The organism is Streptomyces sp. NPDC104831 (genome assembly GCF_055583025.1).
Genome location: NZ_JBVJOT010000006.1, coordinates 171,698 through 220,367, shown reverse-complemented (window position 1 = coordinate 220,367; position 48,670 = coordinate 171,698). Strand labels below are relative to the sequence as shown.

General features: G+C 74.5%; 41 protein-coding genes (1 of these 41 only partly in view). 28 read left to right on the top strand and 13 right to left on the bottom strand.

All coding sequences use genetic code 11. The features are described 5' to 3' along the window. From ACZ63H_RS06830 to ACZ63H_RS06820, 3 genes are all read right to left on the bottom strand, one after another. A partial coding sequence (locus tag ACZ63H_RS06830) for an aldo/keto reductase (protein ID WP_469862777.1) occupies nucleotides 1-319 on the bottom strand: 319 nt, incomplete at its 3' end. Between the two features lie 110 nt (nucleotides 320-429). Beyond that, entirely contained in the window at nucleotides 430-1,440 is a 1,011-nt protein-coding gene (locus tag ACZ63H_RS06825) for a TIGR03571 family LLM class oxidoreductase (protein ID WP_469862776.1), read from the bottom strand. A 117-nt stretch (nucleotides 1,441-1,557) separates the two neighbouring features. After that, a complete protein-coding gene (locus ACZ63H_RS06820; protein WP_469862775.1) occupies nucleotides 1,558-2,382 on the bottom strand; it encodes an aldo/keto reductase in 825 nt (274 codons plus the stop codon). Between the two features lie 392 nt (nucleotides 2,383-2,774). Here ACZ63H_RS06820 and ACZ63H_RS06815 point away from each other — a divergent pair, with 392 nt between their 5' ends. From ACZ63H_RS06815 to ACZ63H_RS06805, 3 genes are all read left to right on the top strand, one after another. After that, nucleotides 2,775-3,260, top strand: coding sequence for a MarR family winged helix-turn-helix transcriptional regulator (locus ACZ63H_RS06815; protein ID WP_469862774.1), 486 nt, complete (start codon nucleotides 2,775-2,777; stop codon nucleotides 3,258-3,260). A 556-nt stretch (nucleotides 3,261-3,816) separates the two neighbouring features. Then, nucleotides 3,817-4,689 carry a GntR family transcriptional regulator gene (locus ACZ63H_RS06810; protein ID WP_469862773.1) on the top strand — a complete coding sequence of 291 codons (873 nt, stop codon included), beginning with the start codon at nucleotides 3,817-3,819 and terminating at the stop codon, nucleotides 4,687-4,689. A gap of 131 nt (nucleotides 4,690-4,820) precedes the next feature. Then, nucleotides 4,821-6,278 carry an MFS transporter gene (locus tag ACZ63H_RS06805; RefSeq protein WP_469862772.1) on the top strand — a complete coding sequence of 486 codons (1,458 nt, stop codon included), beginning with the start codon at nucleotides 4,821-4,823 and terminating at the stop codon, nucleotides 6,276-6,278. Between the two features lie 196 nt (nucleotides 6,279-6,474). Here the strand turns inward: ACZ63H_RS06805 and ACZ63H_RS06800 are convergent, their stop codons facing one another. Beyond that, entirely contained in the window at nucleotides 6,475-7,215 is a 741-nt protein-coding gene (locus tag ACZ63H_RS06800) for a DUF4232 domain-containing protein (protein ID WP_469862771.1), read from the bottom strand. A 323-nt stretch (nucleotides 7,216-7,538) separates the two neighbouring features. Between ACZ63H_RS06800 and ACZ63H_RS06795 the strand changes: the two genes are divergently transcribed. Further along, nucleotides 7,539-9,845, top strand: coding sequence for an ATP-binding protein (locus ACZ63H_RS06795; protein WP_469862770.1), 2,307 nt, complete (start codon nucleotides 7,539-7,541; stop codon nucleotides 9,843-9,845). A 201-nt stretch (nucleotides 9,846-10,046) separates the two neighbouring features. Here the strand turns inward: ACZ63H_RS06795 and ACZ63H_RS06790 are convergent, their stop codons facing one another. Next, nucleotides 10,047-10,616: a PadR family transcriptional regulator gene (locus ACZ63H_RS06790; RefSeq protein ID WP_469862769.1), complete on the bottom strand. Its 570-nt coding sequence runs from the start codon at nucleotides 10,614-10,616 to the stop codon at nucleotides 10,047-10,049. Between the two features lie 95 nt (nucleotides 10,617-10,711). Here ACZ63H_RS06790 and ACZ63H_RS06785 point away from each other — a divergent pair, with 95 nt between their 5' ends. Beyond that, nucleotides 10,712-11,143, top strand: coding sequence for a nuclear transport factor 2 family protein (locus ACZ63H_RS06785; RefSeq protein ID WP_469862768.1), 432 nt, complete (start codon nucleotides 10,712-10,714; stop codon nucleotides 11,141-11,143). 25 nt (nucleotides 11,144-11,168) lie between these two features. Here ACZ63H_RS06785 and ACZ63H_RS06780 read toward each other — a convergent pair whose 3' ends face one another. Next, nucleotides 11,169-11,681 carry a DUF1203 domain-containing protein gene (locus tag ACZ63H_RS06780; protein ID WP_469862767.1) on the bottom strand — a complete coding sequence of 171 codons (513 nt, stop codon included), beginning with the start codon at nucleotides 11,679-11,681 and terminating at the stop codon, nucleotides 11,169-11,171. A 120-nt stretch (nucleotides 11,682-11,801) separates the two neighbouring features. Beyond that, entirely contained in the window at nucleotides 11,802-13,352 is a 1,551-nt protein-coding gene (locus tag ACZ63H_RS06775) for a pectate lyase family protein (RefSeq protein WP_469862766.1), read from the bottom strand. A gap of 448 nt (nucleotides 13,353-13,800) precedes the next feature. On the opposite strand from ACZ63H_RS06775, the gene ACZ63H_RS06770 reads away from it, so the two are divergent. The 18 genes from ACZ63H_RS06770 (at nucleotide 13,801) to ACZ63H_RS06685 (ending at nucleotide 35,391) form a co-directional block, all read left to right on the top strand. Continuing rightward, nucleotides 13,801-14,925, top strand: a complete 1,125-nt coding sequence (locus tag ACZ63H_RS06770; RefSeq protein WP_469862765.1) for an aminotransferase class V-fold PLP-dependent enzyme — start codon at nucleotides 13,801-13,803, stop codon at nucleotides 14,923-14,925. A gap of 477 nt (nucleotides 14,926-15,402) precedes the next feature. After that, nucleotides 15,403-16,716, top strand: coding sequence for a glycosyltransferase (locus tag ACZ63H_RS06765; protein ID WP_469862764.1), 1,314 nt, complete (start codon nucleotides 15,403-15,405; stop codon nucleotides 16,714-16,716). A gap of 77 nt (nucleotides 16,717-16,793) precedes the next feature. Further along, complete coding sequence (locus ACZ63H_RS06760) at nucleotides 16,794-18,020, top strand: sedoheptulose 7-phosphate cyclase (protein ID WP_469862763.1); 1,227 nt, start codon at nucleotides 16,794-16,796, stop codon at nucleotides 18,018-18,020. Then, a complete protein-coding gene (locus tag ACZ63H_RS06755; protein WP_469862762.1) occupies nucleotides 18,010-18,756 on the top strand; it encodes a cupin domain-containing protein in 747 nt (248 codons plus the stop codon). Before ACZ63H_RS06760 ends, ACZ63H_RS06755 begins: the two co-directional genes overlap by 11 nt. Next, nucleotides 18,753-19,685 carry a VOC family protein gene (locus tag ACZ63H_RS06750; RefSeq protein ID WP_469862761.1) on the top strand — a complete coding sequence of 311 codons (933 nt, stop codon included), beginning with the start codon at nucleotides 18,753-18,755 and terminating at the stop codon, nucleotides 19,683-19,685. The genes ACZ63H_RS06755 and ACZ63H_RS06750 overlap by 4 nt, the downstream gene beginning before the upstream one ends. A 40-nt stretch (nucleotides 19,686-19,725) precedes the next feature. Then, nucleotides 19,726-20,457: an HAD-IA family hydrolase gene (locus ACZ63H_RS06745; protein ID WP_469862760.1), complete on the top strand. Its 732-nt coding sequence runs from the start codon at nucleotides 19,726-19,728 to the stop codon at nucleotides 20,455-20,457. After that, nucleotides 20,454-21,221, top strand: a complete 768-nt coding sequence (locus ACZ63H_RS06740; RefSeq protein ID WP_469862759.1) for an SDR family NAD(P)-dependent oxidoreductase — start codon at nucleotides 20,454-20,456, stop codon at nucleotides 21,219-21,221. Before ACZ63H_RS06745 ends, ACZ63H_RS06740 begins: the two co-directional genes overlap by 4 nt. A gap of 65 nt (nucleotides 21,222-21,286) precedes the next feature. After that, the gene (locus ACZ63H_RS06735; protein WP_469862758.1) at nucleotides 21,287-22,555 is read left to right on the top strand and encodes a glycosyltransferase; all 1,269 of its coding nucleotides are present in this window, start codon (nucleotides 21,287-21,289) and stop codon (nucleotides 22,553-22,555) included. Nucleotides 22,556-22,699: 144 nt separating this feature from the next. Then, complete coding sequence (locus ACZ63H_RS06730; RefSeq protein WP_469862757.1) at nucleotides 22,700-23,896, top strand: MFS transporter; 1,197 nt, start codon at nucleotides 22,700-22,702, stop codon at nucleotides 23,894-23,896. An 81-nt stretch (nucleotides 23,897-23,977) separates the two neighbouring features. Beyond that, on the top strand, nucleotides 23,978-25,216 hold the full coding sequence (locus tag ACZ63H_RS06725) for an MFS transporter (protein ID WP_469862756.1): 1,239 nt from the start codon (nucleotides 23,978-23,980) through the stop codon (nucleotides 25,214-25,216). 53 nt (nucleotides 25,217-25,269) lie between these two features. Continuing rightward, a complete protein-coding gene (locus ACZ63H_RS06720; RefSeq protein ID WP_469862755.1) occupies nucleotides 25,270-27,756 on the top strand; it encodes a glycosyltransferase in 2,487 nt (828 codons plus the stop codon). An 18-nt stretch (nucleotides 27,757-27,774) separates the two neighbouring features. Beyond that, nucleotides 27,775-28,197 carry a hypothetical protein gene (locus ACZ63H_RS06715; protein ID WP_469862754.1) on the top strand — a complete coding sequence of 141 codons (423 nt, stop codon included), beginning with the start codon at nucleotides 27,775-27,777 and terminating at the stop codon, nucleotides 28,195-28,197. Beyond that, nucleotides 28,194-29,363: a glucose-1-phosphate adenylyltransferase family protein gene (locus tag ACZ63H_RS06710; protein ID WP_469862753.1), complete on the top strand. Its 1,170-nt coding sequence runs from the start codon at nucleotides 28,194-28,196 to the stop codon at nucleotides 29,361-29,363. Before ACZ63H_RS06715 ends, ACZ63H_RS06710 begins: the two co-directional genes overlap by 4 nt. Beyond that, a complete protein-coding gene (locus ACZ63H_RS06705) occupies nucleotides 29,360-30,421 on the top strand; it encodes an ROK family protein (protein ID WP_469862752.1) in 1,062 nt (353 codons plus the stop codon). The genes ACZ63H_RS06710 and ACZ63H_RS06705 overlap by 4 nt, the downstream gene beginning before the upstream one ends. After that, a complete protein-coding gene (locus ACZ63H_RS06700) occupies nucleotides 30,418-31,326 on the top strand; it encodes an SDR family oxidoreductase (protein ID WP_469862751.1) in 909 nt (302 codons plus the stop codon). The genes ACZ63H_RS06705 and ACZ63H_RS06700 overlap by 4 nt, the downstream gene beginning before the upstream one ends. Nucleotides 31,327-31,474: 148 nt before the next feature. Next, nucleotides 31,475-32,713: a glycosyltransferase family 2 protein gene (locus tag ACZ63H_RS06695; protein WP_469862750.1), complete on the top strand. Its 1,239-nt coding sequence runs from the start codon at nucleotides 31,475-31,477 to the stop codon at nucleotides 32,711-32,713. A 56-nt stretch (nucleotides 32,714-32,769) separates the two neighbouring features. Continuing rightward, nucleotides 32,770-33,783, top strand: a complete 1,014-nt coding sequence (locus ACZ63H_RS06690) for an isopenicillin N synthase family dioxygenase (RefSeq protein WP_469862749.1) — start codon at nucleotides 32,770-32,772, stop codon at nucleotides 33,781-33,783. A gap of 663 nt (nucleotides 33,784-34,446) precedes the next feature. Further along, nucleotides 34,447-35,391, top strand: a complete 945-nt coding sequence (locus tag ACZ63H_RS06685) for an SDR family oxidoreductase (protein ID WP_469862748.1) — start codon at nucleotides 34,447-34,449, stop codon at nucleotides 35,389-35,391. A 135-nt stretch (nucleotides 35,392-35,526) separates the two neighbouring features. Here the strand turns inward: ACZ63H_RS06685 and ACZ63H_RS06680 are convergent, their stop codons facing one another. Genes ACZ63H_RS06680 through ACZ63H_RS06670 form a run of 3 tightly spaced genes read right to left on the bottom strand, consistent with a single transcriptional unit; the run spans nucleotide 35,527 to nucleotide 39,079 of the window. Further along, nucleotides 35,527-37,104, bottom strand: a complete 1,578-nt coding sequence (locus ACZ63H_RS06680; protein WP_469862747.1) for an FAD-dependent oxidoreductase — start codon at nucleotides 37,102-37,104, stop codon at nucleotides 35,527-35,529. After that, complete coding sequence (locus tag ACZ63H_RS06675; RefSeq protein ID WP_469862746.1) at nucleotides 37,101-37,829, bottom strand: class I SAM-dependent methyltransferase; 729 nt, start codon at nucleotides 37,827-37,829, stop codon at nucleotides 37,101-37,103. Before ACZ63H_RS06675 ends, ACZ63H_RS06680 begins: the two co-directional genes overlap by 4 nt. Next, complete coding sequence (locus ACZ63H_RS06670; RefSeq protein ID WP_469862745.1) at nucleotides 37,826-39,079, bottom strand: lycopene cyclase family protein; 1,254 nt, start codon at nucleotides 39,077-39,079, stop codon at nucleotides 37,826-37,828. The genes ACZ63H_RS06675 and ACZ63H_RS06670 overlap by 4 nt, the downstream gene beginning before the upstream one ends. Before the next feature lie 297 nt (nucleotides 39,080-39,376). On the opposite strand from ACZ63H_RS06670, the gene ACZ63H_RS06665 reads away from it, so the two are divergent. The 5 genes from ACZ63H_RS06665 (at nucleotide 39,377) to ACZ63H_RS06645 (ending at nucleotide 44,985) form a co-directional block, all read left to right on the top strand. Further along, nucleotides 39,377-40,708 carry a polyprenyl synthetase family protein gene (locus ACZ63H_RS06665; protein ID WP_469862744.1) on the top strand — a complete coding sequence of 444 codons (1,332 nt, stop codon included), beginning with the start codon at nucleotides 39,377-39,379 and terminating at the stop codon, nucleotides 40,706-40,708. After that, the gene (locus tag ACZ63H_RS06660) at nucleotides 40,705-42,372 is read left to right on the top strand and encodes a phytoene desaturase (protein ID WP_469862743.1); all 1,668 of its coding nucleotides are present in this window, start codon (nucleotides 40,705-40,707) and stop codon (nucleotides 42,370-42,372) included. Before ACZ63H_RS06665 ends, ACZ63H_RS06660 begins: the two co-directional genes overlap by 4 nt. Further along, nucleotides 42,369-43,394, top strand: coding sequence for a phytoene/squalene synthase family protein (locus ACZ63H_RS06655; protein WP_469862742.1), 1,026 nt, complete (start codon nucleotides 42,369-42,371; stop codon nucleotides 43,392-43,394). The genes ACZ63H_RS06660 and ACZ63H_RS06655 overlap by 4 nt, the downstream gene beginning before the upstream one ends. After that, nucleotides 43,391-44,398, top strand: coding sequence for a DUF5914 domain-containing protein (locus ACZ63H_RS06650; protein WP_469862741.1), 1,008 nt, complete (start codon nucleotides 43,391-43,393; stop codon nucleotides 44,396-44,398). The genes ACZ63H_RS06655 and ACZ63H_RS06650 overlap by 4 nt, the downstream gene beginning before the upstream one ends. 257 nt (nucleotides 44,399-44,655) lie before the next feature. Then, entirely contained in the window at nucleotides 44,656-44,985 is a 330-nt protein-coding gene (locus ACZ63H_RS06645; protein ID WP_469862740.1) for a hypothetical protein, read from the top strand. 111 nt (nucleotides 44,986-45,096) lie between these two features. Here the strand turns inward: ACZ63H_RS06645 and ACZ63H_RS06640 are convergent, their stop codons facing one another. The 3 genes from ACZ63H_RS06640 to ACZ63H_RS06630 all read right to left on the bottom strand — a co-directional run. Beyond that, complete coding sequence (locus ACZ63H_RS06640) at nucleotides 45,097-46,134, bottom strand: LacI family DNA-binding transcriptional regulator (RefSeq protein WP_469862739.1); 1,038 nt, start codon at nucleotides 46,132-46,134, stop codon at nucleotides 45,097-45,099. A 25-nt stretch (nucleotides 46,135-46,159) separates the two neighbouring features. Next, the gene (locus ACZ63H_RS06635) at nucleotides 46,160-47,824 is read right to left on the bottom strand and encodes a glycoside hydrolase family 13 protein (protein ID WP_469862738.1); all 1,665 of its coding nucleotides are present in this window, start codon (nucleotides 47,822-47,824) and stop codon (nucleotides 46,160-46,162) included. Between the two features lie 83 nt (nucleotides 47,825-47,907). After that, nucleotides 47,908-48,670: the 3' portion of a sugar ABC transporter permease gene (locus ACZ63H_RS06630; RefSeq protein WP_469862737.1), read on the bottom strand. It continues 152 nt past the right edge of the window; 763 of the gene's 915 nt are visible here — the last part of the coding sequence; its start codon lies off the right edge, out of view — the gene reads right to left on this strand; the stop codon is at nucleotides 47,908-47,910.

The following is a 48,670-nucleotide window of genomic DNA, read 5'->3' as shown; positions in this document are numbered from 1 at the left end:
TGTTGGGGTTGCCGTGCTCGAAGAGGCCGCCCTTCTCGCCGAAGTCGGGGACGTCGGTCTCGATCTCGTCGAGGATGACGCGGCCGACCTTGGTGGACAGCACGTACTCGTCGCGGGGCTTGGTGGCGAGGACCTGGCCCAGGCGCTCCTCGGCGAGGCCGGCGCCGTAGAAGGGGGCGGTGTCGAAGTAGCGGATGCCCTGGTCCCAGGCGGCCTCCACGGTCGCGCGGGCCTCCTCGTCGGGGATCGCGCGGAACATGTTGCCCAGCGGGGCGGTGCCGAAGCCGAGACGGCCGGGAAGGAGGTTCTTCAGCGACATGGTGGTGCCTTTCGATGGGTGCCTTGGCGCCGGGAGTGCCGGAGCCGAATGCCCTGCGCCTATCAATGCAGGAGCACCTTACAAGCGTCAACAATAATTGCAGACGCGGGCTAATGCAAGTGGTGGGCGCGCTCGGGACCCCGGCGGGGGAAGTGCGGCAGGACGTCCTCCGCGAGCTCGTGCAGCACCTCGTCCACCGGCCGCTCGTTGGGCCGAAGGTTGAAGGAGACATGGGCGACACCGAGGTCGGCCATCTCCCCGAGGCGGTCGATCAGGCCCTTGCTTCCGACGCTGAGTCCGAGCCGAATGGGGCGCGGCGGGGCGTCCGGGTCCTCCCGCAGGTGCAGCACCATGGGCGTGAGGTACGGCTTGCCGCCCCCGGTGAGCCGCTGCCACTCGCGCGTCCTCAGGCCGAGGGCGCCGAGGTCGCGCGGATAGTTGAGGGAGGCGTCGGCGTGCTCGGCGATCCACTCGGGGGTCTGCTGCGCACCGCCGGCGACGGCGATCGGGATGCCGGCCGGGTGGACGGGCTTGGGCAGGACGGTGAGCCGCCGGTCGGCGCCGAGGCCGGCCCGGGGCAGTTCCAGCGGGCCTCCGCGCCAGGCGGCGCGCAGGGTCTCCACGCCTTCGCGGAACGCCGTGCCGCGCTGCCGGAAGTCCCGTCCGAAGAGCGGGTACTCCACGGGGCGGTCGCCGCTCGCGAGCCCGAGCAGCATGCGTCCGCCCGCGAGCACGTCCACGGTGGCGGCGGCCTTGGCGACCAGCAGGGGCTCGCGCAGGGGCAGCACGACCGCGCCGGTGGCGAGGACGGTGTCGTCCGTGACGGCGGCCAGGTGGCCGAGGTGGGTGAAGGTCTCGAAGACGGATCCGGCGTCGCCGAACTGCACGGGGTCGTAGAGCGGGACGTCGCGCAGCCACAGTGCGGCGAAACCGAGCCGGTCGGCGAGCCGGGCGAGCCGGGCGTGCCCGGTCAGGTCCGGGACGCCGAAGGGGCGGCCGGACTCGCGGTCGGCGTGCTGCCGCGACGGGTCCCAGTCGTTGTCGAGGGGGAGTTCGAGGCCGAGGGTGAGCCGCCCGGGGGCGGGGGCCAGACGGGCGAGTGCGGGGTGCGGGGGTGCCACGGCGGGTCCTTCCGGGGCGAGGACGGCGCCCCGCCCCGGGCGACTGCCCGGGACGGGGCGGCGGGGTGTACGGGGCCGAGCCGTACCGGTGCCGGTGTACCGGCTCGGGCTCGCGGGTCAGTTGAACTGGTCCGGGTGGGGGCCGGTGCGCAGGTCGCGGTCGGTGGCCGCGATCGCGGTCATGTCCTCGTCGGTGAGACGGAAGTCGAACACGTCGAGGTTCTGGCGGATGCGGGCCGGGGTGACCGACTTGGGGATGACGATGTTGCCGAGCTGAAGGTGCCAGCGCAGCACCACCTGGGCGGGGGTCTTGCCGGTGCGGTCGGCGACGGCGGTGATGGCGGCGTCGTCCAGGACAGCGCCCTGGGCGAGCGGGCTCCACGCCTCGGTGGCGATGCCGTGCCGGGCGTGGAAGGCGCGCAGCTCGGCCTGCTGGAGGCCGGGGTGCAACTCGATCTGGTTGACCGCCGGGACGAGGGAGCCGTTGTCCAGCAGCCGCTGCAGGTGGGCGGGCTGGAAGTTGGAGACGCCGGCGGCCCGGATCCGTCCCTCGCCGGCCAGGCGCTCGATGGCGCGCCAGGAGTCCAGGTACAGGTCCCGCTCGGGCGTGGGCCAGTGGATCAGGTAGAGGTCGAGGTGGTCCAGGCCCAGCTTGGCGAGGCTGGCGTCGAAGGCGCGCAGGGTGGCGTCGTAGCCCTGGTCGGCGTTCCACAGCTTGGAGGTGATGAACAGCTCCTCGCGGGGCAGCCCGGAGGCGGCCAGCGCCCGGCCGACGCCGCTCTCGTTGCCGTAGATCGCCGCGGTGTCGATGCTGCGGTATCCGGCCTCCAGGGCGTTGGCGACGGCGGCGGTGGTCTGGTCGTCGGGAACCTGGAAGACGCCGAAGCCGAGCTGGGGGATCTCGACGCCGTTGTTCAGCTTCACGGCGGGGACGGTGGTCATGGGGTGGCTCTCTTTCAGTCGGTGATCGGTGCGATGTGTGGTCGGTGTGGGCCCGGGGACGGCCCGGGCGCGGGCCGGGCCCTCGCGGCGGAGCGTCAGCGGGCGAGTTCCTCCGGCGCGGCGGCGAAGGCGCGGTCCCGCTCGCAGGCTCCGCCGCCGACGCCCACCGCGCCGATGATTGCCAGTGCGCCTTGCGAGCGTCGACAATACTTGCAGACGCTCGCTAAGTGCAAACGCGGGCAGCCCTCGCGTGACGTGGCTCCTGGAAGAGTCGCAGCTCACCGTCGCACCGACGCGTGGATACTTGCAAAAGCCCTATGTAGGCCCTAGCCGATATTTCCACGCAGGGCTTACCCTGGGTCCGAGTCTCATCCGGAAGGAGACCCGGACCCATGACCGCCACGGATCCCTCACTGACCGCTCTGGCCAGCGGATGGGCAGCCCTCTATCTCCTGCACGCCCGGATCGAGGCGCACATCGAGCGTGCCCTGCAGTCCGCGCACGACCTGAGCGTGCGCGAGTACTCACTGCTCGACGTGCTCAGCCGGCAGCACGGCGACGAGGGCGGGCACCTGCAGATGAAGCAGGTCGCCGACGCGGTGGTGCTCAGCCAGAGCGCCACCACCCGCCTGGTCACCCGCCTGGAGGACCGTGGCCTGCTCTCCCGCTACCTGTGTCCGACCGACCGCCGCGGCATCTACGCCGATGTCAGCGACGCGGGCCTGGAGCTGCTGCGAGCGGCCCGGCCGACCAACGACACCGCCCTCAGGGAAGCGCTCGACGAAGCCGCGAAGAACCCCGGGCTGGCCCCCCTGGTCACGGCGGTCGAGGCGATGAACCCGACGCACCGGCCCGCCGATCTCCTTCCGGCACGGTAGAAGCCTTCGCCCTGAGACGGGCGAGCGGGCTCACCGGCGGCAGGAGGGGGCGCTCCTCCCCCGGCGACCCGGCACACGCGGACACTCGGCCCACGCCCGGACCGTCACCGCCCCACGCGGTCACCGCTCCGTGGCCGGCGGGCGCCCCGTCTCCGAAACGCACGGCGGGCGTCACGGTACGCAGTCGCGCTGCCATGGGCAGGCCGGACCGACCCCTCCTGCCGCACCGTCGCTTCGACTGGGTGGCGCAACGCCCGCGCGCCTGTCGCAGCGCCGCACGTCAGCGGTGTTTCCGCAGGTCAGAAAGGGTGGCTTAACGTGCCGGAAACATCAGCGTCCTAGGTTGAGCGGCGCCGCGTGGTCACGGACCCCCGCCGGACACGGCGGTCTGGCCCGACCGGTCGACGGCGTACGGGCACGGCCCCGTCGCCGCCCGGTCGGCAGGGTCGACGGGCGCCGCGGGCTCCCGTGGCGCGTGGCATCCGGACACCGCCGGTACCGCCGGCCCCGGCGTGTGCTCCCCTGCCGTCCGGCCCCGACCCGTACCGGAGGTCCCATGAACGCCTCGCCCGCCCAGCCCACTCCCCCGGCCGCCGGCACGGGTCCGGGTGGACGGTGTGCGCGCGGTCCGGCACCGCAAGCCCGGCGGCGGACACGGGCGGACCGGGCCCGGCAGGTCGCCGAGGTGCTGCGCCGCCAGATCGCCTCGGGGGCGTTCGCCTCGGGTGTGCTGCCGGACGAACGGGTGCTGATCGCCGACTTCGCGGTGTCGCGCAACACCGTCCGCGAGGCACTGGGCGTGCTGCGCGACGAGGGCGTGGTCGAGCGGCGCCAGGGCGTGGGCACGGTGATCGTGCGCCGGCCCTACGAGCACACCCTGGAGCGGCTGACCGGACTCGCCGAGACGTTGCGCGCGCACGGCGAGGTGACCAACCGGGTGCGGGTCGCGGACGTGGTGCGCCCGCCCGGCGAGGTGGCGCGCAAGCTGCGCGTACCCGACGGCGGACGGGTGGTCCACATCGAACGGCTGCGGCTGCTGGACGGTGTCCCGCTGTCCCTGGACCTGACCTACCTGGCCGCGGACATCGGGGAGCCGCTGCTGGCCGCCGACCTGGCCGGGCGGGACCTGTTCGGGCTCATCGAGCAGTCCACCGGCGGCCGGCTCGGCTCCGCGAGCGTCACCGTGCACGCGGTGGGCGGTGACCCGCACACGTGCGCACTGCTGGACATCCCGGCGGGCTCGGCGCTGTTCACCGTCGAACGGCTGACCAGACTGCCCGACGGACGCCCGGTGGACCTGGAGTTCCTGCGCATCCGCGGCGACCGGCTGGCGTTCCGCACCGAACTCGTCCGCGCCGTCCCGGACCCGCACGCCGGTCCGGACCCGCGGGACGACGGCCACCTGCGACGCGCCGGAGGCATACGGTGATGCCCGGCCCCGGGAGCACCGGCGGGGCGGCGTCCGGCCCGGCCGCGTCCGCGGGCCGGGGCACGGAGGGGTCTCCAGCCGGTACCCGGGAGCCCGGAAGCCGGGAGCCCGGGCCGCCGACCGTCGCCGTGATGTGCCTGTGCGTCACCTTGGTCGTGGGCATGGTGTCCGCGGTGAACCTCGCCGTCCCCGCGCTGTCGCGCAGCGCGCTGCGCCCGTCGGCCGAGTCGGTGATGTGGGTGGTCGACGGCTATGTGGTGTTCTTCGCCTGCCTGTTGATCCCGGGCGGCGCGCTCGCCGACCGGCTCGGCCGCGAGCGGGTGCTGGCCGCGGGCCTGGGCCTGTTCACCGCCGGGTGCGTCCTGTGCGCCGTGGCGCCGGTCGTGGGCGTGGTGATCGCGGGCCGCGTGGTCAGCGGCGTGGGCGCCGCCGCGGTGCTGCCGACGACCCTGGCGCTGCTGGTGGGCGGCGCGCCGGCGCACCGCCGGCCGCGGCTGGTGGCGGTGTGGGCGTCGATGACGGGCCTGGCGGCCGTACTGGGCAACGTCGGCGGCGGCGCGGCGCTGGAGACCGGCTCGTGGCGGGCGCTGTTCTGGTGCGTGGTGCCGTTGTCGCTGACGGCTCTCGCCCTGGTCGTGGTGTTCGCCCCGGCGCCGCCACGGCACGGCCGGCCGGTGTCGGTGGTGTCCGCGGGCCTGCTGACGGCCGGTTTCCTCGCGCTGCTGTCGGGGATCGTCTCCGGTCCGCAGGCCGGCTGGGGCAGCGCGCGGGTGCTGGGCGGGTTCGGTGCGGCGGCGGTGCTGCTGACGGCCTGGACCGGCTGGGAGCTGCGGCGGGAACATCCGATGCTGGACCCGCGGCTGTTCACCGTGCCGGTGGTGCGGGCGGGGGCGGTCGGGATGGCGCTGGCGTTCGCCGGGATGTTCGGCCTGTTCTACGTCAACGGGCAGTATCTGCAGTACGCCAAGGGCTACTCGCCGCTGGGGGCGGGAGTGCGGCTGCTGCCGATGGCGGGTGCGCTGCTGCTCGCGCCGCGCTGCGCGGTGGCCGTGGAGCGGCGGGCCGGCCCGCGGGTGACGCTCGGCGCCGGGCTGGCGGTGCTGGCGGCCGGTCTGGGCACGGTCTCGCTGGTCGGCCCGGGCACCCCGTATCCCCTGTACGCGCTCGGGGCGACGCTCACCGCGGCCGGGTGCGGTCTGGCCACCCCGCTGCTGTCGCACGGCATGATGTCCGCGCTGCCGGCCCACCGGGCCGGGGTGGGCTCCGGGCTGCAGAGCCTGGCGCGGGAGCTGGGCAGCGCGTTGGGCGTGGCAGTCGGCGGCAGCGTGGTGACCGGGGTGTTCACCGCGGGCCTCCCGGCGCCGCTGCGCGGGCCCGGGGCGCCGACGACCGTTCCCGCCGCCGAACAGCGGCTGGCCGCCCGGGGCCCGACCTCGCCCGGCCTCCGGCACGCCGTCGTCACGGACTTCACCACGTCCCTCGACACCGCGATGCGGGTGCTGGCCGTACTGGTGCTGGCGGTCGGTGTGCTGGTGGTCGCCTGGTACCCGCGCCGTGGACCCCGGGGCGCGGGCGGGCGGGGCGGGTGACGGCCGGCGGACGCACGCGCGTGCGCGTACTCCAGCCGTCCGGGCACACCGGGTGGCGGACGCGGTCTCCGCGGCGTGCTCGACCGTTCGCCCGACGTGCCGCCGGTCCCCCACGGCCGCACCGAACGCCCTCAGCCGCCGGTCACCCGGCGGGCGAGGTGTCACCGTGCCCGGGCGTCAGCCCGGCGGGGGGGACTCAGAAGTCGTCCGCGCCGTTGCGCAGTTCCGGGGTCCAGTAGCCGGTGAGGGCCTTGGCCGGGTCGACGGCGATGCCGCCGCTGCCCGGCGCGGTGACGGCGATGACCGTGGAGTCGCCCTCCAGCTGCACGGAGAACGCCGACACAGGCTCGTTGTCCTCGTCGACCCCGCCGTCCGACAGCTTCACCAGGGCGTAGGCCGGGGCTCCCGCCGAGAGCACGACCGGCGTGGCCGGCTTGCTCTTGGCGACGGCCGGGACGTCCTGCTTGTGGCTCTCCAGGAACTGGATGTGCGGGAAGCCCGTCAGCCGGCACAGGTGGCGGGAGGTGTTCTTCGCCGTGAGGACGATGTGCGTGTAGGGCGGACCGTCCTGCGTGGCGGCGGTGACGGAGACGTCTCCCGCGGTGCAGACCGGGGCGGAGGCGGAGGCCTGCTCGCCGGTGGAACCGGTGGAACCGGTGGAACCATTGGTGCCGGTGGTGCCGGTGGTGCCGGTGGAGTGCGCGGAGCCCTTCGCTCCCGTCGCGCGGGCCGAGCCGGTCGATCCCGTCCCCTCGGACGTGCTGGTGCCCTTGTCGCCGGCCTGCTGGGCGGACGCCGTGGACGACGCCACGGTGGCCTTGGGGGCCACCGCGGCCTTCGACGTGGTGTCCCCGTCGCTCTGGCAGGCGGTGAGGGACAGGGTCAGAGCCGTGCCCGCGACGGCGAGCAGCACGGAGCGGTTGCGCGGAGTGTTCATGGAGAGTTCCCCCCGGAGTGTGTGGGCCGCGGCGCGGTGCCGTGGGCCGTGGTCGTCGTACTGGTGGTGCGCGGTTTCGCGTCGACGTCGGGTGGTCCGGGCCGTTCCCGGGCCCGGCCGGGCCCCGTGTCCCGGCGGTCGGTCCGCCCGGGATGCGGTGCCACGTCCGCGTTCGCCCCGGCAGGCCGACCGTTCCGCGTCGGCCTTCAGTCGATCACTTCCGGTCCGCGCCGCCCAGGCGGTTCTCCCGGCAGAAGTGCCGTCGGCCATACTTCTGCCGGAGGCTCTCATCCGGACGAGCCGGACGATCGGGGGCTTCGACGGTGCGCGACGGCACGCCATCCACAGGGGACTTCGGGCAGCGGCTGCGCCGTCTGCGCACCCGTGCCGGACTGAGTCAGGAGGCCCTCGCGCACGACGCCCAGGTCAGTGTCAGGGCGCTGGCGGACATGGAGCGCGGGCGTACCCGGGGGCCGCAGCGCCGTACGGTGCGGGCGCTTGCCGAGGCGCTGGGACTGGACGACGGCGAGGCGGCGGGCCTGGAGGAGTCCGCGGCCCTCGGCCGGCCGCGCCCCCGGCCGGACACCGGCCCGGCCGGGTCCGGCACGCTGGCCCTGCCGCGCGACATCGAGGACTTCACCGCGCGGGGCCCGGCCCTCGCCCGTCTGCTGGACCTCGCGCGGGACGCCGGAGCGGGCCGGCCGGTGGTCAGCGTGGTCTCCGGGCAGCCCGGTCTGGGCAAGACCGCGTTCGCGGTGCACGCCGCCCACCTCCTCGCCCCGCACTTCCCCGACGGGCAGTTCGTCCTGGACCTGCACGGCATGGATCCCGAGCCGACCACCCCCCGGGACGCGCTGGCCCGGCTGCTGGGCGCGGTGGGGGTGGCCGACGCCGCGCTGCCGGCGGGCACCGACGAGCGCGCCGGCCTGTGGCGGTCCCTGGCCGGCGACCGGCGCATGCTCCTGCTGCTGGACAACGCCGCCGACGAGTCCCAGGTCGGTCCCCTGCTGCCCGGCACCGGCCCGTCCCTGACCCTCGTCACCAGCCGCCACGTCCTGGCGGGTCTGGAGTCCGTCCACCGCACCGATCTGTCCCTGCTGCGGCGCGAGGAAGCGGTGGAACTCCTCACCCGCATCATCGGCCCCGACCGGGTACGGGCGGAGGCACAGGCCGCACGCGACCTCGCCGACCTGTGCGGACACCTCCCGCTGGCCGTCCGGATCGCCGGCCAGCGGCTGCTCGGCCGTCCGCACGAGCGCCTCGGCAAGCTCGTCGCCCGCCTCGCCGCCGAGGGCCGGCGGCTGGACGGTCTCCAGGCCGGGAGCCTGCGGGTGCGCGCGGCCTTCGCGCTCTCCTACCGTCAGCTCCCCCCGGACGCGAAGACCCTGCTGCGCCGCGCCGCGCTCGCCGCCGGCCCTGACTTCAGCCCGGAGACCGGCGCGCTCCTGGCCGGCCTGTCCCACGACGAGGCGGTCGCCCGCGCCGAGGAGCTGACCGACGCCGGTCTGCTGCAGAGCGACGCCGCCGCCGAGCGGTACCGCTTCCACGACCTGCTCAAGCTCTACGCGGCCGAACAGGCCGAGGCCGAGGACGGCCCCGAGGTCCGCGACGCCGCCCTCGACCGGACCGCGCACTGGATGCTGCGCCGGGCCACCGCCGCCGCGCTGCACTTCGACGTCGACCACGAACAGGCCGCGTCGCCGGGCGACCCGGACCCGGACACGGCGCCCACCGGCCGGGAAGAGGCCCGGGCCTGGCTGGAGGCCGAGCGGGCCCAGTGGCTCGCCGCACTGCGCCGGGCCCATGACGCCGGCCGGTACCGGCAGGTGCTGGACACGGCGGAGGCGATGCACTGGTTCTCCGACCTCAACCAGCACTGGGAGCAGTGGGTGGAGGTGTTCCAGCGGTCCGCCGACGCCGCCCGCTCCCTGGGCAGCCGGCGTGAGGAGGCGGTTCACCTCAACTACCTCGCCTGGGCCTACAACCTCTGCGTCCACGACCCCCGCGCCGCCCTGACGAGCGCCGACGGCGCGCTCGCGGCGGCCCGCGACTGCGGGGACGGGCTGCAAGAGGGCTGGGCGCTCGGCTACGGCGCGGGCGCGCTCAGCCGGCTGGGCCGTGCGGAGGAGGCCCAGGAGCGCCTGCGCGACGCGGCCCGCTGCCTCGCCTCCCAGGAGTCGCCACAGGGCCGGCTCGCCGAGCTGACGGTCCTCAACAGCCTGGGCACCCTGCTGCGCCAGACCGGCCGGGCAGCCGAGGCCCTGGACATCCACCGCCGCAGCGAGCGGATCTGCCGCGCGGGGATTCCGGGTCGGACCGAGGAGGTCATCGCGTTGTACCACGCGGTCGCCCGGCAGCAGATCGGCAACGACCTGGCGGCCCTGGAACGCTGGCAGGAGGCCGAGGCGCCGTTGCGGCAGGCCCTCGCCGCCTTCGAAGCCGCGCAGATGCCGGCGTGGGCCGGACAGGCCCGGCTGGACCTGGGTCAGGCGCTCGGCGCCGCGGGACATCCGGAGGCCAGGGAGACGCTGTTCGCCGCCCGCGACGCCCTGGCGGCGCTGCGCAGCCCCCGTCAGGTGGAGGCCGACGCCGCGCTCACCGCCCTCGACGAGGCCGCCGCCGGCACGTGAGGGCACACCGCCGGCTCACCGCCGTCGACGAGGATGCCGGGCGGCCCGGTGCGAGGCGCACGCACGGCGCCCCGCGCCCTGTGGCACGACCGGGCGTTCGGCGAGCCGGTCGGCGAAGCCGCGCGGGCCGCGGTGTCGTCGCCGGCGCCGGGGCCCTCGGTCCGGCCGTCGCCCGGGGCGACGTGGCGGCGGTGCGTCGCGTCAGTGCCGGGCGCGGGCCTGCCGCCTTTCCCGCAGGACCGTGACGGTGCGCTCGCACCAGTCACGGTTGCCCTCTTCGAAGGCCAGACCGCGCAGGCACGTCAGGTAGGGGCCGACCCGGTCGCCGTGGCGCAGGAACTCCTCCTCCGTACGCTCGCCGCGCATGCCGCGCAGCAGCTTGCCGAAGAGGTCGATCTTGGCCTGGGCGAAGGCGGCGCGTTCGGAGAGCTGCGCGATCAGCTCCTCCGTCTCGACGTGGTCGGCGGCCTGGACCTTGACGAGCAGGTCGTCGCGGATGAAGGAGGGCTTCGCGGAGGCGGCCGTGAACTCCCCCAGTTCCGCGAGTCCGGCGTCCGTCACCCGGAACAGGCGCTTGTTGGGCCGGGCCTGCTGAAGCACCTCGCGGCCCACGATCAGCCCGTCCTTCTCCAGCCGGCTCAGCTCGGCGTAGAGCTGCTGCGGCTGGGCGTACCAGAAGTTGGCCACACCGAGGTCGAACGCCTTGGCCAGCTGGTAGCCGCTCAGCTCTCCGTCGAGCAGTGCCGCCAGTACGGCGTGCCGTAGCGCCATCGGGCTGTCTCCTTGCGTGCCTCTGTCGCGGACCTCCCGCACATGATAGTCATGAAAATGACTAGTCACATTCATGACTATGGAGGCAGCACGCCATGACCACCGCCGACCGTTTCCGTACCGCCGTGGACCGTCGTGACCTGACGGCGCTGGACGACCTGTTCACCGAGGACATCCGCTTCTACAGTCCGGTGAAGTTCACCCCCTTCGAGGGCAAGCCGATGGTGCTGGGCCTCTTCAAGGTCCTGCTGCGCACGTTCGAGGACTTCCGTTACCTCGGCCACCACACCGGCACCGCGCGGACCAGCACCGACGACACGTCCGCCGCCTCCGCGGTGCTGCTCTTCCGCGCCCGGGCGGGCGGCAGGGACATCCACGGCATCGACCTCCTGCACTTCGACGACGACGGCCGGATCAAGGAGTTCACCGTCATGGTCCGCCCGCGGTCCGCCGTCCACGCCCTCGGTGAGGCGGTCCTCGCCGGTCTGGTCGCGGACGGCCTGGTACCGGCGCCCACCGGCCGGTAGCCGTGCGCTCCGGTCGCCCCCGCGGTCAGGGCCTGCGCACCTCGTAATGGAAGCAGCCGTACTCCACCGCCCGTACGTGCACGAGTGCGACGCGGGAGTCGGCGAACGCCGTGCGCAGGGCCCGCTCCACGACGGTCTGCGCCAGGCCGGGGTCCTCGGGCAGTTGTACGACCGCGCCCCCCGCGATCCGGCCTCCGGCGTCGTAGCGGCGCACCACGCGCAGTGCCCCGGTCTCGGCGAACGGATGGCCGGACGCCGGGTCGGGCCCCGGGCACCGGTCGGTGTGGATGAACACCGGGCCGACCTCGTCGTAAGCCCCCGGGGTGGCTCCCACCTCCGCCGCCCACCGGCGCAACGGGGCGTACGAGACGAGCGAGATCCGCTCGCCGGCCCGGCCGCGGCGCAGACAGCAGCGCAGCGGCGCTCCTTCCGCGTCGTGCGCGTGGGCGCGGGGAACCACGCCGGCGTCGTCGCGTTCGCGGAGTTCGTCGAGCACGTGGGGGGCGATGGCCAGCGGCTGATGGGTCGATGTCGTCATGTACTCAGGCTGCGCGGCCGAAGGCGCCGGCGCTGGCGGCAATCCGACCTCGAGTTCACCACGGCACCCGTCCCGCCGGTGGTGCGGCCCCCGACCGGCGGGCGGGAGCCGCACCTCGCACTACCCGGCGTACGTCTCGAACTCGGCGACCTGGGGGGTGCCGCTCGCGCCGGTGATCTGGAAGGTGACCTTGGAGAGCGTCGTCCGGGGCAGGGGGATGGCGCCCGCGCCGCTGCCGGAGGTGAGCACCGCCCCGGTGTCGCCGTCGAGGACGCGCCAGGAGCCGATGCGCCCCGCGGTCCCCGCCGTCTCCCTGATGCCGACCGAGGAGACGGTCGTGGGCGAGCCCCACTTGATGGAGATGGAGCCGGTCGTACCGGACGGCGACCAGTAGGTGTTCAGGTCACCGTCGCGCACGTTGCCGTAGCTCGTGCCGTCGGCCTTGCTGGAGCCGTCGGAGCCCGCCCCGATGCTGAGGTTGGTCCCACCGGTGCGCGTCGGCGTGGGTGTCGGGGTCGGCGTGGAAGTGGGCGTCGGCGTGGGGGTGGGTGTGGGCGTCTGCGGTGTGCAGCCGCCGTCGGAGACGCGCAGCCCCTTGTCGGCGCCCGCCGTCCGGCTGACGATGGCCGGTACGCAGCCGGCGGCGTCGAGCGTGTAGGCGTACGGGATGGCGACGGTGGTGTTGGACTGCGGGTCCGGGCCGGCCGGATGGTTGTCGGTGCCGGGGCTGGTCCAGGTGACGTTGTCGTAGATGTTGCCGGCGACCTGCCAGGAGCCCAGCTCGTCGGTGTAGAAGGTGCCCAGGACGTCCTTGGAGTCCTCGAAGTAGTTGTTGTCCACCTTGGCGCGGGCGCCGGCCCGGGAGTTGATCCCGGACTTGTTCAGGCTCACGTAGTGGTTGTTGTACATGTGGGCGGTGCCGCCGCGCAGCAGCGGAGCGCGGGAGTCGATGTTCTGGTACAGGTTGTGGTGGAACGTGATGTAGCTGTTCGACAGGTCGCTCTCGCTCGACCCGATGAGGCCGCCCCGGCCCGAGTTGCGCAGGACGCTGTACGACAGCGTGACGTACCGGGTGTCGTCCTTCATGTCGAAGAGCGCGTCGAAGCCCTCCGCCTCCCCGCCCGATGCCTCCAGCGTCGCGTGATCGACCCAGACGTTGCGGACGTCGCTCTCCATGCCGATGGCGTCACCGCCGTTGGACGTGGGGGAACCGGACTTCTTGACGTTCTTCACCGTCACGTTCTGGACGACGATGTTGCTGGACTCGCGGATGTGGATGCCCACCTGGTCGAAGACGGCACCGCCGCCGACCCCGACGATGGTCACGTTGCTGACCTGCTTCAGCTCGATCACGCCGTCGGCGGTGTTGCAACTGCCGCCGGACACCTTGCCGGTGTTGGCGTGGTTGATGGTGCCCTCGACCTGGATGGTGATCGGGGTGCTGCTGTCGGCCCGGGCGCACAGGGCCGCGTGGATCGCGGTTCCGGTGGTGGCCCGCACGGTCTGCCCGCCCGCGCCGCCGGTGGTCCCGCCGTTCTGCGTCGCGTACCCCGTGGCGCCGGAGGCGGCGGCCGACGCCTCCTCGGGCAGGGCCACGACCATCCCGGCCGCGGCGGCCACCCCCAGCGTGGCCAGGGCCGCGTACAGTCGCATGACGACTGGTCGTCTCATCCTCGTCTCCCACTCGGTCGTTCGCCGCCGACGCGGCTCGAATCCTGGGTGGTGCTCCTTGTGCTGTGACGGCGTGCCGTGGTGCTCGGTCACACGAGGGAAAGCGCTTTCCGTGCGGCGAGAATAGGGTGGCCGCCGGTCAACGGCAAGGTTCCGGACAGTTACGGAACATGTCATTCCGATAAGGACCGGCGCCCCGCTGGGGCCCGGCAGAAACCGCTTTTACCCGCTCCGGGCAGGCGGGACGGCCTGGCCCGGTCGTCGGGCCGGACGCGTCGGGCCGGCAAGGCACGGTCCCGGCCCGCCGGCCGGCGCGTTCGGGCCGCGCGGTTACCCTGACTCCCAGCCGACCCCTACCCGTGACGCACGTGAACAGGACAGGAGTCCCATGCCGGCACCACTGAACGTAGCCCGTGCCCGCCAAGAGACCCCCGGATGCGCCCATGTCGTGCATCTCAACAACGCCGGCGCGGCACTTGCCCCGGCCCCGGTACTCGACGCCGTCGTCGACCACCTGCGACTCGAGGCGCGGCTCGGCGGTTACGAGGCCGCGGCGGACGCCGCCGAGCGGATCGACGCCGTCTACGCGTCGATCGCCCGCCTCATCGGCTGCCGGCCGCAGGAGGTCGCCGTGGTCGAAAACGCCACGCGGGCCTGGGACATGGCCTTCTACGCGATGCGTTTCCAGCCCGGCGATCGCATCCTGACCTCGCGCGCCGAGTACGCCAGCAATGTCATCGCCTTCCTCCAGGCGGCCCGCCGCACCGGCGTCCAAGTGGAGGTCGTCGATGACGACGAACACGGCCAGCTGTCGGTGAAGGACCTCGAACGGCGCCTGGACGGGGACGTCAAGCTGGTCGCCATCACCCACGTGCCCACCCAGAGCGGTCTGGTCAACCCCGCGGCCGAGGTCGGCCGGCTGACTCGCGCCGCCGGCATCCCCTTCCTGCTCGACGCCTGCCAGTCCATCGGCCAACTGCCCGTCGACGTGCGGGAGATCGGCTGTGACATGCTGTCGGCGACCGGGCGCAAGTTCCTGCGCGGCCCGCGCGGCACCGGCTTCCTCTACGTCTCCGACCGGCTCGTCGAGCAACTGGAGCCGCCCTTCCTCGACCTGCACGCCGCGACGTGGACCGGCACGCAGACCTACGAAGTCCGTCCCGACGCACGGCGGTTCGAGTCCTGGGAGACCAACTACGCGGCCAAGATCGGCCTTGGTGTCGCCGTGGAGTACGCCCTGGGCTGGGGCCTCGACGCGATCGAGGAGCGGGTCACCGCCCTCGCCGCACGGTTGCGCCACCGCCTCGGGCAGCTGCCCGGCGTGACCGTCCAGGACCGGGGACGGCGCCTTTGCGGCATCGTCACGTTCACCGTCGACGGGGTGCCCGCGGCCGACGTGCGGCACCGGCTCGCCGCGTCGGGCATCAACACCAGCGTCTCGGTGATCACCTCCGCCCGCTACGACCTGGGCGCACGCGGTCTGCCCGCCGTGGTGCGGGCATCGGTGCACTACTACAACACCGAGGACGACATCGAGGCGCTGGCCACAGCGCTGAGCCCGCTTCGGGCCTGACCCTCCGCCCAGCCGGGCCGGCGCGCCCGCGGAGCCTCCTCCCCGCGCGCCGGCCCGCCGCCACGCCGCCCGTGGGGCAGGTGAGCAAAGGGTTAACGACGCATTTCGCGGAATGGACGCCACATTTCCGGGATGAAAAACCGTCCTCACTACCCGAGATGATCGTGGCCGATTCCATCCTCAAACAACTGAAGGCTTCGTCCGGAGTATCGAACTCCGCAGGTCAAATCTTGATCCACTCTCCAGGACACTTCCTTCACCCTGTCCTGAAGCTGTCGCTTGACCGATCAAGTGAGCGCTCTCTAGGATCTCTGTGGACTGACCATTAAAGAACCAGATGGTCGCTGCAAACTCTTGAAATCAACCGTCGCACGTGTCCGATTCACGAGGAAGGTGGCGGACGTGGGTTCGTTGGTCAGCGAGGTGTTCCCGGAATCCGACAACGGTGCGTCCCGCGGAGTCTCCTTATCCGCCCGAGTGGCGCACTCTCTGGCACAGCGCACTATCTGGCACATCAACACCACCGCCCGAGGAGGCGGTGTCGCCGATTTACTGGAAAAGGCCATAAGGCTGCACAACGAGTCCGGACTGAAAGCCCGGTGGCTGGTGCTCGGCGGCGGGCCCGAATTCTTCGCGGTGACCAAACGGCTCCATCACCGTCTGCACGGCAGTCCGGACCCGGCGGGACCGCTCGGCCCCGCCGAGCGGGAGGTCTACGAGGCCACCGCGCTCCGTCAGGCGAGGGAGGTCCTGGAGCGGATCGCGCCGGGCGACCTCTGTGTCCTGCACGACCCGCAGACCCTCGGCCTGGCCCCGCACCTCGTGGCCGCCGGCCTGGACGTCGCCTGGCGCTGCCACATCGGCACCGCCTCGCACACCGCGGTGGTCCGGGACACCTGGGCCTTCCTCGCCCCCTATCTGCGGGCTCCGGCGCGGTGCGTGTTCTCGGCCGAGCGGTACGCCCCGTCCTTCCTGGCGGAACAGGAGGGGAAGGTCGTCGTCCTGCGGCCGTCGATCGACCCCGCCGCCCGCAAGAACCGCCCGATGGCGGGGGCGGCGGTGCACGACCGGCTGCGCGCGATCGGGCTCCAGGCCGCGCCGGGCCGGCCGGCCGCCGGGCGCACCGCCCGCATCGTGCAGGACCGGCCGCTTCCCGAGGACGCCCCCGTGGTCCTCCAGGTCTCCCGCTGGGATCCGCTCAAGGACATGGCGGGGGTGCTGCGCGGCTTCGCGGACCATGTGGCGCCGGTCCGGGACGACGTCCATCTGGTGCTGGCCGGGCCGGACCCGGACGACATCCCCGACGATCCGGAAGGCTCGCGGATCCTGCGCGACCTGTGCGGCGTCCGGGAAGGGCTCGACCGGCCGGTCCGCGAACGCGTGCACCTGGTCACCCTGTCGCTGCTGGACGCCGACGCCAACGCCGACTCCGTCAACGCGCTGCAGCGGCGCGCCGACGTCGTCGTACAGAAAAGTCTGCGGGAAGGTTTCGGGCTCACCGTCACCGAGGCCATGTGGAAGGGCAGGGCCATCGTCGCGAGCGCGGTCGGGGGCATCACCGACCAGATCCGCGACGGCCGCGAAGGGCTCTTGGTGCGGAATCCACACGACCTCGCCGCATTCGGTCACGCGATTCTCCGGCTGCTGTCGGAGAGTGAGCTGCGCGAGCGGTACGGAACCGCCGCGCATCATCGCTGCACTCAGGAATTCCTCATCTACCGGGAATTCATGGACTACTGCTCGCTCTATACCGGTCTCATCGAGCGCACTCCGGCCGCCGTGCATCCGTGAGCGGTGCGGAAGCCCTCGTACAGACCGGGTCATCGCACCCATCCCTTTCCATCCGTAACCGATGAGGAAACGACGACATGGAAAGTCTTGTGCAGTCCACCACCCGTACCCGGCTGGACACCGACGACATCTCGGTCCCGTCCCTGATCAGGAACGGCGGGGACCGGCCCGAGTGGCTGGTCCAGGCCACGAAACCGGTCCGCTACGAAGTCCGCATGGTCGACGGGCTCCTCGATCCGGCCCACTCCGACCTGGCCCTGGCCGGGGTCACCGAACGCACCGGCAACCGGCGGTTCATCGTGCTCGACGACCACGTGGAGCGCCACTACGGTGACCGGTTGCGCGCCTATCTGGACGCGCACGGCCTGGAGCCGTCCATCTGCGTCCTCGCCGCCGAGGAGCGCACCAAGACGATGGACAGCGTCTCCCACGTGGTGCGCGCCCTCGACGCGTTCGGGATCTCCCGGCGGCACGACCCGATCATCGCCATCGGCGGTGGCGTCCTGCTCGACATCGTCGGCTTCGCCGCGAGCCTGTACCGGCGCAGCACCCCGTACGTGCGCGTCCCCACGACGCTGATCGGCATCGTGGACGCGGGCGTGGGGGTCAAGACGGGCGTCAACTTCGGCAGTCACAAGAACCGGCTCGGTACCTACTTCGCGCCCGCGCTCGCCCTGCTGGACCGCGACTTCCTGGCCACGCTCGACGAACGGCACATCAGCAACGGACTGGCCGAGATCCTCAAGATCGCCCTGGTCAAGGACATGCGCCTGTTCTCCCTGCTGGAACGGCACGGCACGACGCTGGTGTCGAGCCGCATGCAGGCGCGGGGCGCCGAGGGCGACGTGGTGCAGGAAGTGCTGGAGCGGGCCATCCACGGCATGCTCGAAGAGCTTCAGCCCAACCTGTGGGAGAACGACCTGCAGCGCCTGGTCGACTACGGGCACACGTTCAGCCCCACCATCGAGATGCGGGCGCTGCCGGACCTGCTGCACGGCGAGGCCGTCGGCATCGACATGGCCCTCACCACCGTCATCGCCCGCCGGCGCGGCCTCGTCGGTGACGGGGAGCAGCGGCGCGTCGGCGCTGTCATGCGCCGGTTGCGTCTTCCGCAGTACCACCCGGTGTGCGAGGTGCACAGCCTGGCCGAGGCGCTGGAGGACACCGTCCGGCACCGGGACGGGTTGCAGCGGCTGCCGCTCCCGGTGGGCATAGGATCCGCCCGGTTCGTCAACGACGTGACGGTGGACGAGATCGGGCAGGCCCTCGCCACGCTGGCCGCCGGGGGCCTCGATGCGGCCTGATCTGCAGATCTCCGACCTCGGCTCCCCGTCTCAGGTCCACGGGGTGCACGGCGCGGCCGGAGTGACCGAGTGGCGGTCGCTCGCGGCCGGACGGGGGCTGCGCGGTCCCTACGAGGCCGTCGAGTGGGCGTGCGTCCCGCCCGGCGGGCTCAGCGGCGAGCATCTGCACAGCCGTACCGAGGAGGCGTACGTCCTGCTGTCCGGCCGGGGCGAGGCACTGCTCAACGGCGAGCCGCACCCGGTGCGGGCCGGAGAGGTGATCCTCACCGGTCTCGGCGCGACGCACGGCCTGCGCAACACGGGCGGCGGGCCGCTGAGCTGGCTGACGCTCGAAGTCCCCGCCCCGCCCACGCTGGCCCTCACCCACACGCCTTGGAAGGACGCGCCCATGACGGACCGGCAGACCGGTGAAGCGGTGATCGTCGACCTCGAGGAGCTGCGGGACGTGGATCCCCGCCCCACCCTCCAGGGGCCGCTGCGCCGGATCCGGCTGCTGGAACTGGCTCCCGGCGCGTCGGAGCGCCTGCCCGGGCAGGGGGCCGAGCACACGGTGTTCGTGCTGTCGGGCACCGCCACGGCGACCAGTGGGTCCGGTGACGTCACCGTGCGGGAGGGCATGTCCGTGACCGCGTCGGGCGGCGAGGACCTCCGGATCACCGCGTCCGCCCCGGGGCTTCGGGCCGTGTGCGCCAGCTTCGTCGTCCCCTCGCCGCACGAGAGGGGCGCGGGGCTGTGATCGTCACCGACAGCGGCGCCGCCTCGACCGTGGTGGACGGTGACGGCCGCAGCCGGCGCTGGCGGTGCCTCGCGCGGCGCGGCATGCTGTTCAGCGAGTGCGAGTCCGTCGACCACGTGACCCTGGAGAAGGACTCGGTGCTCCACGCGGACCCCGAGGCCGGCACCGAGTGCCTCTGGTACGTGCTGCGGGGCGACGCCTCCTTCCACGCCGCCGGTCACGGCCCGGGCCGTCCCGTCCGGGACGGGCACGCCGTTCTCCTCCCGGCCGGTGCCGCCGGGCGCCTGGTGGCCGGTTCCGCCACCGAGGTCGTCGTGGTGACCTGCGTACCGGACGCGGTGGCGCGTCGCCTTCCGGCCCGGGCGCCGTCGCTCCCGGAGCCGGCCCGGGGCATCCCCACCGCGACCAACGTCGACCACATCGCCTACACCGTGCCCGACCTCGACGAGGCCGTGCGGTTCTTCGTCGACGTCCTCGGCGCCGACCTGCTCTACCGCGAGGACACCATCCGCTCCGACGGCGACGACTGGATGCGCGAGGCGCTCGACGTGCACCCGCGGGCCACCGCGGACATCGCCATGCTCCGCCTCGGCCCGGTCACCAACATCGAGCTGTTCCAGTACACGGCGCCGGACCAGAACCGGGCCGTGCCCAGGAACAGCGACGTGGGCGGGCACCATCTCGCCTTCTACGTACGCGACATCGACGCCGCGACCGCGTACCTGCGCCGGCAGCCCGGCGTACGCGTCCTCGGTGACGCGCCCCGGTCCGTGACCAGCGGGCCCATCGCGGGAGACCGCTGGATCTACTTCCTCAGCTCGTGGGGGATGCAGATGGAGCTGATCAGCCTCCCGGAGAGGCTGCCCTACGAGGACGCGACGCCGCACCGCCGTTTCGGGCCCTGCGCCGCCTGGTCGGTCGCGCCGTGACCGGCGCTCCGTCCCGGGGCCGCGAAGGAGGTCTGGCGCCGTGAAGGACAGCGAGGAACTGGTGTGCCGCGCCGTGCTGTTCGACCTGGACGGCGTCCTCGTGCGGTCGCACGCCGTGGTGGAGCGGTCCTGGACGGCGTGGGCGCTCGACCGGGGGCTGGAGCCGGCCCGGGTGCTCGCCGCCTGCCACGGCCGGCGGTCCGTCGAGGTGGTCGGCGCGGTCGCCCCGCACCTGGACGCGGTGGCGGAGGCGGCACGCGTGGAGGCCCGGCAGGTCGCCGACACCGCCGGCCTCACGCGCTGCCCGGGCGCGGACGCCGTGCTCGGCGCGCTGTCCGGAGCGGCCTGGGCGGTGGTGACCTCGGGGACCCGGGCCCTGGCCCGCTCCCGGCTGCGCGCCACCGGGCTGCCCGTGCCGGACGTCCTGGTCACCGCCGACGACGTGGTGAGCGGCAAACCCGCGCCGGACGGTTATCTGGCCGCGTCCCGGGCGCTCGGCGTCGCGCCCGCGGACTGCGTCGTCGTGGAGGACGCGCTCCCCGGGGTCACCGCCGCGCGCGCCGCCGGCATGACCGTCGTCGGTGTGCGGGGTCCGGCCCTCGGCCCCGAGGCGTCGACGGCGAGGGTCGTCGGCGCCGTGGGCGACCTCGCTCCCCGGCTGCGCGCGGGGCACATCGTCCTGCTGGGCGGCGCCCGACGGGTGGCACATCCCGGTTCTCCCCCCGGCGACCCGGCCCACCCCTCACCCACACGTGCGAAGGAGGCGTCATGAGCGGAGATTCGCCCGCCGTCGGTCTGGTGACCGCGGGATCCGGCGGCATCGGGCGTGCCGTGGCCGAGGAACTGCTCGCCCGGGGCATCGTCGACCGGCTCGTCGTCGTCGACGTGAACGAGCCCACGGCGCCGCTGCCCGAGGGGGCCGACTTCCGGCAGTGCGACCTGCGGGACGCCGGCCGGCTCGCCGAGCTGGCCGGCGAACTGCCCGCCGAGCTGTCGGTGCTGGTGAACGTGCTCGGCGGTGAGCGGCGGCCGTCCGTCGTACCGGTGACCGACGTGGCCTGGCCGCCGCCGGAGGTCTGGGACGACATCATCGACCTCAACGTCTCGGCCGCCTACCGGCTCACGCGCGCCCTGGCCGACCGGCTCGTCCCGGGCGCGGCGGTGTGCAACGTCAGCTCCATCGCCGCGGCGATGCCGTGGGCGGTCTCTCCCGCCTACGGCGCCGCCAAGGCCGCGCTGGAGCACTGGAGTTCCTCCCTGGCCGTCCTCCTCGCACCGCGCGCGGTCCGGGTCAATCTGGTCCGGCCCGGATTCGTCTGGAGCCGGCAGTGGGCGGCGGTGGACCGGGCGGAGTTCGAGCGCGTGGTCGCCGACCGGGTCGTCCTGCGCGAGGCGCCGCCGTACACCAGCCGGGAGCAGACGGCCGCGGACGTCGCCGCCGCGGTGGCGTTCCTGTGCTCCCCCGACGCCCGGCACGTCACGGGGCAGGCCGTCAACGTCGACGGCGGGGCGACGCTCGTCAGGGCCGCCCGATGACGGGTGCCGCCGGCCCGTTCCCGTCCCCGCAGCGGTTTTCAGCCAAGAGAAGGGCACACATCGCCATGCACGAAGAGACCGTCCCCCGGCTGTCCGTGGTCATCCCCACGTACAACCGCGAGAGCCTGCTGGACCGTACGCTCGCCTCCCTGGTCCGGCAGAGCGTCCCGGTGTCGGACTTCGAGGTGGTCGTCGCCGACGACGGTTCCTCGGACGGCACCGCCGAGCTGGTGCGCTCCTACGCGGACCGGCTGCGGGTGCGCTACCACTTCCAGGAGGACCTGGGTTTCCGGGTGGCGGCGGCCCGCAACGGCGGGGCCAGGCTGGCCACCGCGCCGGTGCTGGCGTTCCTCGACACCGGCATGGTCGTGGGCCCGGACTGGGTGCGCGCCCATCTCGAAGCCCACGCGTCCGGCCGCCGGCAGGCGGTGCTCGGCTACTCCTACGGCTACAACCCCGCGAACCCGAGCCGGGAGATGGAGGGCATCGTCGACACCCTCCCGCCCGAGGAGGTGGTGCGGCGGCTGATCGACGTGCCGTCCTTCCAGGACATGCGGCTGCCCGACTACGAACGCGTGGGCTTCGATCCGGGCCGCATGGCCATGCCCTGGGTGTTCCTGTGGACGCTGAACTTCTCGCTGCCCGCGGCAGAGTTCTGGGCGGTGGGCGGCTTCGACGAGGACTTCACGGGCTGGGGGGTGGAGGACATCGAGCTGGGGTACCGGCTGCACCGCAACGGCACCGCCATGGTGGTCTCCCGTACGGCGTGGGGGATCGAGCTGCCGCACGAGCGGGCGCACGACGAGGCAGCGGTCAGCATCATGCGCAACTGCCAGCGCTTCCTCGACAAGCACCCCGGGGTGCAGACCGAGCTGTACTGGGCGGTGTCCTCGCGAGGTCTCATCGACCCCCTGGAGGTCGAATGGGAGGACCTGCTGGGCTGGACCTCGGCGGCCGGCGGCCGGGACGCGTCCGATGAACTCGCCGAGGCGACTCGGCACTTGACGGAACTTTCCGGTGATCCCGCGCGCGTGGCGGTGTTCGGCTGCGGCGCGCGGCTGCCGGCCGAGTGGGCGTCCGCCAACGCGCGGTTCTCCCTCTGCGACTTCGACGAGCGGGCCCTCGAGCAGGCCGTGCACGGTGCCCCCGCCACGGTCGTGGAGTCCCTGCACCTGTGCGGGATGCGCACCCCCTGGCCGGACCGGCGGTTCGACCTCGTGGTGGTCACCTCCCGGCTCGCGGGCGGCCTGTGGGACCGCTGGGGCGCTCAGATCACGGCCGAGGCCAAGCGGCTCGGCGGCGAGGTCCGCACGCCCGGGCCCGACCTCGTGTGAGCCCGTGTGAGCCCCGCGGAGGCCGGTGGCCCGAGGCCGGAAAACGCCGACGGCTCTTTATTTTCAGGAACCCTGCCTGAAAAATAAGCGGCCCCGGATCACCGCAAGCGCTTGTCGTCATCGCATCCCCGAGGAGAACCCGCCATGAAAGCGTCGACCGACCGGCCCGCGCAGCAACGCCCCGGAGCACGCGCGGCGCGCGTCCGCACCGCGGCCGTCTTCGCCGTGCACGGTGCCGTCGCCGGCAGCTTCGCCACCCGTATCCCCTGGATCGTCGACCATCTGCGCATCAGCGACGGTTCGCTCGGCGTGGCCCTGCTCGCTCCGGCCCTCGGCTCCCTGCTGGCCATGCCCCTGGCCAGCAGGCTGGTGCACCGGTTCGGGGGACGCGCGGCACTGCGTACGCTGCTCACCGCCTGGTGCGTCGCGCTGCTGCTGCCCGCGCTGGCCCCCGACGTGGCGCTGCTGTTCGCCGGACTGCTGGTGTTCGGGGCGGCGGCGGGCATGGCGGACGTCGTCATGAACGCGGCCGGGGTCGAGCTGGAGAAGGAACTGGGCCGCTCCGTCATGGCGAGCATGCACGGCATGTGGGGCGTCGGCGGGCTGGTGGCCTCGGGCGCCGGGTCGCTCGCCGCGGCGGCGCGGGTGGACGCCCGCGTCCACTTCGCCGTCGCGGCCTCCGTCCTCGCCTGCGCCGGGCTGTACGCCGTCCAGGGGGTGCTCGACATCAGGCCGCGGCCGGGCCAGCAGGAGCCGCCGCGCTTCGCGCTGCCCCCGCGGTCGGCGCTGGCCATCGGCGCGGTCGGCTTCTGCGCCGTCTTCGCGGAGGGCGCCAGCGGCAACTGGAGCGCCCTGTACCTGAGTTCCGTGGCCCACGCCGACGACGGCGTCGCCGCCGGCAGTTACACCGGGTTCGCCTGCGCCCTGGCGGTCAGCAGGCTGCTCGGCGACCACGTGGTCCGGCGGATCGGCGTGGTGAACGCGGTCCGGCTCAGCGGAGCGGTCGCCACCGCCGGACTGCTCCTCGTCGTGGTGGCGCGCACACCGGCACCCGCCGTCTGCGGCTTCGCCCTGGTGGGCATCGGGGTGGCGGTCGTCCTGCCGCTGTCCTTCGCGGCCGCGGGGGCCGCGGCCACGGACACCAGCCGCACCATCGCCGGCATCGCGACCCTCACCTACACCTCCAACCTGCTCGCCCCCGCCGTCATGGGCTTCGTCTCCGACGCGACCTCCCTGCCCCTCTCCTTCGCGCTGGTGGCCCTGCTGACCTTGTCGCTCGTCTTCACGGCCTCCGTGCTGCGCCCGTCCGGCACCCCCGAGAAGGCGGCCCCCGCCGCCTGACGCCGACGGCACCCACGAGACAGCACCCCCAGCCGCCGCCCACGGCACCCACCGAGGGCACCGATCGGAGAGACCGCCCGCATGGACCTCACCACCGACCGCGCCGCGCTCCGGCGCGGACGCACCGCCACCTCCCTCCTCTTCCTGCTGTTCGGCGCCGCCCTGGGCGCCTGGACGAGCCGGATCCCCAGTGTGAAGAGCCGTCTCGGCCTCGGCGACGGCCTGCTGAGCCTCGCGCTGCTGTCGTTCGCCCTCGGGGCGATCGTCGGCATGATGGTCCTCGGCCGGCTCACCGACCGCTACGGCAGCACCCGGGTCATGGTGCCGACGGCACTGCTGGAGGGGCTTCTCCTCGTCCCGCCGGCCTACATGCCGGACCTCGCCGCACTGATGTCGGCCCTGTTCCTGTTCGGGCTGGTGCACGGCACCCTGAACATCGCCATGAACGCCAACGCGATCGAGGTCCAGCGGGCCTGGGGGCGGCCGATCATGTCGTCGTTCCACGCGGTCTACAGCATCGGCGGCTTCCTGGGCTCGGCGGCCGGCGGCCTGTTCGCCCGGCAGGAGCTGAGCGCCCGGGCGACCTTCCTCTCGGTGGGCGGCTGTGTCGTCCTCCTGGCGCTCTGGGCGGCCGTCTGGGCGCTGCCGGCCGGTACGGGCGCCACCGCACCGCAGGACGCTCCCGCCGGGTCCGCGGGGCGCGGCGTCATCCGCTCGCCGCAGCTGTGGTTCCTCGGCACGCTGGCGATGTGCGCCCTGGTCGGGGAGGGCACGGCGGCCGACTGGAGCGCCGTCTACCTGCACGAGGACCTCGGCGGTTCGCCCGGCTTCGCGGCGGCGGCGTTCGCCGCGTTCTCGGCGGCGATGACCGCCGGGCGGCTCCTCGGCGACCGGCTCACCGCGCGGTTCGGGCCGGTGGCGCTCGTACGGGCCTGCGGTGTGCTCGCCTCCGTCGGCATGACGGCGGCCCTGATCGTCGGCCGGCCGTGGGCGGGGGTCGCCGGATTCGCCTGCCTGGGGGCGGGGATGTCCTGCATCGCCCCCCAGGTCTACTCCGCGGCCGGCCAGCGCGACCCGGCCCGCGCGGGTGCCGCGCTGTCCCTGGTCGTCAGTCTCGGCTACGTGGGCTTCCTCATCGGCCCCATCGTCATCGGCGGCGTCAGCACGGCCGTCGGGCTGCCCCTCGCCCTCGGCCTGCCGGCACTCCTCGTCTTCCTGGTCGCGCTCGGCGCACCGGCCCTGCGCCCGGCCGCCCGGACACCCGGGACCCTCGGCCGCACCCAGGATCCCGGGCTGGTGCCCGGCTCCGGACGCGGCTGACCCGGACAGCTCCCCCACCGACTTGCCGTATCGCCTAGCGAACAGAGGGACCGTTGCACATCATCGAGTGTCATTTCGAGTTCAGCGGATTCGACGACCACCTCGTCAAGGCGGGCACCTCCGTCTACCTGTGGAACCTGGCCCGGCAGTTCCGGGACCAGGGACACCGGGTCGGCGCGGTCACCCCCGCGCACGGCCTCCTGCCGCTGCTGCGCGAGCGGTACGAGGTCGTCGACCTGGACTGGCGGACGGACGACGCCGTCCCGGTACGGCTGGACCCGGCCGAGTGGCCGGGCCGGCCGGAGACGGTGCTCCTGCCGGTGTCCGTGCGCGCCCACCGGATGACCGTCGACGGCATCGACATCGTGCTGCTGAGCGGCGGAGTGCTGGACACCCACCCGGACACCTTCTACCCGCCCGCCGACCTCAAGGGCCACGACCTGACCTACCTGAAGACCCTGGTCTTCCAGGTCGCCGCCGCCCGGTACGTCAGGGAGCGGATCCCGGCCGGCGCGGTCGTGCACCTGCACGAGCCCGTCCACCACTACCTCCTGCCCGCGCTGCTCGCCGGCCACGGCCACCACGTGGTGTCCACGGTGCAGACGAACCTCCCGGTGAACACCAAGGTGTACGGCCCCGAGGTGCGCACCCTCCTGCGCCACGAGGGGGCGGACGCCTCGGTCGCCGACGGTCTGGCGGACCCGCCGCTCGACGGCGGCCTGGAGCGGGCGATGCGCGCGTACCTGCCGCGCACCCTGCTCTACACGGACTCCCCGGAGCGCCCCGGCCACGAGTACCTGCCGGTGCTGGGCCTGGTGTCGCGCTCCGTCGCCGCGCTGGACTTCCTGTCCGACGGGCAGCTGGCGCACGCGCTCACCCAGGCGGGGACCCCCTTCGAGCAGTTGTTCCAGCGGCTGGCCGTGCGCCGGGAACTCCGCGAGCGCACCCACCTGATGACCGTCGGCGGCTGCGCCATCGGCGACGAGTGGCTCGACGTACAGCGGTCCGAGGAGCGCCGCCGGCGCACCCTGGGCGCCCTCGGGCTGGACCCCGCGCTGCCCACGATCTACCACAACGCACGGTACTCGGTGCAGCACAAGGGCCAGAAGGAGTTGTTCCGGGGGGTGCGGCGCCTGCTGGCGGAGGGGCACCGGGTCAACGTGCTGCTGCACTGCCTGGCGCCGCGGCCCCCGCGGGACGAGGACCTGGCCGCGCTGGAACGCGACCACGCCGGACTCGTGCGCGTGCGGACCGGTCCGATGAGCACGCCGGAACTGATGGACTGGGCCGCCGCCGGCGACTTCTGCGTCTTCCCGTCCAAGTTCGAGATGGACACCTTCCTGATGGCGATGGGCGAGGCGATGGCCGCGGGCTGCGTGCCCGTCGCCACCGCCCAGCAGGGGATGCGGCACTTCGGGCACACCGACGATCTGGACGCGCCCGGGGCCACCGGGCTGGCGCTGCCCCGCTCGTTCCGGGTGGACGACGAAGCGCTCACGGAGGCGGTGCGGTCCGGCCTGCTGCGCATGCTGACCCTGTGGCGCGAGGACCCGGGGCGCATCGCGACCCTGCGCGCCAACGCCGTGGCCACGGCCCGCGGTTTCACCTGGAAGGCGGCCGCCGACCGCTTCCTCGCCGTGTTCGAGGCCTGCGCCGAGGGGCGCCGCCCGGCGGACGCCACCCCGGTGGTCCGCTCGGTCCTCGCCGGCGACGACCGCGCACCGCTGCCGGCCGGGCACGGGAGCGCCCACCGTGCCGGGGACACCGTGCGGGTGCGGTGGCAGGGCACCGGCCTCGGCCGGGTCGAGGTCGTGCCGGTCACGCCCGGGGCCCCCGTGGTGGAACTGACCGCGCGACCGGCGGGCCTGTTCGGCGGCGAGGTCCCCGGCCCGGCACCGGAACTGGCGCTGCTCGTCACCGGCCGCGACGGCAGGTCGGCGTGGCACGCGCTGCCGGTGCGGCACGCCCCCGAGGTGACGGCCACCGCCTCGAAGGAGGTCTACCGGAACCGCTGGATGAGCGTGCGCGAGGACACCACGGTGCGCGAGGACGGCACGCCGGGTCTGTACGGCGTGGTCCACAAGCCCGACTACGCGATCGTCCTCCCCTACGCCGACGGCGGGTTCCACCTGGTCGAGCAGTACCGGTACCCCGTCGCGGGCCGCTACTGGGAGTTCCCGCAGGGCTCCTGGGAGGACCGGCCGGATGCCGACCCCCTCCACCTCGCCCGGGGCGAACTCGCCGAGGAGACGGGGCTGACCGCCGCCGAGATGACCCGGATCGGGCACCTGTACGCCGCCTACGGCTACAGCGACCAGGGCTTCCACGTGATCCTCGCCACCGGGCTCACCCGGGGCGAGCCCCGGCTCGAACCGGAGGAGGCCGGCCTGATCAGCCGCTGGTTCCCCGAGGAGGAGGTGTGGCGGCTGGTGGCCGAGGGCCGGCTCAAGGACGCCCCGTCCCTGGCGGCCCTCGCCCTCCTCCAGCGGCACCGTGCGGCCGGACGGACGGACGTCCCGGCCGCGCACAACGGCAGTTGACACTCGGAAAGGGCACACATGGAAACCCATGTCCTGGTGGTGCACACCCGGCCGAGACCCGGCGCGGAGGCCGAGTACCAACGCTGGTACGACGACTTCCACCTCGACGAGGTGCTCCGGGTCCCGGGCTTCGTCTCCGCCCGGCGGCTCCAGCTGCTCCCGCCCGACGCGGGCGGCGACTTCTCGCTGGGTTCCCCGGCCGGGCCCGGCAGCCACCTCGCCCTGTTCACGGTGGAGACCGACGACGTCGACGCCACCATCGCCGCGTTCGAGCGGGCGCGGACATCGATGCGGATTCCCGCCTGCCTCGACCCGGACAGCGTGACCGTGAGCTGGTGGCGTTCCCTGGGCGGGCGCACCGCGGTCCCCTCCCCCGCCGGCCCCGGCCGCACGGACACGGCCCCCCTCCCGACGTCGTCCCACAGGAAGGCCCCGTCATGAACGTACCGCCGAAACCGATGACCGCGCCGACGCCGCACACCCCTCGGGACACGGCGGGGGTCCGCGCGGTCCTGCTGGCCGGCGGCGAGGGACGGCGCCTCGGCCCCCTGGGGCGGGGCCGGCTCAAACCCCTGGTGCCGTACGGCGGCACCGCCCGGCTGATCGACTTCAGCCTCGCCAACGCCCGCCGCTCCGGCTTCCGGGACGTGCTGCTGCTCTCCCAGTACGAGGAGCGCCGGCTCATGGACCACCTGCACACCGGCTGGAACCGCGAGCCCGGCTTCCGCGTGCACTTCGGGCCCTACGACGAGGCGTACCGCCGCTCCCCCGGCGCGCCGCCCCCCGCGCTGCCGCCGCGCACCCGGCCGCCGGAACGGGGTACGGCCGACGCCCTGATCGGCAAGGCGGAGCACGTCTTCGAGGGCGACCCGTCCGAGATCCTGGTGCTGCACGCCGACCACGTCTACCGGTTCGACTACGGCGACATGATCCGCCGGCACCGTGCCTCCGGGGCCGCGCTCACCGTGTCGTACCAGCGCGTCGAACGGCGCTACGTCCACCTCTTCGGCATGGTCGAGTTCGACGCCGGCGGCGACCTGACCCGGTTCGTGGAGAAACCCGCCGACCCCACCAGCGACCTGGTGTTCGCCGCGTTCTGCGTCTTCGACGCCGCGATCCTGCGCCGGTACCTGAGCCGGCTGGCACGCACCGACTGGCAGCACGACATCAGCCGGGACGTCATCCCGGCGATGCTGGCCGCCGGTGAGCGCGTGAGGGGCTACGCCGTCGAGAGCCACTGGGAGGACATCGGCACCGTCGACCGCTACCACCGGTCCCACCGGGGACTGCTGCGCCGGCCCCCCACCCTGCCCCTGACCGACCTGCCGCTCACCGTGCGCCCGGACCTCCTCCCCCGGTTCGTCGAGGACGGCGCGGGCGTCCGGTCCAGCATCGTCCGGGACGACCTCGTCAACCACGGCCTCCTCGACCACTGCGTGGCCTACCCCGGCGTGCGCGTCGGCACGGGCGCGACCGTACGGGACTCCGTGCTGCTGCCGGGGGCCCGCATACCCGACGGGGCCCGGCTGGAGTCGGTCATCGTGCTGGAGGACGGCACCGTGCAGCACTGCGACCCGGAGCCCGCCCCCGCCGGGACGGCGTCGTGAGCGCCGCACCCGGGGCCGCGTCCGGCCCGCGCCGTCACGTCGTGGCCGATCTGGGCGGCACCACCCTGCGCATCGGCCGGATCGCGGCCGGCGGCGGCATCGAGGCGGTGCGCCGGGTCACCACCGACGGCATCGGCCGGCACGGCCCGCAGTCCGCCCGTGCCCTGCAGCGCCGGGTGCTGGACCAACTAGGCCGGGAGCTGGAGGAGTACCTCGACTCGCCCGACGGCCGGGGCGCGAACGCGGTGGGCCTCTCCTTCGCCGGACCGATGGCCAAGGACGGCGTCGTCCGCGCGGCCCCCACCCTGTGGGGCGGTGAGGCCGAACCCGTGCACGTCGGCGACCTGCTCTCGGCGCGGCTCGGCCTGCCGGTGCTGGTCGCCAACGACATCACCGCCGCGGCCTGGCGCTACGCCGAGACGGAACCGGAACCCTTCTGCCTCATCACCATCAGTTCCGGCATCGGCAGCAAGGTCTTCCGGCACGGCGAGGTCCTCGTCGACGACCAGGGGCACGGCGGAGAACTGGGGCACTGGCCGGTCGACCTGAGCGAGGACGCGGCGCCCTGCGACTGCGGCGGCCGGGGCCACCTCGGTGCCGTCGCCTCCGGCCGCGGCATCCTGCGGGCGGCCCGCCGGGCCGCCGCGGCCGACCCGCCGGCCTTCGGCCGCTCGGCGCTCGCCGCCCCCGCCGGACACCGCCCGGAGGGCATCACCAACGAGGCGCTGGCCCGGGCGGTCCGCGCCGGCGACCCCTTCGCGACCCGGACGCTGCGCGGTGCGCTGCGCCCGCTCGCCTCGGCCGTCACCTGCCTGTTCACGGCCATCGGCATCCGGCGGTACCTGTTCATCGGCGGTTTCGCCGTCGCCGTGGGAGAGCGGTTCGTCTCCCTGCTGGGCGACGAACTGGTCCGCCAGGGCTGCTTCGGCCTGGGCGGCGCCGAGACCCGGGCCATGCTCGCGCTCGGCGCCGCCGACGACGACCACTGCCTGATCGGCATGGGCCGCATGCTCCGGCGGACCCCGCACCCCACCCCCGTCCTGGAGGACAGCGCATGAGCACCCTGGTCATAGGCAGCGGATTCGTCGGACGGGCCGTCGCCGCGCACCTGCTGCGCTCCGGTGAGAAGGCCGTGGTGGCGTCGCGGACACCACCGCCCGGGGATCCCGGGCACCCGGCGCCGTGGTCGGCCCTCGACGTCACCGACCCGACGGCGGTCCGGCGCATCCTCGACGCGACGGACGCCGAGCGGATCGTCCTCGTCCACGGGCCGTCGGACGTCACCTGGTGCGAGGCACACCCCGAAGAGGCCCTGCGCGGGCACGCCGGGGCGGCACGCGTCGTGGCGGAGGCGGCCGGTGACAGGCGGATCGTGCTGATCTCCACCGACAACGTCTTCGACGGCACCGCCGAGGCTCCCGACGAGACCACCCCGACCCGACCCGCCAACGCCTACGGCAGGGCCAAGCTCGCCGCCGAACGGGTCCTCGCCGAGCGGGGCGCGACGACGGTGCTGCGGGTGAGCCTGATCTACGGCTGGGAGCCCGCCGCCAGCTCGAAGTGGCTCAACTACTTCTCGTCCTGCGTGCACCGGCTGCGCGCGGGAGAGCACATCACGGCCCCGACCGACCAGTGGACCACCCCGGTGCTCGTCGAGGACGTGGCGGCCGTCACCGCCGCCGTGCTCCCGGCACCGGCGCCCGGACTGCTGCACCTGGGCGGGCCCGAGCGGATCTCCCGCGCCGACTGGGCCCGGCTCATCGCGCGCGAACTCGGCCTGCCCGAGGACCGGGTGACGGGACAGCCGCGCGCCCTCGGCCGTTACGCGTCCCGGCCGGAGAACACCTGCCTGGCCAGCACCCTGCTCACCGTCCATCCGGCCACGGCGGGCGTCCGGGTGCGCGGAGTGCACGACGGCACCCGCCTCCTGCTCGCCCGCGCGGAACGCACCGCCGCGCTCTGACCCCGGCCACTCGCCGCCGAGCCGCCCGCACGGCTCCGCACGACCTCGTACGACCTCGTACGACCTCGTACGACCCGGAAGCGAGGCGCGCCGCCGGCGCGCTCCCACCGGCCCTTGCCACCGACCCACGCCAAGAGGAGGGACACCCGTGCCCGCACTGATGCCCGACGACCCGGACCAGCTCGCCGACGCCGTCGTCACCACCCTCGCGGTCGACGCCGACCCCCAGGCACGCGAGGCCAGCATCTTCTACTGGGAACGCGGACAGCCGTACCGCGAGGCGGTGGCGGAAGCCGTCGCCCGGGTCCCGGACGGTGAACTGCTCGCGGCGGCCGAGGCGTTGCGCGCCGACCCGGCCGACCCGGCCACCCACGCGACCCTGCACCGGCGGCTGACCGGCCTGGCCCGCGACCGCGCCGTCCCGGCGCTCGGCAAGCTGTTCGCCGAGGCGTGGCAGGCGGAGTCCAACTCCCGCCTCGGCTACCACCTGGGACGCCACTACCGCCCCCGCGCGGACGAGAGCGTCACGCCCGAACGGCTGCGCACCCTGGGCGCCGCGACCGCCCCGGCCGGCCGGCCGCCCGCCGCTCCCGGTGGCGACGCCGAGACGCTCGTCGTCGTACCGTTCCGCGACCGCGGCCCCGGACACCGGCTGCGCAACCTGCTGGCCTGCCTGCTGTCGCTGCGCGACCAGTCGGTGCCGGCCTCGTCGTACCGGGTCGTGGTCGTGGAGAGCGACGACACCCCGCGCTGGCGGGACGTCGTCGCGCCGTACGCCGACCACTACCTCTTCGCCCGCAAGGACGGGCTCTTCAACAAGTCCTGGGCAGTGAACGTCGGCGTGGTCAACGCGCCCGGCCGGCCGGAGGCCGTGTGCATCCTGGACGCCGACGTGCTGGTCGACCGCGACTTCATCGCCCGCAACACCGCACGCTTCCGCGAGCGCGGCACCATGGGGCACCTCAGCTACCGCGACATGTGGTGCCTCGACGAGTCCGCCACGTCCTGGGCGATCGAGGAACGCCTCGGGCGCGGCGCCCCCCAGGTCGACACCGACCGCCTGCGGGCCTTCGTGCTGCGCCGGCCGCCCGGCTGCTGCGTCTGGGTCCGCACCAGCGCATTCCACCGCATCGGCGGCATGGACGAACGGTTCGAGGGCTGGGGAGGCGAGGACAACGACTTCGCCTACCGCATGGACACACATTCCGCCTTCGACCAGTACCGCGATCCCCTGCTGCACATGTACCACCCCTCCTCCGCCGTGCTGCGCGAGGACGGGGAACTCATCAACGCGCACATCCCCGCACTGACCTGGGGGCCCGGGGAGGGCCTGGGCGACATCGAGCGGTTCGCGAGGACGCACGCCGCGGCGGGTCCCGAGCGGTGACGGGCACGACGGCGCCGCCGGCGGGCCCGGAGCGACGGCACGGCAGCGGCGACGACATGGCAGCAGGTCTCCACCCCGACGAAAGGCAGCCCGACATGGCGCAGGACATCCCCGTACTGGACCTGACCGAGTGGAAGGAGGCGGACTTCGCGCACCGCGCGGCCATCGCCGCGCGCCTGGACGCGGCCTTGCGGCAGACCGGCCTGTTCCTGCTGGCCGGCCACGGGGTGCCGGAGGAACTGACCGACCGGATGCGCACCGAGGGACGCGCCTTCTTCGGTCTCCCGCGTGCGGACAAGGAGCGGTACCGGGTCAGCCGCCCCTACGACAACGGCTGGCGCGGACTGGGGGCGCTCCAGGTCGGCGCCCTGGACGGCAAGCCCGACACGTCCGACCTGCACGAGGCGTTCCACGTCGGCCCGAGCCACCGCACCGGCGACGCGGCGTTCGACGCGCTGTACTACCCCGACAACAAGTGGCCGGACGAGCGGCCCGCACTGCGGGAGACGGTGCTGGCGTACACCGGGCACATGACCCGCGTTGCCCACGGGGTGATGGAAGTGCTGGCCGACGTCCTCGGCCTGCCGGCGGACTTCTTCACCTCGCGCTGCGCGCGGGCCACGTGGACGCAGAACGTCAACTGGTACCCCTCCCTGACCAGCCTGGGCGAGGTACAGCCCGGTCAGATGCGGGTCGGGCCGCACACGGACTTCGGCACGCTGTCCCTGCTGGACCGGCAGCCCGGCGTCGGCGGCCTCCAGGTGTGGAACGAGGAGGACGGCTGGTTCGAGCCGCCCTTCGTGCCGGGCACGCTGGTCGTCAACCTGGGCGACCTCATGTCGTTGTGGACGGACGGCCGCTGGCGGGCCCTGCGCCACCGCGTCCTCGCGCCCAGCAGCATCGCGCCGGACGAGGAACTGGTGTCCCTCGTCTACTTCTTCGAGACCGACCCCGACGCCGAGATCGTCCCGTTGCCCGCCCCGGTGGGCGCGGGCGCGGGCCTGTCCCCCGTCATCGCCGGCGAATCGATTCTGCAGAAGGTCGGCGCGACGGTGAGCCTGCCCGGCTGACCGCGCCCCGCAATGCCGCCTCCCCGACCGGGTCCGGTGACCGGCCCGGGGGGGCGGCCCTGCTGGAACAGTGGCCGATGGGTGCCGAGGAGCGCGAGCGGAAGGTGTACCGGCCGCTGCGGCGGGCCGGTCTGGAGGTGATCCCGGACGCCGTGCCGGACGGCACGGCCCGGCGGCCGCGGACGGCGAGTCCACGGCGGCGGTGGCGTGCGGCCGCCGGGCTCGCCGGAACCGCGCGGGCCGTGGCGCGTGGGGACCGCCGACCCGTTCCGTGGGCCACGGCGGCGTTCGCGAGGGACTCGCGGGCGGCCCTGGCACGGCTGGAGTCACTGCCGGAGACGGATGCGCCGCTGATCACGGCCGGTGGCGGGGTGCGGTGCCCCGGCGGGCCGGCGGCACGGCCGGCCTGGAAGCCGGCATCGGCGTCCCCGGCCTCCGTCCCCGCTCGCCGGCCTCGCCAGGCGAGGACACCCGTCACCCGCCCGGGCGACGGGCCGTACGCGCCGCCCGGGCCGCCCGTGAGCGGTGCCGTGGCTTCGAGATCCGGCGTGCGCGTACGACGACGCCGCCCCGGGTACTCGTGGTCACCCGCGCGTGAGCGGCGCCGGGCGTCCGCGGGCGCCCCGCGCGCCACCCGCGCACCGCCCGGAGCGAGGAACGCCCATGTCCCCCACCCCAGCGCCGCGGCCCGGCGTCGCGGTCTTCCACGGCTCGGTCCTGCGGGGCCGCGTCGCCGTCGTCACCGGAGCGGCCCGCGGGGTCGGCGAGGCCCTGACGCGGCGCCTGTCCGCCGCCGGGGTGCGCGTCGCCCTGCTCGGCCGCGAGGCACAGACCCTGCGCGCCGCCGCGGCCTCGCTCCGCACCCCGAGCCTGTGCGTCGAGTGCGACGTCACCGAACCCGAAGCACTCGACGAGGCCGCACGGCAGGTGGCGGAGCGGCTCGGGGACGCGTCCGTGGTCGTCGCCAACGCGGGCGTCGCGGCCGGCGGCCCCTTCCGGCTGACCGACGCCGGCCTGTGGCGGCGCGTCATCGACGTCAACCTGGTCGGCTCCGCCAACACCGCCCGCGCCTTCCTGCCGCAGCTCGGCCGCACACGCGGCTACTTCCTCCAGATCGACTCCACCGCCGCGTTCGGCTCGGCACCCATGATGAGCGCCTACTGCGCGTCCAAGGCGGGCGCGGAGTCCTTCGCCCAGGCCCTGCGCGGCGAGGTCGAGCCCGACGGGATCGCGGTCGGCATCGCCTACCTGCACTGGACCGCGACCGACATGCTCACCGACCTCGACGAGCACCCGGTGCTGCGCGCCCTGCGCGCCCACCAGCCGCGGTTCGCCCGCCGGGTGCACACGGCCGCGCAGGTCGCCGACTGGCTCGCGGCCGGTGTGGAACGCCGCGCCGCCCGCATCTACGCCCCGCCCTGGCTGCGCTGGTGCCAGCCCCTGCGGCCGCTGTTCCCCGCGCTCGTCACCCACGTGGCCCGCCGCGAGATGCGCCGCCTGCCCGCCGCCGGCCTCGCGGCCGGCACGGGGGTCATGGGCGCCGGTGGACGCGCCGACTGGGAGGCGTACACGTCCTCGGCGCGGGACCGGCCCGCCCCGCCGCGGTAGCGCGTACGGCGTCGGCGCCGGCCCGGGACGCCCGGTGGCTCTCCCGCCGGGCCGCTCGGCGGCCTTCCGGCGTTCTCCCGCCCCCCGGCGCATGCGGCCCGGCCGGCACGTTGCCGGGCCGGCACGGGCCCCCGGTCAGTCGGCTCGTTCGCGAGCGGCGGGCGTACGCCCCCACGTGGCCAGGGCCCTGAGCAGTGCACTGCGCCCGCGGTCCGGCACCGTCCACAGGGTCTGGCCCCGCACGCCCCACCCCTCCAGCAGGGCGTTGGCCGCGAGGAAGCCGCTCGTGGCGGCCCGTTCCATGAGGGCGACGGGCAGGCCGGTGCGGACCAGGTCGCCGGCCACGACCAGCCGGGGGTGCGGGGTGCGGACGGCGGGCCGGTCGCCGTAGCCGCCCACCGGGAACAGGGGGCAGTCCTCGTGCCACTCGTGGCGGGCGTCGAGGACCGTGGCCGGGCCGGTCTCCGGGTAGACGCGGCGCAATTGTCCGAGCAGGCGCTTTCGTTCGACGTCCCGGTCGGCTCCGGGCGGTACGGCGTAGGCGTGCAGTTCGACGACGGAGCCTTTGGTGCGCGCGCTCCAGCGGGCCGCCTCGTCCTCGTAGCGTTCCAGCACACTGATGTTGTCGAGGGTGCCGAAGCCGCTGGTGCCGAGGAAGCCGGGGCGGTCGGGGGCGACGGGCCGGTCCAGCCACAGACGGCTGACCAGGAAGGGCGGGGCGGTGCGCAGCCGCCCGATCCGCTCCCGCCACGGCGCGTCGCCCAGCCGTCCGCAGCGGCCCACCAGGGAGCGCAGCCCGGTGGTGTCGAGGGCGAGGACGACCCCGTCGTAGCGGCGCTCGTCCCTGCCGGTGGCGGCCGCGAATCCGCCGTCCCGGGTGGGCGCGATGTGCTCGACGGCCGTTGCGGTGCGCACCTCGGCGCGGTGCCGGGCCAGGTAGCGGGCGAGCGGGTCCCACAGGGCGGCCGGGAAGGGGGCTCGGGGCACGTCGAACAGCAGGCCCTCGGCGGAGCCCAGGAAGTAGATGTGGAACATCAGCGCCATCTCGGCCGCCGACAGCTCCCGCGGATCGGCGAAGAAACTCCGGGAGAACACCTCGAAGGCCAGGTGTCGGGCGCTTTCGGGGAAGCCCACGGCGTCCAGGAGGGCGTGGCCGCTGGTGCCGTCCAGGCGGTCGTAGACCTCCGGTACGCGCACGTCGAACAGGGGCAGGGCCGCCCGCGGGTCCATGGCGCGCAGGTCCGCGAGCCGGAAGGAGGGGCTGAGCGCCGCGAAGCCGAGCGCGCTGAGCGGCGGGGTGCGCGGGACGTGCCGGAAGCTGTCGCGCAGGCCGGCGGCGTGGCGCAGCGGGTAGTCCGGGAGGCCGGTGAGCCGCTCCAGGCCGGGGTCGGTCCGGCGCAGCAGTCCGCGCAGGTTGTAGTACTGGCGGAAGAACGCGTGGAAGCCGCGGCTCATGGTCACCGTGGTGCCGTCGCGCAGTTCGGCCGGCCATCCGCCGACCCGCCCGCCGAGGTAGGGCCGCTTCTCGTACAGGGTGACGGCCACCCCGCGCTCGGCGAGGGCGGTGGCGGCGGCCAGGCCCGCGAGGCCGGCGCCGACCACCGCCACCGACGGCGCGGTCCCCTGCACGCGGGGGGTGCCGGGCCGGGCGGGCAGGACGCGGGCCCGCCGGTCGCGGCCCCGGCGTGCGGCGCCCCGGTCCGGGGCCCTCATGCGTCCTCACCGGGGGCGGGCGACCGGCGGGCGACGAAGGTGTGGGTGATGCCCGTCTGCCAGCCCGGCAGCGGCAGGGCGCGGACCCGGTCGAAGCCGGCCGCGTCGAGCCGCCGCGCGAACCGCCCGGCGGTGTCGAAGTCCACCACGCTGCGCCACAGGTGCCGGTACAGCGGCCCGTCCCCCAGCAGGGTCGCGACGGGCTGTACGACGCCGCGGCACACCAGCGTCCACACCGCGCGGTCCGTGCGCCGCCCGCTCAGGGTGTACTCGTGCACGCCGAGCCGGCCGCCCGGCCGCAGCAGCCCGCGCACGGCGGCGAGGACGGCGTCGGGGTCGGTGACGTTGCGGAGGAGATAGGCCGCGAAGACCGCGTCGAACGGTCCGGACACCCCGGCCTCGGACAGCCGCTCGGCGGGGGCGTGCACGAAGGTCACCCCGTCCGCCCACGGTTTGGCCGCGGCCCGCCGGAGCATGCCTGCCGACGCGTCCACGGCCGTGATGCGGGCGGCGGGCAGGACGGACCGCAGCGCGGCCGTGGAGGCACCGGTGCCGCAGCCGAGGTCGAGCAGGCGCAGTCCCGCTCCGTGCCCGGGCAGGCGCAGGCGGCGCACCGAGCGGCGCAGGTGGGCGTGGTAGCCGGGGTTGGCGGCCACGAGCGTGTCGTAGCCGCGGGCGGCGTGGTCGAAGGCGGCGGCGAGGCGCTCGTCGCGCAAGAGGGTCATGCGGTCTCCGTCGGGGGCGGGTGCGGGGTGGCGGAAGGCGCCGGCGGACGCGGCGGCGGGGGCAGGTCGAAGGGGCGGCGGGGCAGGCGGGGCAGGTCCAGCGCGGAGCGCAGCATCGGCGCGACGGGCGTGCGCAGGCCGATGGAAAGATCCTCGTGCGGGCGGGTGTCCCCGTCGAGGAAGCGCAGCAGCCGTGCCATGGGCACGCGGGTGAAGAGGCGGCCGAAGAGGTCCGGGCCGTCGGCCCGGCCACTGTCCAGGGCGCGCAGCAGGACGGCGTCCATGGCGCGGGAGCGCGCCGGGTGGGCGGCGGGCGGCACGGGGCGGCGGCCGCGGCGCAGGGCGTCGGCGACGGCCCTGGTCTGGCGTTGCAGTCCGGCGAAGGTGTAGCCGGTGGCGGGGCGGGTCGCTCCGCCGGCGGCGCCGACGCGGAAGACCGAGGCCCCGGTCTGCCGGGTGATCGGCGCGTCGGTCATCGGGATGACGCCGGTCTCGGTGGCCAGGACCTGCCGTTCGCCGAGGTGCAGCACCTCGTCGGCGTAGTGCCGCACGGCGGCCTCGTAGCGGTCCGGTGCGAGGGTGTGCCGGGAGAACTCGGTGTACTCCACGAGCGCCTCGCGCGGCCCGGTCGGCAGGACGTAGCCGAAGGACAGGCCGTGGGCGGGCTGCGGGGTGCGGAAGTCCATCAGCTCCACGGCGGCCGGGTCGAAGGCGGGCCGGGCGGTGCGGACGAACCAGCCGTGGAAGTGCTGGAGCAGGGTGGTGCGGGCGGCCGGGAGGCTGCCCGGGGGGCGGGAGTCGAGCACCCAGCGGGCGCTGAGCACCCGCGTCCGGCCGTCGGTGTCCCGCAGGTGGACGTGCGCGCCGCCGGGCACGTCCTCCACCGCTTCGACGGTCGCTTCGAGGCGTCGCACGTTGGGGCTGCGGGCCAGGTCGCGGGAGACGAGGCGTTCGAAGTCGTCGGAGCGGATCATGCGGTACCGCAGCGGGTCGATGTCGCCCTCGACCGGGGCGCCGGTGCGCGGGCGCACCCTGAGCCGCCGCCACTCGGCCCGCACCGCCGCGTCGAACCGTCCCGTTCCCGCCGCCCAGTAGCACCAGGTCCGCGGGGGCGGACGCAGCGGGCCGGGCGGCGCGTCCACCAGCACCACGGAGGGTGTCCGCAGGCCGGGAACGTGTCCCGCGAGCCGGTGGGCCAGCGACAGCCCGGCGGCGCCCGCGCCCACGACGGCCACGTCCGCGTCCGGCACGGCGTCTCCTCTCCTCGGTTCCCCGGTGTGCTTCCGGTCCGGCCGCGGGTCGTCACGGCCGTGACGCACCCCGGACCGGCCGCCGGGACACGTCGCCCCGGGCCGGTATCGCGGATTGTGTACCCCGGCGGATGCAGGGCACCCCCTGATGGCGCGCGGTCGGGCGCCGGACACGGCACGGTGGAGGGGGCGGATCCCCGGTGGTCTCCGCGATCGCGCGGGGCGTTCACGTGTCCGTCCGCGCACGGGCGGACGGGTGACGGCACGACGGATACGGACACGACGGAGGGAACCGGGATGCGGCCTGCCCACGCGAAGGACCACCCCGCGACCGCGCCACCGGGCGCGGCGGGGCCGGTGGCGTCGCTTCCGCACGGGGCGGTGGCCGACAACGCCGACGACGCCGACAACGCCGAGGGACACCGCGACCGCGAGGGCGCACCGTTTCCGGCCGGGCCCGCCGAGGTGCGCCGGACGGACGCCGACGTACCCGGCGCGGTCGGCCGGGTGCTCGGCCATGTGCTGGCACAGCGCCTGCGCCGCGCACGGCTGACGGATCCCCAGTTCGCCGAGGAACTGGCCGAACGAGTGGCACGCTTCACCCTCCAGGGTGGCAAGCGCACGCGCGCGCGGCTGGTGTGGTGGGCCGCGCGGGCCTGTGCCGGCCGGGACCCGGCGTCCGCGGCGGCGGCGCTGCGGATCGGGGGCGCCCTGGAACTGCTCCAGACGTGCGCGCTCGTCCACGACGACGTGATGGACCGGGCGGTGCTGCGGCGTGGCCGGCCCACGCTGCACAGGGACCTGACCGACCGGTACGCCGGCCGGGTCGGGCCCGAGCGGGCCGCGCGGTTCGGGCAGTCGGCGGCGGTCCTCGCCGGGGACCTGGCGCTGGCCTGGGCCGACGACCTGGTGGCGGAGACACCGCTGGCACCCGGGACGGGGGAGCCGGTGCGACGGCTGTGGAGCGACATGCGCACGGAGATGGTGGCGGGCCAGTACCTGGACGTACAGGGCCAGATCACCGCGGCCCCGTCCCTGCCCCGCGTGCTGCGCGCCGCCTGCCTGAAGAGCGCCCTGTACTCGGTCGAGCGGCCCCTGGCCCTGGGGGCCGCCGTGGCGGGCGCGGACGAGGTGACGCGGCGCCGGCTGGGCGATGCCGGACGCTGTGTCGGCATGGCGTTCCAGCTGCGCGACGACCTGGACGACGTCTTCGGCGACCCGCGGGAGACCGGCAAGGCGTGCGGCGGCGACGTCCGGGAGGGCAAGCCCACCTATCTGGTCGCGGTCGCCCGCGCGCGGGCACAGGCCGCCGGCGACGGTGCCGCGCCGGCCGTCCTGGACCGGTGGCTCGGTGACCCGGGCCTCACCGAACGCGGCCTGGACGAGGTGCGGGAGGTGCTGGTCGCGACCGGCGCGCGGGCCACCGTGGAGGCCGAGGTGGACCGGCTGGCCGCGCAGGGGCTGCGGCACTTCGACGGCGCCGTCCTCGACGCGGAGGGCGCCGGACCGCTGCGCGATCTCCTGCTGGCCACGGCGGGGGCGCGGCCGGAAGCGGACGGCGTACGTCCGCGGCCGGCGCGCGGCCCGTGCGCCGCCGGCGCCCGCGGCGGTGCGGGGAGTGAGCGGTGACGCGCGCCGTGCCCGGCCCCACGGACCACGTGGTGGTCGTCGGCGCCGGACTCGCCGGGCTGTCGGCGGCGCTGCACCTGCTGGGCGCCGGACGCCGGGTCACGGTCGTCGAGCGCGACGAGCTGCCCGGTGGCCGGTCCGGACGCCTGGACCTGGCCGGTTACCGGATCGACACCGGACCGACCGTGCTGACCATGCCCGACCTCGCCGACGAGGCGTTCGCCGCCGTCGGCGACAGCCTGTACGAACGGGTGGAGCTGATCCCCCTGCACCCGGCCTACCGGGCCTGCTTCGCGGACGGCAGCAGCCTCGACGTGCACAGCGACGCGGACGCGATGGCCGCGGAGGTGGAGCGGTTCGCCGGGCCGGCCGAGGCGGCGGGCTACCGGCGGCTGCGCGACTGGCTCCAGCGGCTCTACCGGGCCCAGATGCGCCGGTTCATCGACGCCGACTTCGACTCGCCGCTCGGTCTGCTCCACCCGGATCTCGCCCGCCTGGCCGCCCTCGGCGGCTTCGGCCGCCTGGACGCCCGGATCGGCCGCTTCGTGACCGACGAGCGGCTGCGCCGGGTGTTCACCTTCCAGTCCCTGTACGCGGGTGTGCCCCCGGCGCGGGCGCTGGCCGCGTACGCGGTCATCGCCTACATGGACACCGTCGCCGGCGTGTACTTCCCCCGGGGCGGCATGCACGCCCTGCCGCGGGCGATGGCGCAGGCGGCCGCCGCGGCCGGTGCCGAGCTGCGGTTCGGGCAGCCGGTGACCCGTCTGGAGCGGTCGGGCGGGCGCGTCACGGCCGTCGTCACCGACGCCGGCCGCATCCCGTGCGACGCGGTCGTCCTCACCCCGGACCTGCCCGTCGCCTACCGGCTGCTCGGCCACCGGCCGCGCCGGCCGCTCGCACTGCGCCACTCCCCCTCCGCGGTCGTGCTGCACGCGGGCACGGACCGCACCTGGTCCCACCTCGCCCACCACACGATCTCGTTCGGCGCGGCGTGGCACACCACCTTCGACGAACTGACCCGCGCCGGAAGCCTGATGAGCGACCCGTCGCTCCTGGTCACCCGCCCCACCGCCACCGACCCCTCCCTCGCCCCGCCCGGCCGCCACCTGCACTACATCCTCGCCCCCTGCCCCAACACCGACATCGGCCCGGGCGCGGCGGCCTGGTCCGACCTCGGGCCGCGCTACCGGGACACGCTGCTGCGGGAGCTGGAACGGCGCGGGCTGGACGGCATCGAGGCCGCCGTCGAGGAGGAGTGCCTGGTCACCCCGGCCGACTGGCACGCGCGGGGGCACGCCGCCGGGACCCCCTTCTCGGCCGCCCACACGTTCGCGCAGACCGGGCCGTTCCGGCCGCGCAACCTGGTACGCGGCACGGAGAACGCGGTCCTGGCCGGCTGCGGCACCACGCCCGGCGTCGGGGTGCCGACCGTGCTGCTGTCGGGGAAGCTGGCGGCGGCCCGCGTCACGGGCGTACCCGGGCGCGGCGGGGGCCGCCCGCGTCCCTCCCCGGCCGCCGCCCCGCGAGCGCAAGAGGAACCTCCCCGCCGCCCCGCCCCCGTCCAGGCACCGCCGGACCCCCCGGCTGCCGTACGGCGGTTCCCGCCGCCGGGGAGTCCCCCGGCCGATCCCACGGCCCCCGCGACCGAAGGCAGGACAGGATGACCGATCGAGAGCTGGACGCGGCGGGGATCCACGAGCCGGCACTGCGCGCGGCCTACCACCACTGCCGGGCCCTCAACGCCCGGCACGGCAGGACCTACTTCCTCGCCACCCGGCTGCTGCCCGCCGCACGCCGGCCCGCCGTGCACGCCCTGTACGGCTTCGCCCGCTGGGCCGACGACATCGTCGACTCCCTCGATCCGGGCGCCGGTACGGAGCTACGGGTGCGGGCACTGGCCCGGCTCCAGGAGGAGCTGGCGCAGGGGCTGCGGCGGGGCGGCAGCGGTGAGCCGGTGGTGCGCGCCCTCGCCGACACCGCCCGCCGCCACGCCATCGACCACGCCCACTTCCGCGACTTCATGACCGCCATGCGCTCCGACCTGGTGGTGACGGCCTATCCCACCTACGCCGACCTGCGCGCGTACATGCACGGCTCGGCCGCGGTGATCGGGCTCCAGATGCTGCCCGTACTGGGCACGGTGGTGCCGCGCGAGGAGGCCGCGCCGTACGCCGCGGCGCTCGGCGTCGCGTTCCAGCTGAGCAACTTCCTGCGGGACGTCGGCGAGGACCTGGACCGCGGGCGCGTCTACCTGCCCGCCGACCTGCTCGCCGGTCACGGCGTGGACCGGGACCTGCTGGCCTGGAGCCGCGCCACGGGCCGCCAGGACCCGCGGGTCACGGCCGCGCTCAGGGAGTTCGAGGCGCTGACCCGCGCTGTGTACCGGGAGGCGGTGCCCGGGATCGAGCTGCTCGAACCGGTGGCCCGGCCCTGCATCCGCACCGCGGCCGTCCTGTACGGCGGCATCCTGGACGCCGTCGCCCGCGACGGCTACACCGTGCTGCACCGGCGGTCGGTGGTGCCGCGGCGACGCAGGGCGGTGGTCGCCGCCGACGGGCTGGCGCGGGTGGCGGCGGCCCGGCTGCGCGCGCGGCCCCTTCCCCCGCACCGGCCGCCCGCCCGCGCCCTTCCCGGTGCTCCCCTCCCGCCGGCGACGGCCCTCCGGTCCGCCGGGGGGACCGCGTGAGCCGCCGTCGGCCGCCGCTGTCGCTGCGCCGCCGCGCCGTGCCGTGGGAAGGCCGGCGGCCCACCTGGCGCGAGGCCCGGCCCGGGCTGATCGCCGGGGCGCTGAAGCGGGCACAGGCCCGCCCGTCCGGCAACTGGTACGTCGTCGGCGCCTCCCGCAGCCTGCGGGGGAACGGCAAGCTGGCGCGGACCGTGGCGGGGCAGGAGGTCGTGGTGTGGCGGGGGCCCGACGGGCGCCTCGTCGGCGGGCCGGGGATCTGCCCGCACCTGGGGGCACCGCTGCGGGACAGCCCGGTGCGCTGCGGCACGCTGGTGTGCCACTGGCACGGACTGGCGCTGGACGGCGGGCCGTACGCGGGCTGGTCGCCGTTGCCGGTGCACGACGACGGGGTGCTGGTGTGGGTGCGGCTGGACGCGGTGGGCGGCGAGGAGCCCTCGGACGCGCCGGTCCTGCCGCCCCGGCCCGAGCCCGCGCGCGCCCTGACGGCCGTCTACACCGGCATGGGTGTCTGCGAGCCCGAGGACGTGGTCGCCAATCGGCTCGACCCCTGGCACGGCGCGTGGTTGCACCCCTACTCGTTCGTCGACCTGACCGTGGTGGACACCCCGGCCGACCCGGCCGGCGCGGTGGACGACGGCCCGGACGCCCTGACCGTCGACGTGTCCTTCAAGGTGGCGGGCCGACTGGTCGTACCGGTCCGCGCCGTCTTCACCGCGCCGGAGCCCCGCACGGTCGTCATGCGCATCACCGAGGGCGAGGGCGCGGGCTCCGTCGTGGAGACCCACGCCACGCCGCTCGGCCCGGACGGGGCCGGCCGGCCCCGCACCGCCGTCATCGAGGCGGTGGTCGCCGCCTCCCCCCGCCCGGGCTTCGCCGCCGCCCGCCGGGCCGCACCGCTGCTGCGTCCCCTGGTACGCGCCACGGCCGGCCGGCTGTGGCGGGACGACCTGGCCTACGCCGAGCGGCGCTGGCACCTGCGATCCACGGGCCGCTTCCCGGGCTGAGCGGCCCGGCCCGGCGCATCGGCGCGCCGGGCCGGGGCCGGGCGCCGGACACCGTCATCGGTGCCGGCCCGACCAGGTCACCGGCAGGACCGCGCGGCCTCACAGCACGCCTGAAGTGGTGGAAATCGTGCGATGTGTGCTTCCATGGCCCCGCTGAACGATCTTCGCGGCCCGTCCGTCCCGAACGCCGCCGTCGCGGCGCTGCCGGGGACCCCGGCGCCGGAGCGGGCCCGCGGCACCCGGCCATGGAGAGACAGTTGATCGCGATAGCGGCAGCCCTCGCGGACATCGCGCTGATCCTTGTGCACCGCGGACGTACGCCACCGGCACCCGCCGGGTCCACACCGTGGCGCCACATGGCCGCCGGGCTGGCGGGGTGCGCGGCGGGATGGCTGGTCATCGGCCGCCCGGAACTCGTCTGGGACGACCTGTTCCTCACCCTCGTCTGCGGAGTGGTCATCGCCTCCGAAGCCGCGCAGGCGGCCCGGAGTCTGACCGGCCGGGCCTGGACGGGCTGGACGACGGCCTGTGCGAGCGGAGCGGCGGCGGCCACCTGGCTGCTGTCCGGCCCGCTGCCGTTCTCCTGACGCACTCGGCCCGCGGGGGGCGTACGACCGGACCGGCGTTGCGGCAGGAGTCCGCCCCCGTTCCACAGCGGACCGGGGCCGCCCCGCACGGGAGCAGCCCCGGCCGTCGGGTCAGGCGGCGTGGTGGCGGAGCTTCGGTCTCGATGCCGTCGAGCCGCGTACCACCAGTTCCGGCATGAACACGAACTCGCTGTGCGGTGCGGGGGTGCCGCCGACTTCTTCCAGCAGTGTGCGCACCGCGGCCTGGCCCATCGCCGGCACGGGTTTGCGGATCGTGGTCAGGGGCGGGTCGGTGAAGGCGATCAGGGGCGAGTCGTCGAAGCCGACGACGGAGAAGTCGCGGGGGACCTCCAAGCCGCGCTGCCGGGCCGCCCGTACCGCCCCGAGGGCCATCATGTCGCTGGCGCAGACCACCGCCGTGCAGTCCCGGTCGATGAGGGCCGCGGCGGCGGCCTGGCCGCCCTCCAGGCTGTAGAGGGAGTGCTGGATCAGCGTCGTCTCGGTCAGGTCCGGCGGCAGGCCCAGCTGGTCCTGTACCGCGCGGACGAAGCCCTCGATCTTGCGCTGCACGGGCACGAAACGCCGGGGGCCGACGGCCAGGCCGATCCGGGTGTGGCCCAGGGACGCCAGGTGGGCCACCGCCAGGGTCATCGCCGCGCGGTCGTCGGGCGAGATGAACGGGGCCTGCACCTTCGCCGAGAAGCCGTCCACGAGCACGAACGGCACGCCCTGGGCGCGCAGTTCGGCGTAGCGTCCGGTGTCGGCGGTGGTGTCCGCGTGCAGCCCGGAGACGTAGATGATGCCGGCCACCGCGCGGTCCACGAGCATCTCGGTGAGTTCGTCCTCCGTGGACCCGCCGGGTGTCTGGGTGGCGAGCACCGGGGTGTAACCCTGCCGGGTGAGGGCCTGCCCGATGACCTGTGCGAGCGCCGGGAAGATGGGGTTGTCCAGCTCGGGGGTGATGAGGCCGACCAGGCCCTCGCTGCGCTGCCGCAGCCGTACCGGGCGTTCGTAGCCCAGCACGTCGAGCGCGGCGAGCACGGCCTGGCGGGTGCCGGAGGCGACGCTCGGTTTGCCGTTGAGGACCCTGCTGACGGTCGCCTCGCTCACCCCGGCCTGTGCGGCGATGTCGGCGAGCCGGATCGTCACGGGGACGGTCTGTACCGGCCGCATGTCAGACTGCCCACCAGACGGCGCACTCCCCGGGCAGTGCCGTCGTGCCGGCGCCCGGCTCCACGTCGGCGCCGGCCAGCAGCAGGGTGCCGGGCGTGGGCAGCGTGACGGGAGCGGCGGTGAAGTTGACCGTGCAGACGAAGGAGCCGTGCTCGCTGTCGCGGCGGAACGCCAGCACCCCCTCCGGGGCGTCCAGCCAGGTGATCTGGCGACCCGCGCCCAGCGCCGGGTGCTCGCGGCGGATGGCGAGTGCCCGACGGTAGAACTCCAGCGTGGAGCCCGGGTCGCCCTCCTGCGCCTCGACGGTCAGGTCGCTCCAGTCCGCCGGCTGCGGCAGCCAGGCCGGCCCGCCCTCGACGGGACCGAAGCCGAACGGCGGCACCTGGCCGGACCACGGGATCGGCACCCGGCAGCCGTCGCGGGTGCCGTCCTGGCCCGTGGTGCGGAAGAAGGCGGGGTCCTGTCGCACCTCGTCGGGCAGGTCGACGACCTCGGGCAGGCCGAGTTCCTCGCCCTGGTAGATGTAGGCCGAGCCGGGCAGCCCCAGCATCAGCAGGGTCGCCGCGCGGGCCCGGCGCAGGCCGCGCGCCGGGTCCCCCTCCGCGAGCCGGGTGGCGTGCCGCACCACGTCGTGGTTGGACAGCACCCAGGTCGCCGGCGCGTGTACGGAGTTCATGGCGCGCAGCGAGCGGTCGATGACCTCGCGCAGTGCGGCCGGGTCCCAGCCGGTGCCCAGGTAGTCGAAGTTGAACGCCTGGTGGAGCTCGTCCGGGCGCAGGTACAGGGCGCTGCGTTCCACGGTCGGGGTCCATGCCTCGGCGACGGCGACGCGTTCGCCGTGGTACTCGTCGAGGATGCGCCGCCAGCCGCGGTAGATGTCGTGCACGCCGTCCTGGTCGAAGTACGGCACCGGCCGCGTGCCGAGCAGCTTGACCTGCTCGTCGTGGCCGACGTCGGGCAGGCCGGGCGCCTTGACCAGGCCGTGGGCCACGTCGACGCGGAAGCCGTCGACGCCCAGGTCGAGCCAGAACCGCAGGATGGAGCGGAACTCGTCGTGGACGGCGGGGTGGTCCCAGTTGAAGTCGGGCTGCTCGGGTGCGAAGAGGTGCAGATACCACTCGCCGGGGGTGCCGTCGGGTTCGGTGACCCGGGTCCAGGCGGGGCCGCCGAAGACGGACTCCCAGTCGTTGGGCGGCAGTTCACCCCCGGCGCCCTTGCCCGGCCGGAAGTGGAAGCGGTCCCGCAGGGGCGAGCCGGGGCCCTCGCGCAGGGCCTGCTTGAACCACTCGTGCCGGTCGGAGCAGTGGTTGGGCACCAGGTCGACGATGATCCGCAGCCCCAGCGCGTGGGCGTCGCGCACCAGGTCGTAGGCGTCGGTGAGGGTGCCGAACATGGGGTCCACGGCCCGGTAGTCCGCGACGTCGTATCCTCCGTCGGCCTGCGGGGAGGCGTAGAACGGGGAGAGCCAGACGGCGTCGACACCGAGCTTCCTCAGGTAGGGCAGGCGTGCGCGGATGCCGGGCAGGTCGCCGATCCCGTCGCCGTCGCTGTCGGCGAAACTGCGCGGGTACACCTGGTAGATGACCGCGTCGCGCCACCACTCCCGGTCCGGGGAGGCGAAGGCGGGGGCGTCGTGGGCGACGGTGTCGGTGGCGTGCTGGGTCATGGATTCCCTCAGGGAGTGGAAGGGTAACGGCGAAGGCGCGTCCTCGATGGGCGGGCGCCGGGGTCCGGCCGGGGTGGTGCCGGTCATGACTTGGTGCCGCCGGCCGTCAGTCCGGAGACGAGGCTGCGCTGCACGAGCATGAACACGAGGGCGGCCGGGATGGTGATGATGATCGCGGTGGCCGACGTCCACGCCCAGTCGGGACGCTGGTCCTGGGCGAAGGTGCGGATGCCGACGGCGAGGGTGTAGTGGTCGGACTGCATGAACTGCGTGGCGTAGGCGACCTCGCCCCAGGCGGTGAGGAAGCTGTAGAACGCCGTCACCGCGAGACCGGGGCGGGCCAGTGGCACGATCAGCCGCCAGAAGGTGCCGATGGGAGTCAGGCCGTCCACTCGTCCGGCCTCGTCGATCTCCTTCGGGATGGTGTCGAAGTAGCCCTTCATCATCCAGGCGCAGAACGGCACCGCCGTGGTCGCGTAGGCCAGGATCAGTCCGAGGTAGTTGTCGAGCAGGCGCAGTTCGGCCATGAGCAGGTACAGCGGCACGATGAGGACGATGCTGGGGAACATCTGGGTGACCAGGAAGACCCACATCAGCTGCCGGCTGCCCGGGAACCGCATCCGGGACACGGCGTAGCCGGCGGTCGCGGCGAGGAAGACGCCCAGCGCCGTGGTGCCCGCCGCCACGATGACGGTGTTCAGGAACCACTGCAGCAGGTCCGAATGGGCCAGTACGTCGCTGTAGTTGTAGAAGCCGAGGTGGGAGAGCACCTCGCCCGGCTGCTGCCAGGCGTTCTTCGGGCCCAGGGAGATGAAGAACACCCACACCACGGGGAAGGCCGCGATC

What these genes read in the sequence shown, in the direction of transcription:
- ACZ63H_RS06820 (WP_469862775.1), bottom strand. Translation starts at nt 2,382, where the DNA reads ATGACCACCGTCCCCGCCGTGAAGCTGAACAACGGCGTCGAGATCCCC.
- ACZ63H_RS06815 (WP_469862774.1), top strand. Translation starts at nt 2,775, where the DNA reads ATGACCGCCACGGATCCCTCACTGACCGCTCTGGCCAGCGGATGGGCA.
- ACZ63H_RS06810 (WP_469862773.1), top strand. Translation starts at nt 3,817, where the DNA reads ATGAACGCCTCGCCCGCCCAGCCCACTCCCCCGGCCGCCGGCACGGGT.
- ACZ63H_RS06805 (WP_469862772.1), top strand. Translation starts at nt 4,821, where the DNA reads ATGTGCCTGTGCGTCACCTTGGTCGTGGGCATGGTGTCCGCGGTGAAC.
- ACZ63H_RS06800 (WP_469862771.1), bottom strand. Translation starts at nt 7,215, where the DNA reads ATGAACACTCCGCGCAACCGCTCCGTGCTGCTCGCCGTCGCGGGCACG.
- ACZ63H_RS06790 (WP_469862769.1), bottom strand. Translation starts at nt 10,616, where the DNA reads ATGGCGCTACGGCACGCCGTACTGGCGGCACTGCTCGACGGAGAGCTG.
- ACZ63H_RS06785 (WP_469862768.1), top strand. Translation starts at nt 10,712, where the DNA reads ATGACCACCGCCGACCGTTTCCGTACCGCCGTGGACCGTCGTGACCTG.
- ACZ63H_RS06780 (WP_469862767.1), bottom strand. Translation starts at nt 11,681, where the DNA reads ATGACGACATCGACCCATCAGCCGCTGGCCATCGCCCCCCACGTGCTC.
- ACZ63H_RS06775 (WP_469862766.1), bottom strand. Translation starts at nt 13,352, where the DNA reads ATGAGACGACCAGTCGTCATGCGACTGTACGCGGCCCTGGCCACGCTG.
- ACZ63H_RS06760 (WP_469862763.1), top strand. Translation starts at nt 16,794, where the DNA reads ATGGAAAGTCTTGTGCAGTCCACCACCCGTACCCGGCTGGACACCGAC.
- ACZ63H_RS06755 (WP_469862762.1), top strand. Translation starts at nt 18,010, where the DNA reads ATGCGGCCTGATCTGCAGATCTCCGACCTCGGCTCCCCGTCTCAGGTC.
- ACZ63H_RS06740 (WP_469862759.1), top strand. Translation starts at nt 20,454, where the DNA reads ATGAGCGGAGATTCGCCCGCCGTCGGTCTGGTGACCGCGGGATCCGGC.
- ACZ63H_RS06735 (WP_469862758.1), top strand. Translation starts at nt 21,287, where the DNA reads ATGCACGAAGAGACCGTCCCCCGGCTGTCCGTGGTCATCCCCACGTAC.
- ACZ63H_RS06730 (WP_469862757.1), top strand. Translation starts at nt 22,700, where the DNA reads ATGAAAGCGTCGACCGACCGGCCCGCGCAGCAACGCCCCGGAGCACGC.
- ACZ63H_RS06725 (WP_469862756.1), top strand. Translation starts at nt 23,978, where the DNA reads ATGGACCTCACCACCGACCGCGCCGCGCTCCGGCGCGGACGCACCGCC.
- ACZ63H_RS06715 (WP_469862754.1), top strand. Translation starts at nt 27,775, where the DNA reads ATGGAAACCCATGTCCTGGTGGTGCACACCCGGCCGAGACCCGGCGCG.
- ACZ63H_RS06710 (WP_469862753.1), top strand. Translation starts at nt 28,194, where the DNA reads ATGAACGTACCGCCGAAACCGATGACCGCGCCGACGCCGCACACCCCT.
- ACZ63H_RS06700 (WP_469862751.1), top strand. Translation starts at nt 30,418, where the DNA reads ATGAGCACCCTGGTCATAGGCAGCGGATTCGTCGGACGGGCCGTCGCC.
- ACZ63H_RS06690 (WP_469862749.1), top strand. Translation starts at nt 32,770, where the DNA reads ATGGCAGCAGGTCTCCACCCCGACGAAAGGCAGCCCGACATGGCGCAG.
- ACZ63H_RS06685 (WP_469862748.1), top strand. Translation starts at nt 34,447, where the DNA reads ATGTCCCCCACCCCAGCGCCGCGGCCCGGCGTCGCGGTCTTCCACGGC.
- ACZ63H_RS06680 (WP_469862747.1), bottom strand. Translation starts at nt 37,104, where the DNA reads ATGAGGGCCCCGGACCGGGGCGCCGCACGCCGGGGCCGCGACCGGCGG.
- ACZ63H_RS06675 (WP_469862746.1), bottom strand. Translation starts at nt 37,829, where the DNA reads ATGACCCTCTTGCGCGACGAGCGCCTCGCCGCCGCCTTCGACCACGCC.
- ACZ63H_RS06665 (WP_469862744.1), top strand. Translation starts at nt 39,377, where the DNA reads ATGCGGCCTGCCCACGCGAAGGACCACCCCGCGACCGCGCCACCGGGC.
- ACZ63H_RS06655 (WP_469862742.1), top strand. Translation starts at nt 42,369, where the DNA reads ATGACCGATCGAGAGCTGGACGCGGCGGGGATCCACGAGCCGGCACTG.
- ACZ63H_RS06635 (WP_469862738.1), bottom strand. Translation starts at nt 47,824, where the DNA reads ATGACCCAGCACGCCACCGACACCGTCGCCCACGACGCCCCCGCCTTC.